This window comes from Thermococcus sp. 21S9 (assembly GCF_012027635.1).
Classification (GTDB): Archaea; Methanobacteriota_B; Thermococci; order Thermococcales; family Thermococcaceae; genus Thermococcus.
This window is the reverse complement of the sequence record NZ_SNUS01000001.1, coordinates 1420777-1475389: the sequence shown is the minus strand read 5'-3', so window position 1 is coordinate 1475389 and position 54613 is coordinate 1420777. Positions and strand designations below refer to the sequence as shown.

General features: G+C 54.8%; 59 protein-coding genes (2 of these 59 running past the window's edge). 29 read left to right on the top strand and 30 right to left on the bottom strand.

Going from position 1 to position 54613, the window contains the following annotated elements; translation table 11 throughout:
- The 5 genes from cyaB to hjc all read right to left on the bottom strand — a co-directional run.
- A protein-coding gene (gene cyaB / locus E3E28_RS08330; protein WP_167914710.1) for a class IV adenylate cyclase crosses the window boundary here: on the bottom strand, positions 1-79 show its start. It extends 458 nt beyond the left edge of the window; only the first 79 of its 537 coding nucleotides appear in the window; the start codon lies at positions 77-79; its stop codon lies off the left edge, out of view.
- A complete protein-coding gene (locus tag E3E28_RS08325; RefSeq protein WP_167914709.1) occupies positions 76-639 on the bottom strand; it encodes an archaemetzincin family Zn-dependent metalloprotease in 564 nt (187 codons plus the stop codon). The genes cyaB and E3E28_RS08325 overlap by 4 nt, the downstream gene beginning before the upstream one ends.
- Before the next feature lie 77 nt (positions 640-716).
- Complete coding sequence (locus E3E28_RS08320) at positions 717-1757, bottom strand: lysyl aminopeptidase (RefSeq protein ID WP_167914708.1); 1041 nt, start codon at positions 1755-1757, stop codon at positions 717-719.
- A gap of 75 nt (positions 1758-1832) precedes the next feature.
- Complete coding sequence (locus E3E28_RS08315) at positions 1833-3380, bottom strand: hypothetical protein (RefSeq protein ID WP_206203816.1); 1548 nt, start codon at positions 3378-3380, stop codon at positions 1833-1835.
- The gene (hjc, locus tag E3E28_RS08310; protein WP_167914707.1) at positions 3370-3768 is read right to left on the bottom strand and encodes a Holliday junction resolvase Hjc; all 399 of its coding nucleotides are present in this window, start codon (positions 3766-3768) and stop codon (positions 3370-3372) included. Before hjc ends, E3E28_RS08315 begins: the two co-directional genes overlap by 11 nt.
- 70 nt (positions 3769-3838) lie before the next feature.
- On the opposite strand from hjc, the gene E3E28_RS08305 reads away from it, so the two are divergent.
- Genes E3E28_RS08305 through E3E28_RS08290 form a run of 4 tightly spaced genes read left to right on the top strand, consistent with a single transcriptional unit; the run spans position 3839 to position 6663 of the window.
- A complete protein-coding gene (locus E3E28_RS08305; RefSeq protein ID WP_167915355.1) occupies positions 3839-4363 on the top strand; it encodes a gamma carbonic anhydrase family protein in 525 nt (174 codons plus the stop codon).
- A 5-nt stretch (positions 4364-4368) separates the two neighbouring features.
- On the top strand, positions 4369-5163 hold the full coding sequence (gene uppS / locus E3E28_RS08300) for a polyprenyl diphosphate synthase (protein WP_167915354.1): 795 nt from the start codon (positions 4369-4371) through the stop codon (positions 5161-5163).
- Positions 5164-5223: 60 nt separating this feature from the next.
- The gene (locus E3E28_RS08295) at positions 5224-5898 is read left to right on the top strand and encodes a TBP-interacting protein (RefSeq protein ID WP_167915353.1); all 675 of its coding nucleotides are present in this window, start codon (positions 5224-5226) and stop codon (positions 5896-5898) included.
- A 3-nt stretch (positions 5899-5901) separates the two neighbouring features.
- Positions 5902-6663, top strand: a complete 762-nt coding sequence (locus E3E28_RS08290) for a hypothetical protein (protein WP_167914706.1) — start codon at positions 5902-5904, stop codon at positions 6661-6663.
- On the opposite strand, the gene E3E28_RS08285 is transcribed toward E3E28_RS08290, so the two are convergent.
- Positions 6622-8502 carry a threonine--tRNA ligase gene (locus E3E28_RS08285; protein ID WP_167915352.1) on the bottom strand — a complete coding sequence of 627 codons (1881 nt, stop codon included), beginning with the start codon at positions 8500-8502 and terminating at the stop codon, positions 6622-6624. The two genes, E3E28_RS08290 and E3E28_RS08285, sit on opposite strands and share 42 nt — an antisense overlap.
- A 111-nt stretch (positions 8503-8613) precedes the next feature.
- Between E3E28_RS08285 and E3E28_RS08280 the strand changes: the two genes are divergently transcribed.
- The 4 genes from E3E28_RS08280 to E3E28_RS08265 are packed head-to-tail and all read left to right on the top strand — an operon-like array spanning position 8614 to position 10511.
- Positions 8614-9207, top strand: coding sequence for an exosome complex RNA-binding protein Csl4 (locus tag E3E28_RS08280; RefSeq protein ID WP_167914705.1), 594 nt, complete (start codon positions 8614-8616; stop codon positions 9205-9207).
- Positions 9204-9833, top strand: coding sequence for a DUF2067 family protein (locus E3E28_RS08275; protein WP_167914704.1), 630 nt, complete (start codon positions 9204-9206; stop codon positions 9831-9833). The genes E3E28_RS08280 and E3E28_RS08275 overlap by 4 nt, the downstream gene beginning before the upstream one ends.
- Positions 9823-10110 (top strand): DNA-directed RNA polymerase subunit L, encoded by a 288-nt coding sequence (locus E3E28_RS08270; RefSeq protein ID WP_167914703.1) that lies wholly within the window; start codon positions 9823-9825, stop codon positions 10108-10110. The genes E3E28_RS08275 and E3E28_RS08270 overlap by 11 nt, the downstream gene beginning before the upstream one ends.
- Before the next feature lie 5 nt (positions 10111-10115).
- Positions 10116-10511 (top strand): ribonuclease III family protein, encoded by a 396-nt coding sequence (locus tag E3E28_RS08265; RefSeq protein WP_167914702.1) that lies wholly within the window; start codon positions 10116-10118, stop codon positions 10509-10511.
- 2 nt (positions 10512-10513) lie between these two features.
- Here E3E28_RS08265 and E3E28_RS08260 read toward each other — a convergent pair whose 3' ends face one another.
- Positions 10514-11320, bottom strand: a complete 807-nt coding sequence (locus E3E28_RS08260; protein WP_167914701.1) for a sugar phosphate isomerase/epimerase — start codon at positions 11318-11320, stop codon at positions 10514-10516.
- 93 nt (positions 11321-11413) lie between these two features.
- On the opposite strand from E3E28_RS08260, the gene sppA reads away from it, so the two are divergent.
- Genes sppA through E3E28_RS08245 form a run of 3 tightly spaced genes read left to right on the top strand, consistent with a single transcriptional unit; the run spans position 11414 to position 13878 of the window.
- Positions 11414-12400, top strand: coding sequence for a signal peptide peptidase SppA (sppA, locus tag E3E28_RS08255; protein ID WP_167914700.1), 987 nt, complete (start codon positions 11414-11416; stop codon positions 12398-12400).
- A 4-nt stretch (positions 12401-12404) separates the two neighbouring features.
- Positions 12405-12884 carry a PH1570 family protein gene (locus tag E3E28_RS08250; RefSeq protein WP_167914699.1) on the top strand — a complete coding sequence of 160 codons (480 nt, stop codon included), beginning with the start codon at positions 12405-12407 and terminating at the stop codon, positions 12882-12884.
- Complete coding sequence (locus E3E28_RS08245; protein WP_167914698.1) at positions 12874-13878, top strand: AI-2E family transporter; 1005 nt, start codon at positions 12874-12876, stop codon at positions 13876-13878. The genes E3E28_RS08250 and E3E28_RS08245 overlap by 11 nt, the downstream gene beginning before the upstream one ends.
- On the opposite strand, the gene folP is transcribed toward E3E28_RS08245, so the two are convergent.
- Entirely contained in the window at positions 13856-14674 is an 819-nt protein-coding gene (gene folP, locus E3E28_RS08240) for a dihydropteroate synthase (protein WP_167915351.1), read from the bottom strand. The genes E3E28_RS08245 and folP overlap by 23 nt on opposite strands.
- Before the next feature lie 48 nt (positions 14675-14722).
- On the opposite strand from folP, the gene E3E28_RS08235 reads away from it, so the two are divergent.
- The 5 genes from E3E28_RS08235 (at position 14723) to E3E28_RS08215 (ending at position 19036) form a co-directional block, all read left to right on the top strand.
- Entirely contained in the window at positions 14723-15691 is a 969-nt protein-coding gene (locus E3E28_RS08235) for a beta-ribofuranosylaminobenzene 5'-phosphate synthase family protein (RefSeq protein WP_167915350.1), read from the top strand.
- Entirely contained in the window at positions 15688-16476 is a 789-nt protein-coding gene (locus E3E28_RS08230) for an N-glycosylase/DNA lyase (RefSeq protein WP_167914697.1), read from the top strand. Before E3E28_RS08235 ends, E3E28_RS08230 begins: the two co-directional genes overlap by 4 nt.
- Before the next feature lie 61 nt (positions 16477-16537).
- A complete protein-coding gene (locus tag E3E28_RS08225) occupies positions 16538-17443 on the top strand; it encodes an ABC transporter permease subunit (protein WP_167914696.1) in 906 nt (301 codons plus the stop codon).
- A 5-nt stretch (positions 17444-17448) separates the two neighbouring features.
- Entirely contained in the window at positions 17449-18366 is a 918-nt protein-coding gene (locus E3E28_RS08220; protein ID WP_167915349.1) for an ABC transporter ATP-binding protein, read from the top strand.
- Positions 18367-18445: 79 nt separating this feature from the next.
- Complete coding sequence (locus E3E28_RS08215) at positions 18446-19036, top strand: hypothetical protein (protein ID WP_167914695.1); 591 nt, start codon at positions 18446-18448, stop codon at positions 19034-19036.
- Here E3E28_RS08215 and E3E28_RS08210 read toward each other — a convergent pair.
- Entirely contained in the window at positions 19026-20291 is a 1266-nt protein-coding gene (locus E3E28_RS08210) for a UbiD family decarboxylase (RefSeq protein WP_167914694.1), read from the bottom strand. The two genes, E3E28_RS08215 and E3E28_RS08210, sit on opposite strands and share 11 nt — an antisense overlap.
- A gap of 73 nt (positions 20292-20364) precedes the next feature.
- On the opposite strand from E3E28_RS08210, the gene E3E28_RS08205 reads away from it, so the two are divergent.
- Positions 20365-21753: a DEAD/DEAH box helicase gene (locus E3E28_RS08205; protein ID WP_167915348.1), complete on the top strand. Its 1389-nt coding sequence runs from the start codon at positions 20365-20367 to the stop codon at positions 21751-21753.
- Here the strand turns inward: E3E28_RS08205 and truA are convergent.
- From truA to tdh, 6 genes are all read right to left on the bottom strand, one after another.
- Positions 21700-22503: a tRNA pseudouridine(38-40) synthase TruA gene (gene truA, locus E3E28_RS08200; protein WP_167914693.1), complete on the bottom strand. Its 804-nt coding sequence runs from the start codon at positions 22501-22503 to the stop codon at positions 21700-21702. The two genes, E3E28_RS08205 and truA, sit on opposite strands and share 54 nt — an antisense overlap.
- 238 nt (positions 22504-22741) lie before the next feature.
- Positions 22742-24448 (bottom strand): phenylalanine--tRNA ligase subunit beta, encoded by a 1707-nt coding sequence (pheT, locus tag E3E28_RS08195; RefSeq protein WP_167914692.1) that lies wholly within the window; start codon positions 24446-24448, stop codon positions 22742-22744.
- Between the two features lie 2 nt (positions 24449-24450).
- Positions 24451-24681, bottom strand: coding sequence for a DUF2283 domain-containing protein (locus E3E28_RS08190; protein WP_167914691.1), 231 nt, complete (start codon positions 24679-24681; stop codon positions 24451-24453).
- Positions 24678-24950 carry a DUF4258 domain-containing protein gene (locus E3E28_RS08185; RefSeq protein ID WP_167914690.1) on the bottom strand — a complete coding sequence of 91 codons (273 nt, stop codon included), beginning with the start codon at positions 24948-24950 and terminating at the stop codon, positions 24678-24680. Before E3E28_RS08185 ends, E3E28_RS08190 begins: the two co-directional genes overlap by 4 nt.
- 5 nt (positions 24951-24955) lie before the next feature.
- On the bottom strand, positions 24956-26455 hold the full coding sequence (locus E3E28_RS08180; protein ID WP_167914689.1) for a phenylalanine--tRNA ligase subunit alpha: 1500 nt from the start codon (positions 26453-26455) through the stop codon (positions 24956-24958).
- A gap of 68 nt (positions 26456-26523) precedes the next feature.
- The gene (gene tdh / locus E3E28_RS08175; RefSeq protein WP_167915347.1) at positions 26524-27573 is read right to left on the bottom strand and encodes an L-threonine 3-dehydrogenase; all 1050 of its coding nucleotides are present in this window, start codon (positions 27571-27573) and stop codon (positions 26524-26526) included.
- Between the two features lie 193 nt (positions 27574-27766).
- Here tdh and E3E28_RS08170 point away from each other — a divergent pair, with 193 nt between their 5' ends.
- Complete coding sequence (locus E3E28_RS08170; protein WP_167914688.1) at positions 27767-28510, top strand: MinD/ParA family protein; 744 nt, start codon at positions 27767-27769, stop codon at positions 28508-28510.
- Between the two features lie 16 nt (positions 28511-28526).
- Positions 28527-29747: a hydroxymethylglutaryl-CoA reductase (NADPH) gene (hmgA, locus tag E3E28_RS08165; RefSeq protein WP_167914687.1), complete on the top strand. Its 1221-nt coding sequence runs from the start codon at positions 28527-28529 to the stop codon at positions 29745-29747.
- Here hmgA and E3E28_RS08160 read toward each other — a convergent pair.
- The 4 genes from E3E28_RS08160 to gatD all read right to left on the bottom strand — a co-directional run bounded on the left by E3E28_RS08160 (position 29744) and on the right by gatD (position 34189).
- Positions 29744-30328: a hypothetical protein gene (locus E3E28_RS08160; RefSeq protein ID WP_167914686.1), complete on the bottom strand. Its 585-nt coding sequence runs from the start codon at positions 30326-30328 to the stop codon at positions 29744-29746. The two genes, hmgA and E3E28_RS08160, sit on opposite strands and share 4 nt — an antisense overlap.
- Before the next feature lie 109 nt (positions 30329-30437).
- Positions 30438-30941 carry a hypothetical protein gene (locus E3E28_RS11295; protein WP_167914685.1) on the bottom strand — a complete coding sequence of 168 codons (504 nt, stop codon included), beginning with the start codon at positions 30939-30941 and terminating at the stop codon, positions 30438-30440.
- A gap of 30 nt (positions 30942-30971) precedes the next feature.
- A complete protein-coding gene (gene gatE / locus E3E28_RS08150; RefSeq protein ID WP_167915346.1) occupies positions 30972-32864 on the bottom strand; it encodes a Glu-tRNA(Gln) amidotransferase subunit GatE in 1893 nt (630 codons plus the stop codon).
- Positions 32865-32869: 5 nt separating this feature from the next.
- Complete coding sequence (gene gatD / locus E3E28_RS08145) at positions 32870-34189, bottom strand: Glu-tRNA(Gln) amidotransferase subunit GatD (protein WP_167915345.1); 1320 nt, start codon at positions 34187-34189, stop codon at positions 32870-32872.
- An 84-nt stretch (positions 34190-34273) separates the two neighbouring features.
- On the opposite strand from gatD, the gene E3E28_RS08140 reads away from it, so the two are divergent.
- Positions 34274-35245 carry a glycosyltransferase family 4 protein gene (locus E3E28_RS08140; protein WP_167914684.1) on the top strand — a complete coding sequence of 324 codons (972 nt, stop codon included), beginning with the start codon at positions 34274-34276 and terminating at the stop codon, positions 35243-35245.
- Here E3E28_RS08140 and E3E28_RS08135 read toward each other — a convergent pair whose 3' ends face one another.
- Positions 35246-35539 (bottom strand): transcriptional regulator, encoded by a 294-nt coding sequence (locus E3E28_RS08135; RefSeq protein WP_167914683.1) that lies wholly within the window; start codon positions 35537-35539, stop codon positions 35246-35248.
- Between the two features lie 44 nt (positions 35540-35583).
- Here E3E28_RS08135 and E3E28_RS08130 point away from each other — a divergent pair, with 44 nt between their 5' ends.
- The 6 genes from E3E28_RS08130 (at position 35584) to rsmA (ending at position 40690) form a co-directional block, all read left to right on the top strand.
- A complete protein-coding gene (locus tag E3E28_RS08130) occupies positions 35584-36744 on the top strand; it encodes a tRNA pseudouridine(54/55) synthase Pus10 (RefSeq protein WP_167914682.1) in 1161 nt (386 codons plus the stop codon).
- 60 nt (positions 36745-36804) lie between these two features.
- Complete coding sequence (locus E3E28_RS08125; protein WP_240921736.1) at positions 36805-38322, top strand: CGP-CTERM sorting domain-containing protein; 1518 nt, start codon at positions 36805-36807, stop codon at positions 38320-38322.
- 179 nt (positions 38323-38501) lie between these two features.
- Positions 38502-38798 carry a 50S ribosomal protein L21e gene (locus tag E3E28_RS08120; RefSeq protein ID WP_167914680.1) on the top strand — a complete coding sequence of 99 codons (297 nt, stop codon included), beginning with the start codon at positions 38502-38504 and terminating at the stop codon, positions 38796-38798.
- A 2-nt stretch (positions 38799-38800) separates the two neighbouring features.
- Positions 38801-39169 carry an RNA polymerase Rpb4 family protein gene (locus E3E28_RS08115; protein ID WP_167915344.1) on the top strand — a complete coding sequence of 123 codons (369 nt, stop codon included), beginning with the start codon at positions 38801-38803 and terminating at the stop codon, positions 39167-39169.
- A 70-nt stretch (positions 39170-39239) separates the two neighbouring features.
- Positions 39240-39860 (top strand): DUF655 domain-containing protein, encoded by a 621-nt coding sequence (locus E3E28_RS08110; protein ID WP_167914679.1) that lies wholly within the window; start codon positions 39240-39242, stop codon positions 39858-39860.
- Positions 39857-40690 carry a 16S rRNA (adenine(1518)-N(6)/adenine(1519)-N(6))-dimethyltransferase RsmA gene (gene rsmA, locus E3E28_RS08105; protein WP_167914678.1) on the top strand — a complete coding sequence of 278 codons (834 nt, stop codon included), beginning with the start codon at positions 39857-39859 and terminating at the stop codon, positions 40688-40690. Before E3E28_RS08110 ends, rsmA begins: the two co-directional genes overlap by 4 nt.
- Here rsmA and E3E28_RS08100 read toward each other — a convergent pair.
- Positions 40668-41195, bottom strand: coding sequence for a rubrerythrin (locus tag E3E28_RS08100; protein WP_167914677.1), 528 nt, complete (start codon positions 41193-41195; stop codon positions 40668-40670). The genes rsmA and E3E28_RS08100 overlap by 23 nt on opposite strands.
- Before the next feature lie 59 nt (positions 41196-41254).
- On the opposite strand from E3E28_RS08100, the gene E3E28_RS08095 reads away from it, so the two are divergent.
- Entirely contained in the window at positions 41255-43000 is a 1746-nt protein-coding gene (locus tag E3E28_RS08095) for a radical SAM protein (RefSeq protein ID WP_167914676.1), read from the top strand.
- Here the strand turns inward: E3E28_RS08095 and E3E28_RS08090 are convergent.
- The 9 genes from E3E28_RS08090 to E3E28_RS08050 form a co-directional block, all read right to left on the bottom strand.
- Positions 42990-43769 (bottom strand): hypothetical protein, encoded by a 780-nt coding sequence (locus E3E28_RS08090; RefSeq protein ID WP_167914675.1) that lies wholly within the window; start codon positions 43767-43769, stop codon positions 42990-42992. The two genes, E3E28_RS08095 and E3E28_RS08090, sit on opposite strands and share 11 nt — an antisense overlap.
- A gap of 53 nt (positions 43770-43822) precedes the next feature.
- The gene (locus E3E28_RS08085) at positions 43823-45691 is read right to left on the bottom strand and encodes an S-layer protein (RefSeq protein WP_167914674.1); all 1869 of its coding nucleotides are present in this window, start codon (positions 45689-45691) and stop codon (positions 43823-43825) included.
- Between the two features lie 193 nt (positions 45692-45884).
- Positions 45885-46679, bottom strand: coding sequence for a hypothetical protein (locus E3E28_RS08080; protein ID WP_167915343.1), 795 nt, complete (start codon positions 46677-46679; stop codon positions 45885-45887).
- 2 nt (positions 46680-46681) lie between these two features.
- A complete protein-coding gene (gene amrS / locus E3E28_RS08075; RefSeq protein ID WP_167915342.1) occupies positions 46682-47731 on the bottom strand; it encodes an AmmeMemoRadiSam system radical SAM enzyme in 1050 nt (349 codons plus the stop codon).
- A gap of 24 nt (positions 47732-47755) precedes the next feature.
- Positions 47756-48478 carry a polysaccharide deacetylase family protein gene (locus E3E28_RS08070; protein ID WP_167914673.1) on the bottom strand — a complete coding sequence of 241 codons (723 nt, stop codon included), beginning with the start codon at positions 48476-48478 and terminating at the stop codon, positions 47756-47758.
- Positions 48471-49616: a glycosyltransferase family 4 protein gene (locus E3E28_RS08065; protein WP_167914672.1), complete on the bottom strand. Its 1146-nt coding sequence runs from the start codon at positions 49614-49616 to the stop codon at positions 48471-48473. The genes E3E28_RS08070 and E3E28_RS08065 overlap by 8 nt, the downstream gene beginning before the upstream one ends.
- Positions 49592-50470 (bottom strand): lysylphosphatidylglycerol synthase transmembrane domain-containing protein, encoded by an 879-nt coding sequence (locus E3E28_RS08060; protein ID WP_167914671.1) that lies wholly within the window; start codon positions 50468-50470, stop codon positions 49592-49594. Before E3E28_RS08060 ends, E3E28_RS08065 begins: the two co-directional genes overlap by 25 nt.
- A 17-nt stretch (positions 50471-50487) precedes the next feature.
- Positions 50488-51441, bottom strand: a complete 954-nt coding sequence (locus E3E28_RS08055; RefSeq protein WP_167914670.1) for a thiamine-phosphate kinase — start codon at positions 51439-51441, stop codon at positions 50488-50490.
- Positions 51438-52703, bottom strand: coding sequence for a TIGR00375 family protein (locus tag E3E28_RS08050; protein ID WP_167914669.1), 1266 nt, complete (start codon positions 52701-52703; stop codon positions 51438-51440). Before E3E28_RS08050 ends, E3E28_RS08055 begins: the two co-directional genes overlap by 4 nt.
- Positions 52704-52793: 90 nt before the next feature.
- Between E3E28_RS08050 and E3E28_RS08045 the strand changes: the two genes are divergently transcribed.
- Both E3E28_RS08045 and E3E28_RS08040 read left to right on the top strand, forming a co-directional pair.
- Positions 52794-53264, top strand: a complete 471-nt coding sequence (locus tag E3E28_RS08045) for a hypothetical protein (RefSeq protein WP_167915341.1) — start codon at positions 52794-52796, stop codon at positions 53262-53264.
- 5 nt (positions 53265-53269) lie between these two features.
- On the top strand, positions 53270-54613 hold the 5' portion of the coding sequence (locus E3E28_RS08040) for a chloride channel protein (RefSeq protein WP_167914668.1). The gene runs 372 nt beyond the window's last position; the window shows 1344 of its 1716 coding nt (coding positions 1-1344); the start codon lies at positions 53270-53272; its stop codon lies beyond the right edge, outside the window.

Sequence of the window (54613 nt, the reverse complement as noted above, 5' to 3'; positions counted from 1 at the left end):
TCCGTATGAGCCTGAAGCTTTCTCGAACCCTCTCAAAGACCTTATCGTCGGCGTAGCCCTTGACTTCAACCTCAATCACGACAACACCCCCAGTTTCCTAAGGTTTTCCTCAAGCATCCCCTCGCACCTCGGACAGTAGAGGGGCCCCTTGGCGTCGGTATCGAGGAGGGAATTCGAGAAGTGCATGACGCACCTCGGATTCGGGCAGTGCTTGAGACCGAAAACGTGGCCGAGCTCGTGCATCGCCTCCTTGACGGTCCGCTCAAGAAGGAGCGTGTCGTCGGGCTCAAGACCGTAGAACTCGTTTCTGAGCCTGTGAACCGAGACGATGGCGCTCCTCAGGGAGGGGTTTGCCAGACCGAATACAAAGTTCAGCCCCTCCTCGTAGAGGTCGAGTTCCGTGATGCCGAGAATAGCTACTGCCCCAAGCTCCTCCCGAAGGGCGGAGAGCGTTGGCAGGAAAACCCTTCCGAGGTACTGGTTCCTCATGGCGTTGAAGGCAACCGAGAAGGGCTCGGCCGGAACCTCTCCAACGAACTCGACACTAATTCCGAAGCGTGAGTAGTAATTCCTTACGAAGTCAACGACCCCCTCAACGAGTGCCCGCTCGATGGGGCCAACTGAAACGACCGCTATCATCGGGTCACCGGGTATAAGAAGGGAAGAAAAGCCAATAAACCTTTCCATCACGGAACTCCATCGCGGAGTGAGGTCGCTCACGGAGTGAGGTCCATCGGCCTGAGCTCCTCGAGGAGGTGCTTGGCGAGCTTTATGGTAAGGTCGATGTCCCTTATGTCCGCGGTCTCGACCTGGCTGTGCATGTAGCGTATCGGTATGCTCAGCACGGCGGTCGCGACGCCCTCGCGGTTAATCTGCATTATGTTAGCGTCGGTTCCGGTCGGCCTCGGGCTGGCCTCGGCCTGGAGCGGAATGTCGTACTTCTTGGCGACCTCCTCGGCGAATGCGCGGACCTTGGGGTGGATGTTCGGGCCAACGGCGTCCATTACCGGTCCGCCACCGAGCCTGGGCACAATCTTGCCCTTGTCGCCGACCTGCTTGGCGAAGGTGACGTCCATCGCTATGCCTATCTCCGGGTCAATGGCGTAGCTCGCAACCCTGGCACCGCGGAGGCCGACCTCCTCCTGGACGCTTCCAACGAAGTATATGTCCGCCTCGTGGCTCTCGAGGGCCTTGGCGGTCTCTATCATGGCGTAGAGGCAAACGCGGTCGTCGAGGTACGGAGTCGCAATCCTGTTCTCGGTGAGCTGGGTGAAAGCTGGGGCGAACTCGCCGACGGTTCCAACGCGGAAGCCCATCTCCTCGGCCTCTTCCTTGCTGTCGGCGCCGACATCAACGACGATTGTGTCCCAGTCAGCGGGCTTCTTCCTGTCCTCAGGCTTCTGGAGGTGGGGCGGAATGTGGCCGACGACACCGATGCGCTCGCCCTTATCGGTGAAGAACCTTATCCTCTGGGCAACAAGCGTCCTCGGGTCAACGCCACCGACGGGGACGATGTGGAGGTAGCCCTCCTTGTCTATGTGGTTGACCATGACGCCTATCTTGTCCATGTGAGCCGCAATCATGACCTTTGGACCGCTTCCCTTCTTGTGCGCTATGACGTTTCCGAGCTTGTCAACCTTAATCTCGTCAACGTAGGGCTTGAGCTCCTCCACAACGACGTCCCTGATTCCCAGGAACTCGAATCCAGAAACGCCCGGAGCCTCGACGATTTTCTTCAGCAGTTCGAGGTTCACCATGGCTTTCGCCTCCTTTAGACTGTCATCTGAATGTATTCGGCCGGCTTAATAAGGTTTACTAATGGAAAGAAAAGGTCAGCCGAGAACGGCCTGGAGATAGGCCTCCTCACCCGGCTCAAGGTCGAGCTCCCAGACGAGCCTTCCGTTCTCGAGTTTTGCGTTGCCCTTTGTAGCCCTTACCTCAACGGCGTTAACCGCCCTCTCAACCCGGTAGTTCTTCAGAGGGCGAAGTCTTGGCGCGCGAACCTTGAGGAAGTAGTAGCGGTCAAGGGTTTCCTCGTGGACTATTGGAACGGCAAAGGCAAAGTACGAGGTCCCGGCGAGAATGAGTCCAGCGAGGATTAAAATTATCCCAAGGGGACCTGAGCCTCCCCGGGTCGTCTCCGAGGTGACGGGAGGAACGGGAGCAGTCGAGTTCGTGGGTGATGCGTTGGTCGGGGTCCCCGTTGTGGTCGTTTTGGGAGCGGGTTTTGAAACGGTAATCACGGCCTCGCCCGGGAGGTAGCGGTCGCTCTCGGCTTTGATGACGATGCTTCCGTAACCTGTCTTGTTAAGGTTCACGACGGCAATACCAGAGGAGTTGGTCACCGCGTAGTCCGTGCCGAGCGGTCCCGATGCCACGACCGTCACGTTGGAAACCGGAACACCGGTTGAATCCATGACCCTGACCACGATGGAGCCGTTGAGGACGCGCGGGCTGACGATTAGCTTCTTGACGTCCACGAAGGTCGTTACAATCCTACCGTCGAGGTTGAGGGTTACCCTGTAAACGCCGGGCTCGTTAACGAGGTAAGAAACCTCACCGTCAACGTCAGTCTTGAAGGTAACGTTGTCTATGGAGACCGCTATGCCTGGGACTCCCCCTGTGGCGTTGAAGACCCGAACGTAGATGGCTCCGTCGCGGAAGTAGACCTCATACTGAAGCTTTCTCTGGTACACCTCAAACGTTTTCACGACCCTCTTGTATTTACCTCCAAAGTTCGCCCAGAGAACCACAGTGTAGTTGCCAACATCGGGCTTTTTCAGAACGATTACCTTCTCCCAGACCTCGCCCGGGTTCAGGTACGTCGAGTTCTCGTAGCTCTTCAGGATAACGCCTTCCCTGACTATTTTGTAGCCAAGGGAGCCCAGGAGAACGCCGTTGGACTTGGAGATTGCCTTCAGGGTAATGACGACATCGTTTCCGTATATGTACCTGCTTCCCACATCCACGGAGAGACTATAGTCCGAGAGAACGCCAACGGAAACCACGAAATTGGCCGTTGAATAGAAGTTCCCTGCCCTCGCGACAAGTGTCAAGTTGTACTTTCCGGGCGGAACGTTGAGAACGTTGACCGTTATCGTGTCGTTCACGCTCTTTCCAGGCTCTATTGGAGTTCGTATCACCTTAACACTGTACTGAAAGCCCTGGGCCGGCCCGGTAACGTAAACGGTAACGTTGTTTATGGTCTCGTTTCCAAGGTTGGTTATGGAAAACGGAACGACAATGGTGCTCCCAGGAAGTGCGGGAATGTTGTCGTTGAGAACCGTGACGCTCAGAAGGGATGAGCCCTCAGACGAAACGGCTGGCAGGTGAACGAGCAGGAGCGTGACCAGCAGGAGAGAGTAAAATTTAATCCTCATCGCCAATCACCCCATCAAGGGTTCTCTGCTTCCCGACGAGCTCTTCAAGGGTATGGAACGCGTCACCGACTTCAACACGGTAGTTCTTACCGCTTTTTCTGAGCTCGTCGGGGAAGTAGAAGTGCCAGCCCACGTTTATGAACTTGACAGCCAAGAGGGGCTTCCCGCCGAAGCGCTCCGCGAACGAGACGAGCTTCTCAACGTCCTCCGAGGATACGTAAAGCCTCTTCGAGCGGGTGCTCTTGACCTCGATGCACAGGTAGTCCCGTCCGTTGCCCGCGACGAGGTCAACCCTGTGGCTCCCCGCCGAGCGGAGGACCGCAAACCCCGCCCCTTCAAGGAGTCGTATCAGCTCCCGTTCGGCGCTGGCACCTCTCCTGTACCTCATGGCCTTTCCCCGGTTAAGTTGGCCGGTTATCTTTATAAGTTCTCCCCGGGACTATAACCCGGTGGTGAAAATGGCGATTTATGAGTTCAACGGAAAGAAGCCGAAGATTCACCCGACCGCTTTTGTTGACGAGAGCGCGTCTGTCATTGGAGACGTCGTTCTGGAGGAGAAGACGAGCGTCTGGCCTTCGGCTGTCCTCAGGGGCGACATCGAGCAGATTTACATCGGTTGCTGTTCCAACGTTCAGGACAACGTGAGCATACACACCTCCCACAACCAGCCAACGATTATAGGCAAGTACGTCACCATCGGCCACAACGCCGTCGTTCACGGGGCGGAGATAGGTGATTACGTCATCATCGGCATGGGCGCGGTAATCCTCGATGGCGCGAAGATAGGGAAGCACGTCGTCATTGGAGCCGGAGCGCTCGTTCCGCCGGGCAAGGAGATTCCCGATTACAGCCTCGTCCTTGGTGTCCCTGGCAAGGTCGTAAGACAGCTCACCGAGGAGGAAATCGAGTGGACTAAGAAGAACGCGGAAATCTACATGGAGCTCGCCGAGAAGCACCTCAAATCAAGGAAGAGGCTTGAGTGAGGGCCATGATTTACAGGCTCCTCTCCCACATCCCCCATATTATTTTCAAGCCCGCCTACGACCTCTACGAGCGCTATCTCCTGGAGAAGGTTAAATCGGGGAACATTCCAAGGCACGTGGCAATCATAATGGACGGGAACCGGCGGTGGGCCAGGAAGCTTGAAAAGCCCCCCTGGTACGGCCACTTCTTCGGCTCGCGAAAGCTTGAAGAAATCCTCGAGTGGTGCCGGGAGCTCGGGATAAGAACCCTTACCGTCTACGCCTTCTCGACCGAGAACTTCAAGCGCTCCCCCGAGGAGGTAAACGCTCTCATGAACCTCTTCGAGGAGAAGTTCAAGGAACTCGTTGAGGACGAGAGGGTTCACAGGTACGGCATAAGGGTGAACGTTCTGGGCCGAAAGGAGATGCTCCCGGAGAACGTCAGGAAGGCGGCGGAGGAAGCCGAGAGGGTTACCAGAAAGTACAGCAACTACACCCTCAACATCGCCCTGGCCTACGGCGGAAGGAGCGAGATTGCAGATGCGGTGAAGGAGATAGTGAGCGACGTTTTGGCTGGAAAACTCAAACCGGAAGAGATAGACGAGGACCTGATAAAGCGCTACCTCTACTATCCCAACATGCCCGACCCTGACATTGTGATAAGGACAGGCGGAGAGATAAGGATAAGCAACTTCCTCCTCTACCAGATAGCCTACAGCGAGCTGTTCTTCGTGGACGTCTACTTCCCAGAGTTCAGGAAGATTGACTTCCTCAGAATCATCCGCGAGTTCCAGAAGAGGCAGAGGCGCTTTGGGCGGTAGTTTTTAAGCTTTTCCGCTAAAGCTTATTAACACCCGCGAGAACCTTCTCAGGTGGTGAGCATGTACAGCGAACTGAGTCCCGGCGTTAAGAAGGTGTACACGCAAGTCCGCTACCTCGACGATTACCACTGGCGGATAGAGGGAAGCACCATAATCGGAACCCACAAGAAGAGCAACGTTGAAGTCTTCATCGATGTGGCCAGGAACAAGGACGAGGCGGATTCGCTCGCCGGGAAGGACGTTAAGGGAATCCACATCGTGGCCATCCCCGACAAGGGAGTTTTCTACATCAAGAACGGGAGCTTCGTGCTGACCTACCGCTACCTCAAGGCGACTCTCGCCGACATAAACGACCACATAGTCTGGGCAGGCTTTAAGGTCGTTGACGACAACGGCAAGCTCGTTCAGGAGGACATCTACGAGTACCTCGGCGGTGCGCTGATAAACCACATAAAGGCTAACGTTTTAGCGGGCCAGGACTACATCTTCTGGCAGTTCTATAAGTGCGAGGAGTGCGGTAAGTACGTTGACATCGAGAACCTTGAAAACCACCTGAAGGGTCACGGGATAAAGCTCCACGAGAAGAGCGAGGAGCACTACGAGATATTCGAGCTCAACTTCAGGGACGGGAAGGTCTACGACAAGTTCGGCAAGGAGGTCAAGCTTGACCAGTTCAGCGAAGAAGCGAGGGAGTTCCTGAACGAGGTGTTCTCAGGGACGCATCCCGGGGGGTGAGGCATGGAAACCCTCCTTGACGTTTTTCCTCCCTCCAGGATGAAGGGCTCTACCGTTGCCGTCATCTTCGACGCCTATTCATCCGCATGGCAGATTCTGTTCCTTTTCCTGAGACGGGCCATTGAGAGCGGATACTTCACGGTGATATCAAACTACAGCGTCCCGCTTCGCAGTCTACTCCACAGGTGCGCCAGCGTTGGGCTCGACGCCGAAAAAGCGCTTAATAGCTCAAAAATGGCAATAATAGACGTCTTCGGCTCCCGTTACTCCCCCCTGAGAACCGAGATTGAAAACGTCTTCTACCTTGACAGGGTTGAGCCCGAGACGATAAACCCCAAGGTGGACATGATTTACTGCGGGCCACTCCGGGACAAACTGAAATCGGGAAAGGCCATACGGATGATTTACACCCTCGATGGAGCTTCACTCATGCTCGGGGAAGAGCAGACGCTGAAACTGCTCAACCAAACGATAGCCCACAAGAGCATCCGCTTCCCGGAATCAACCCTCCTCCTGCCCCTCAACGCCGACATGGTATCAAGGCGCTTTGTGGCGTGGGTCTCCAACGTCAGCGACTACGTTCTCCTCGCGAAGTCCTGGATAATGGAGGACCACGTCAAGGAGCTCCTCTACTTCCTGAAGGCACCTTACGCCGATTTTGAACCGGTCGTCTACTCCCTCAAGGTAAGTAGTGGAAGAGAAAAGATAATGCTGAAAAAGCTTTCAGCCCCTGAACTTGGGGCGCTTGCTGAGGAGAAGCGGTAGGGGCCTCGGCTTGTATGGGAAGCCTTCCGTCTTCTGCCGGATTTCCCTGATGAGGTCCTCCAACTGCATCTCGACCTGTTTGCCGTCCTCCCTCCTCCTGACTGTGACGGTGTTCTGCTCCTTCTCGTTCCTGCCAACGACGATGATGTAGGGAATCCACTCCTTCTCAGCCTTCCTTATCTTCTTATTGAGCCTGTCGTTGGTGTCGTCGACGTCCACCCTTATTTTCGCGCCCTCGAGCTTTCCTACCACGTAGAGCGCGTAGTCAAGGACGTCCTCGCTGACCGGAATCACTCTAACCTGTATTGGACTGAGCCAGAGCGGGAACATCGGCTTCTTGCCCTGGGCCTGGAGTTTCGCCTGCTTCTCGAGGATGGCGTACATGACGCGCTCTATGGCTCCGCTCGGCGAGCAGTGGAGTATGAGCGGGTAGCGCTCCTTTCCTTCTTCGTCGTAGTAGGTTATGCCGAAGCGCTCCGCATTTTCCACGTCAATCTGGACGGTGCTGAGGGCAGCAGCTTTGTCAAGGTTGTCAACGAAGTTGAACTCGAACTTGAGGATGAAGTAGAAGAACCTCTGGTCCCACATCTCTATTAGGACGGGCTTGCCGATTATCCTCGCCAGCTCGACGATGAAGTCCCTGTTCTCCTCCCAGAAGTCGCGGGTGAACCTTATGGCAACCTCGTAGTCGTCAGGAGTGAGCCCAACGCCCCTGAGAACCTCCATGCTGAGCTTGTACTGCTTCTTGAACTCGTCCATCGCCTGCTTGAGGTCCTTAGCCACGGTGTGCATATCGGGCATCGTGAAGGCCCTGAGCCTTCTCAAACCTGAAAGCTCACCGCTCTTCTCGCGTCTGAAGGAGTACCTTGTAAGCTCGTACATCCTCAGCGGGAGGTTGCGGTAGCTGATTATCGCGTCCTTCTTGATGAGGAACTGGCCGAAGCATGCCGCGAAGCGGAGGAAGAACTTCTTGTCACCGCTCTTGACGATGTACTGCCTCGCGGGGAAGCGGTTGAGGTACTTCTCCAACGCTGGGTGCTCGAAGTCATACATAATCGGGGTCTCAACTTCCATCGCTCCGTACTCGACGACCTTCTCGGTGACGTACTGCTCGAGGAGGCCCTTTATAAGGCGTCCCTTCGGGTAGTAGCGGAGGTTTCCGCCGTCGCTTCCCGGCTCGTAGTCAACGAGTTCGTGCTCCAGCATGAGCTTGACGTGCGGTGGTTCTCTGTCGGCTATCCTGTTCTTGGCTATCTCGTAGTTGACGAACTTCCTCAGGTTCTCGTGACCGGTGAAGTCGAACTTGTCAACCTCTATGAGCTCTCCCTCGGGGGTGAGGATGTACCAGTAGCTGACGAGCTCTTTCTCCTCCTTCTCAAGGGCTATGTTGCGCTCCTCCTTTGAAACGCCCTCCTCAGGGACTATCGTCCTGCTGAGCTCAGCTAATGGGTGTCCCTTGCAGGAAAGCTTGAAGGCCTTGTAGTAGCCGAAGGGAGCGCGCTTGACCTCGTAGCCCTTCTCCCTCAGCTTCTCCTCTATCTTCTTGAGTATCTCAAGGGCGACGCTCGGCTTCGCCAGCTCACTGCTGAGGTGGGCGAAGGGGTAAACGAATATCCTCTCGGCCTTTACCTGCTTCGCAACGTCCTCTATCTCGGCTATGGCCTTCTCGACGACCTCGTCGGGGTTTGTCTCGTCAACCTTCTCAACGCTTATGAAAACCGCCAGCACCTCGTCGAGCCTGCCCTTCTTCTGCTCGTCGTTTATGGGCTCAGGGTTCTTCAGGGCCTTGTCCCTGACCTCGTACTCGAGGTAGTCGGCGTGTATCAGAAGCATTCTCATTCCTACCACCACCCTTCCATCGTTTCGAATTACTAAAACTTTTTCCTTCGGCCTATAAACGTTGGGGAACGCTTAAAAAGAAGGCGTCGGAAAATCTTCGGAGGTGAGGGGATGGAAGACAGGAAGGTTAAAAACGGTGACCTCGTCCTCCCCGGAGATTACCTCGGGGTCATAGAAGAGTTCATGCCCGGCGAGGGGGTTAGAGAGGAGAACGGCGAACTCTACGCAACCAGAGCGGGCAAGGTTAGAATCAACCCGGAGAAAATGGAGATAAGCGTCGAACCCGTGACCGACACCCCGCCCCTCCCGCAGGTCGGGGACATAGTTCTGGCGAGGGTCATAGAGGTCAAGCCACAGGCCGTTATAGTTCAGCTCCTTCAGATAGAGGGTCGCGAGAACGACAGGGAGATAGCGACTTCAAAACTGGCTGGAATCCACATCTCGCAAGTCAAGGAAGGTTTTGTTGAGGACATAACAAAGGAATTCAAGATTGGCGACGTGGTCAGGGCGAAGGTTATAGCCAACGAGAAGAGCCCGATACAGCTCACCACCCGCGGAAAGGACCTCGGCGTCGTTTACGCCCTCTGCTCCCGTTGTAGAACGCCCCTCATCAGGCGCGGGGACAAGTTAATCTGCCCGCGCTGTGGAAACGTCGAGACGAGGAAGCTCTCGCCCTACTACAGGAAGATGAAGGTGTCTCTATGAGGGCCAAGAAGGTAATAACGATTCACGTCAAGAGCGACGTGGAAAAGGAGGAGTTCATGAAAGAGCTCCAGAGGCTCCGCCTGCCGGCTTTCATCTACGTCCACGGCAAGCTCGACTCCATCAAGATAAACGTCCAGGGAACGAAGGACGACATTAGAGAAGCCATAAGAAAGATACGCGAGATTCACAACCGCGTAAGGGCCAAGCTCTACCCTGACAGGCGCGGGCTCTACCACTACACGATAGACGACCTCCTGCGCGAGGCCGGAACGAGCGTATCAACGCCGATAATCCTCAAGGCCTTTGAGCTCCTCGGCGAAACGGCGGAGCTGAGGGATAATGAGCTCGTAACTTCCCTCCCCTGGGGCGAGGCTGTTGAACTCGTGAGAAAGCTCGGCGAGGCCCTTTCGGAGATAGCCCTTCAGACGACGAGGCAGATTAGAGAAGTAGTGGTTCCGGTCAGCGTCGCCTTCAACCTTGAGCCCGACGAGGTGATAGAAAAGCTGGTCGAGCTCGGCCTGGCGGAGTGGAAGGAGGATAAGTTTAAATACGAACTGGTCAAGAACAAGGAGCAGGCCTTAGAAGAGCTGTTGAAAGCTTTATCGGGTGATGCTGATGAGGATTGAGGTTATAAAGCGCGAGGAGAACCTGCTGGAGTTCTATCTTGAAGGAGAGGACCACACCTTCGCCAACCTGCTCAACGAGGTGCTCCACGAGAACGAGCACGTCAAGTTCGCCGGTTACACCATCGAGCACCCCGTTCTGATGGCCAGAAAACCTCGCTTCAAGGTCGTTACCGACGGCAAGGTCAAGCCCGAGGAAGTCCTTGAGGAGGCCGCGCAGAAGATATTCGACCGCGCGAGGGTTCTTCTCGACGCCTGGAAGAAGGCCCTCGAAGGGTGAAGCCCTTGGCCCCTTTTCCCTATCCTAAGGACTTCACCGACAAGGGGCTCGCCAAATTCGGCGATTCTCTCCTCAACTTCGTCTTCTCCCTTGCCCTGAGCGAGTACCTCGGAAGGCCGACCGGGGAGAGGGTTCCGAACGCTTCTTTAAGTATAGCCCTTGAGATGTCCGGTCTAAGGAGACTCGCCCCGCCAAGGAGCGACAAGCACGCGAGGGGCGACGTTGCCGAGGCCATATTCGCCTACGCGTGGCTCGAAGGGCTGATAACGATTGAAGAAGCCGTCAAGCTAATCCGCGAGAACCTGAGCGACGACGTTACCCACTTCACGAGAAAGAAAGAGGCAATAGGAAAGGCCCTCGCAGTTCTCTACGGGGAGATAGGGAAGAGGATAGGAGTTTAAAATCAGAGACTCGTAAGGAGCTCTATCAGCCCCTGCTTGCTCGGTATCTTGACGAACTTGTCCGGGTCCTTGACCTTCAGGAGCAGTGGGACATCGCCAAACAGGCGGAGAACCTTGCCGAAGGGTATCTTGCCTTCTCCGGGGAGCAGGTGGAGGTCGCCGACACCGTAGGCGAGGGCATCTTCTGGCTCGACCTGCGGGAAGAGCTTTCCGAAGTTGTCGTGTATCATCAGGATTACCGTCTTGTCGGTGCCGAGCTTGACGTCCTCAAGGAGCTTCTCCTCGTTACCCTGGGCGCTGAGGAAGGCGTGGGCCACGTCAAGGGCGAAGCCGACGTTCTCCCTGTCAACGTTGTCCACAACGTAGAGCGTGTCCTTGACGCTGAAGGTGTTTTCGAGGGCTATCTTTATACCAAAGGGCCCGACCATATCAGCTAACTGCTGTATGGCCTCGATTTCGAGGTCGAGCCTTCCGGTTCTACCGCTCTGCATGACGATTACCTTGGCGCCGAGCTTGATTGCAACATCGGCGACGGCCTTGGCGACGCGGAAGTGGCGTGTGTAGTAGATGTGGTCGCGCAGGTTGACCGACGTCGGCATCCTGACGATGTAGCTTATTCCAACTCCCCTAAGGGTCGTCTCGATGTTCCTGAGCTTCTTCTCGACGACGAGACCGTTCTTGATTAGCCCGAGCGTGTGCGGGAAGATTGAAACGAAGTCGTAGTCCTTAATCTTGACGTCCGCCAGGATTGACGCGAGGCTCTTGTCCTTCGTAACGAAATGGGGATATATTGTCACCCCAATCTCCATGCAATCACCTGCCCCGAATTTCTCGGGGTAATATAAAAAGCTTAGCGAGGGTAGGTTTAAAAGTTGGCCCGACAAGGGGTCTAAGGTGAGAGGATGAGGGAGAACATCTGGAAGTACGTCTCGGCTATCCTCGCTCTTCTGCTCGCTCTCTCAGTGGTGGCAATAGCGGTGCTCTACCAGGCAACTTCCCCGATAGCGGTTTCAACGAACACCACGACCCCAACGGTGGTGGAAAACCCGCTGAACGTCACCTGCAACGGGACGTCAAGCTACCAGCTCAGCCAGCTGAAGGACGAGGTTGCCTACCTGCGCTCGTTAATCAACGGAACTGGTGGGGAGAAAATAGCCGTTGTCCCGATTTTCGGAATAATAAATGAGTACACTGCCCTTGAAGTCGTCCCCCTGTTGCGGAAACTCGCGAGCAACGATTCAATCGGAGGGGTGCTCCTGTGGATTGAAAGCCCCGGCGGTGACGTCGGCCCGGTCATGGACATCTACTCCGCCGTCAAGAAGCTCGCCCTCGTCAAGCCTGTAGTTGCGTATTCCGGCGGAATAATGGCATCTGGTGGCTACTACATAGCCAGCGGGGCCGATAAAATCGTCGCGAGTCCCCTCGCGGAGGTGGGGAGCATCGGTGTCATCTACGTCCACTACGACCTGCAGGAGAACTACCAGAGAAACGGAATCAAAGTTGAGGTATTCAAAACGGGCCCCTACAAGGATATGGGAGCCGAGTGGCGCGACCTAACGCCCGAGGAGAAAAAGATAATCGCCAACATGGTCAACACATATTTCCAGGCGTTCCTTCAGGCGGTCAGTGAGGGCAGGAACATGAGCGTCTCAGAGGTCAAGAAGTTTGCCACCGGAAGGACGTGGTTCGCAGAGAACGTCACGGGAACGCTCGTGGATGAGACCGGAGGAATGGACACCGCCATAGCGACCCTCGAAAAGTTAATGAACGTTACGAGCGCAAACGTTGTGATATACAAGAACCTTGAAACCCCGAGCGACTTCGGCGTCTACGGGAGCGAGGCCCTCTACATAGACCCGAACTACCTCAAACCCTACCTGAGGGGGTGATTGGATGCTCTGCGAGGAGAAGCTTGAGGTTTTCGAGAACGGCTTCGACGACGGGAAGTTCAAGCTCAGGGTTGAGTTCTACGGGAAAGACGCCAGAAGGCTTCTCCTCGCGGTGATAAGGGAGCTCTACCTCCCCGACTACGGGGAGGACTACGTATACCCCTTTGAGTGCGCCAAGGAGCACTGGGGAATATACCTTGACCCGAGCGAGATAACCGCGGAAGAGCCGAACTTCAGTCCGGTTAAGTTCGTCAACCGGAGCGTCCTCAACAGGCTCGAGAAGACCCTAAACGAGATAGATGCGCCTGCTGAAGTCAAGGAGCGGGTTGACCTCGAGAGGGCCGAAATCGTGAAGCTCAAGAAGACTCTGCTCGCGCTCGGAAAGGACTTCATCCTCGACGAGAGGGGCTACCTCATAGTCTTCAGCAAGCCGAGCGCGAGGGAGCTAATCCTGAAGTACCTGGGGATGCTCGATGGAGCTTGAAACAGCGGTCTGGATTGGCGTTTCACTGGTAATCCTCTACCTCACGTGGCAGACGGTTAGTCCCGTTCTTTCCCCCCTTATCGTCGCTGTAACCCTGACTTACATCCTGTATCCCGTCCACGAAAGGCTCAGTACCAGAATGGGCAACCGCTGGTCAGCCCTCCTACTCACGGGGCTCCTGACGGTCTTCTCTTTCCTCTTCATCCTCGGCTTTGCCCTGTGGATGAATGACATCAAGCACTCCCTCACCGACTACGTGGATACCTTTTTTACCTGGCTCCTCGGCCTCAACCTTCCATCCGGGGTCTACGACCTTCTCAACAAGCTCTCAAGCGCGATAGCGGAGCGCTTTAATTCCTACGTCCTTGGGTACACATACTCCCTGCCCAAACTGTCCCTTCAGATTATCGTTGCGGTCTTTGCCTTTTACGGCGTCCTCGTGAATGCAAGGGCGATAAAAGACGAGATATACGCCCTCCTTCCCCCGAGCAGGGAAGAACTCGCGAGAAAGCTCATAAACAGTGCAACGGAAACCCTCCACCACCTACTGCGCGGATGGCTTCTCGTCAGCGTTGGCAAAGGGGTCATACTCGCGTTCCTCTTTTACGCCCTCGGGATGTCGGACGCCGGGGGCTCGATAGCGGCGGGGATACTCACCGTTATCCTAGAGCTCCTGCCGGTGGTTGGCGGTTGGATGGTGTGGGGTGCAAGTGCGATTTACCTGTTTACGTCAGGGTCCCCCGGAAGGGCCCTCGCTATGGGGATTCTCGGCTTTGCCCTTGTTTCACCCCTACCGGATTTGTTGCTCTCCAAGAGGCTCGGCAAGAGGCAGTGGGGCGTTAACGCGCTCGTAAGCCTCGTGGGAATCTTCGGGGGCTACATCGCCTTTGGCTTCGTCGGAATCATCATCGGACCCGTCTCGCTGTCGCTCCTGATAACGCTCCTCGAAGAATGGAAGAGGGCGAAGAACTCTAAGGCGAAAACCGCCCGATGAACCCGGCGACCTTCACCGCGTCGAGCGTTTCCCTCACGTCGTGGGTCCTCACTATTCTCGCACCCTTCAGGACGGCTATTGCTGTTGCCGATAAACTGCCGGCGAGCCTTTCCTCCGGTTTCTCTCTGCCCGTTATCGCGCCTATGAAGGACTTCCGAGAAACGCCGATGAGGATTGGCCTTCCAAAGAGATTGAGTATGTTGAGGTTCGCTATTACCTTCGAGTCCCACTCGTACCAGGGTGGCCACTCCGGACGAAGGAAACCGATAGCGGGGTCAACGGCAACATCTTCAACCTCGTGCTCCTTTGCTATCGTCAGACTCTCCCCGAGGAACTCAATGACAGTCCTGACCGGGTCCGAGAAGTCCCTCACTTTCCCGTGGGCGCAGAGAACGGCCGGAGCGCTGTACTCAGAGGCAACCCTCGCCATCTCCGGGTCGCCCTTGAAGCCGGTTACGTCGTTTATAATGTCCGCGCCGGCCTTCAGGGCTTCCTCAGCAACCCTCGCGCTCGTGGTGTCGATGCTCACGGGGACATCAACCGCGTCCTTGACGACCTTGACGGCCCAAACGGCCCTTTTAATTTCCTCCTCGAGCGGAATCTGTGTCTCAAGGTAGGGAGCCGTTGACTTCGCCCCGATGTCTATGAAGCTCGCCCCTTCCTCAACCATTCTAACGGCGGTCTCTGCCAAAGCCTTTTCATCGTTCCTCACGCTCCCCTTGTAGAAGCTCTCGGGCGAGACGTTTATTACTCCCATTATCCTCGGCTCGTCAAGATTAACTCCCGCAAACTTCATTAGCATCACCGCCTATGCTTCTCGGGAGTCAATAAAAGGGTGATGGGCATGATAATCCGGACGCCGAAAAGGCTTCACCTCGGCCTGATAGACCCAACGGGCTCGCTTGGAAGGCGCTTCGGGAGCCTCGGGGTGGCGCTCGAAGGTGGCTACGAGGTAAAGGTTCTGCCCGCTGAACGGCTCGAGGTAAAGGCCCAAGGTGAGGACGTTGAAACCATAAGGAAGGCCGTGGAGAGAATGAACTCGGCCTTTGGAACGGGAACCGGCTACCTAATTGAGGTTCGAAAGGCAATTCCAAGGCACGTCGGCCTCGGCTCGACTACTCAGCTGAGCTTGGCCGTTGGAACCGCAATAGCGGGGCTCAACAACCTGAACATTCCGGTTGAAAGGCTCGCCGAGGTCCTCGGAAGGGGAAAGAACAGTGGGGCCGGGATTTACGCCTTCGCTCACGGAGGCTTCGTCCTCGATGGCGGGGTTAAAGAAGGAATCCCCCCGCTGATACTCCGCGAGGATTTTCCCGAGGAGTGGGCCTTCCTGCTCGTGATTCCCGAGGTAAAGCCGGGCCTCGATGAAGAGGAGGAGAAGCCTATAATGAGCGGAAACTTCGGGAACGTCAACGTGGCCAGGGAGATAAGCCATCGCATTTTACTCGGCTTATTGCCCGCGTTGAAGGAGAGGAACGTCAGGGCCTTCGGTGAGCACCTCTCGGCGATACAGAGGCTCGTCGGCAGGCACTTTGCGGAGTTTCAGGGGGGCGAGTTCAGGGAGGATGTCAAGTTAATCCTCAACTGGCTGGGTGAGAAAACCCACGGCGCAGGCCAGAGCAGTTGGGGGCCGACGGTTTACGGCCTAATCCTGAAGGCGGAGTTCCAGAGGCTTTCTGCCGAGCTTAACGACCACCTCAAGGAGCACGGAATAAGGGCGAAGGTCGAGCTTGGCCTTCCGAGGAACACCGGAGCAGAAATTGTGAGCGAGAACGCCTTCCTGGAAAGGTTGATAAGGAGCGTGGCGCAATGACGCTCGACCGCTTCGTGAAGATAAAATATCGGGAAGAGGAAGATAAAATCGAGAGGCTCGTGGAAATACTGCGGGAGCTCGGCCTCGACTGCGCGAGAACCATTGAGGAGAAGGTTGATTTGCAGTTCGATGCCCTCAAGAACCTCCGGGAAAACCTGAAGGACGACGAACTCTTCATCAAACTTGTTATAGCCAACGCGCTCGTCAGCTACCAGCTGAGCGGGAAGGGCGAGGACTGGTGGTGGGAGTTCTCAGGGTATTTCTCGAAGAACCCGCCGGAGAGAATAACGGAGGCCTACACCCAGTTTCTCCCCAACTCAAGAACCAACAGGCGCCTCGTTGCCGGAAAGCTCAAGAGAATCGAGCGGGTCGAGCCCTTCTTAGAGTCCCTCTCGATGGACGAGCTGGGGGATTACTACTTCAACGGCATGGAAAGGCTTAGAGATGACCTCGCGAGGACCATGAAGGCTAAGAAAAGCGCGAAAACGATAGTCTTCGCCGTGAAGATGTTCGGCTACGCGGGGAGGATTGCCTTTAATGCCTTCGTTCCCTACCCAATGGCCCTCGAAATTCCTGACGACGTGAGGATAAACGCCTACACCAAGCGCTTCACCAGCGAACCGCCGGTTAGCTTCTGGAACAGGATTGCAGAGAGGACAGGAATTCCACCGCTCCACATTGATTCAATCCTCTGGCCGGTCCTTGGTGGCAAGGAGGAAGTTCTCGGGAGGCTCAAGGCGCACTGCCAGAAGGCCGAGCTGGTTCTCGAACTTAGGAGACTCTAATTTCATTCCAATTCCTATGACAAAATTTTTATACTCCTTAGTTTAGTTCTACCGAGAGCGAGTGGAGGTGTTCCCTGTGTTCTGGGGATTCCAGGTCGAGTTTATGAAGGGGATAAGAACCAAAAAGCTCTGGGCAATACTGTTGATTATAATCGGTCTGTACATACCCGCGTTTTATTTCATGAAGCAAACCGGGGTGCAGGATGAGCTTGAAGCCATAGCAACGATAATAGCCTTTTCCAGCAAAACGGCGCTCTTCTTCCTTGGGATTCTCGCGATAATCTTTGGGGCAGGGGCGATAAACAAGGAGATTGAAGACGGTACAATCAGGATAGCCCTCAGCAAGAGCGTGACGAGGCTTGGCTATATACTTGGAAAGTACGCGGGCCAGTTCGTCGTGTTTGCGATGGCGCTTCTCCTAACGAGCCTTGTTACCCTTGCAGGCCTTAAGTGGGTTGGAATCTCTATATCAAAGATAACCGCTGACATTTTCCTGCTCAACCTTCTTCTCCTGCTCGTCATGGTGGAGTTCATCTCTATCGGCTACATTATCTCGACGTTCATTCGCTCGTCCGGTGCGTCCCTCGGCGTTGCGCTTGGCGTCTTCTTCCTGCTCTACATACTCCTCCCGTCGGTTGTAGCTTACAAAGCCACGGTAAATGCCTCCGACAACATGACCCCCCAGCAGGCCAACGACTATATGGCAAAGTACTACACCAAGTATCTGTTCTTTGCCCCAAACGCCCAGTTCTCTGTAATCCTAAAGGATGTTAACGAGTACAAGAAGACCACTGAAACCATTGAAATCAACGGTGAAACGCATACGTATCCCACGTACACGGCTGAATACGCCGGAATAGGAAGGGCAATGAAAAAGAGAGCCGTAAACGTTGCCCTCCTCATCGTCATGACCCTCGTCTACCTCGGCATCGCAACCTGGCGCTTCCTCCGCATGGATTTGAGGTGATGGTCATGATTGTGGTTGAGAATTTGGTTAAGGTTTACAAAGACGTTAGGGCCCTCGATGGCCTCACGCTCAAGGTTCCCAATGGTGTCGTCTACGGCTTCCTCGGGCCGAATGGAGCAGGAAAGAGCACGACGATACTGAGCCTCCTCGGCCTCGTCTTTCCCCAAGAGGGAAGAATAGAACTCCTCGGTGAGGAGGTCTTCAGGAACGGGAAGTTCGACGAGGGCAAACTCGTTAAAGCCAAGGCGAGAATCGGCTACATGCCCGAGCACGCTACCCTATGGGAGTTTTTGACTCCAATGCAGACCCTTGACATAATCGGCAAGGCCTTCAAGATTCCAAAGGTGGAGCGCGAGAAGAGGAGTGAAGAGCTTTTAAAACTCGTCAACCTCTGGGAGGTCAGGAACAAGAAGGTCGGCAAGTTCTCAAAGGGAATGCGTCAAAGGCTTCTCCTCGCTCAGGCTTTGATAAACGACCCCGAGCTTTTAATCCTCGACGAGCCGATGACTGGACTCGACCCGACTGGGATTGCGGAATTCAAGGAAATTATTAAAGAACAGAGGAAGGCTGGAAAGACGGTCTTCTTTTCGAGCCACATTCTCGCGCATGTTGAAGAGGTCTGCGATACCGTTGGCGTCATCGTCAAGGGCAGGCTTGTGCTGGAGGACAGCATCGAGAACATCAAGCGGGAGTTTCTGAGAAAGGCAGGTTACACGATTATCATCGAGACGAACAGGCCCGTGGACTGGAGTTCCGCCCCCTGGAACGTTACGCCCCTCGGGGAGAACAAGTACAGGGTCGTTGCCTCGGAGGACATTCGCGAGGAGCTTCACGACTACGTTGCTTCCCAGGGGGCGAAGATTCTGACAATGCAGGTGAAAGAGCCAAGCCTCGAAGAAATCTTCCTAACCCTCGTGAAGTGACTTTGTTCTGTTTTCAACTTCTCAATTTTGTTCAGAAAACTTTTTAGGTTTTATTTTCGAAGAATCCTGAGGTGTTCGAATGCTACTTCCGATGCACATCTTCGTTGCCTACCTCATAGGAGCCTGGAGGGGATGGAACAGGAAGCTCCTCGGGCTGTTCGTCATAGCAAACTCCGCACCGGATTACAGCTTCATTCAGATGCTTCTCGCCACCGGCGACTTCACGAGGACATTCTTCAACCACGGCTTCGTCTCGTTCATCTACATGCTCCCCTTCGGCCCGCTTGGAATTCTGGGCAACGGCCTGCACCTGCTCGCTGACTTCTTCACAGGAGGGATTCCATTCCTCCCGAACGGCATCTGGTACGGTTTTCCAAGGCTCGGCTGGCACCTCTGGGGCAAGTTCATACTCGTCCCCTGGGAGGTCCCGATAGCGGTTGCCGGCCTCTACGCAGCCTACAGGCTCGGAACGGGGAAGGTTCTCTACTCGCTCTCTGCGTTCCTGCTCGGCTACGCGGTCTTCATCGCCCTCAGCCCGCTCTACCTAATCAACCCGTTCCTCTCGACGGGGCTCAGCTTCCTCGCCCTCTGGTACCTCTACGAGAAGGTGGAGATAATAGACCTGCTGGAGGGGAAGATGGTGAGAAAAGCGGAGGGGGCTAAAGCTTAGCCCTCTCAAACTCTTCCTTTCTGTCGAGGGGCTTCGTCGCATCGATGCCCCACTTGGCGGTTAAGCTCCTCTCCGCTGAGGGGTCGAGGGAGCTACCGCGGGCGTTGGGGACTATCACGAGGTCCCTGTCGGCCTGGAAGCGCGTCGCTATCGCCCACTCCACGTCGCGGTCATCGTAGATGTCTATGTCCTCGTCAACGACGACCACGTGTTTAAGGCTCGGGTGGCCGGCGAAGGCCGCCAAAATCGCGTTCTTGCCGTCGCCGTCGTGCTGTTTGGTTATCGAAACAACTGCGTGAAGCCACATGGCACCTCCTTCCGTCAGCCTTACCCCGTGAACCTTTGGAACAACGCGCTTGACGCTCGCGTATATTTGAGGCTCCTTTGGAAGACCCATGAGCATGAAGTGCTCGTAGCCACCTGGCAGGAGGGCGTGGAAAATCGGGTTGTCAACGTGGTACATCCTCTCAAAGACGACCAGCGGTTGCTTTCTCACGTAGTCGTAGGTTCCCGTTATGTCCACGAACGGCCCCTCATTGACCAGCTCCGGAGTTATTTTCGCCTCGAAGACGAACTCGCTCTCGACCGGCACGGGAATTCCATTCAAGTCAACGACTTTAACGGGCCTCCCGAAGGCGAGCTCGCTGAGTTTGGAGGCTATCTCAAGCTCGCTGATTCCGTAGGCCGTGCTGGTAGCTCCAGCCAAGAGCAGGTGAATTGGATTTCCCACGACGATTCTAACGTCCAGCTCTTCTCCGTGCTCGGCCCTGTCCTTCCACATCGCGTAGAGATGCCTCGGGACGAGCCTTATCGCAACGGTCTTCTCGTCTCGAACCATCATTCTGTGAAATGACATGTTGACGAAGCCGTTGTCGTCCTTTGCGATGACCATCGCCGAGGTGAAGTACGGCCCGCCGTCCTTGGGATAGTACTTCGGAACCGGGAGCTCGAGGAGAGAAAAGTCCTCCGTCGAGTTCTTCAGGAACGGGGCGCTTTCGACGATTTTATAAGGGGCGGGATTCTCCATCGCGTCCGCCACAACGTGCATCAGGCGCTCCCTGCTCGTGTTCAGGAAGCGGGCTATCCTCTCGCGGGTGCTCCAGATGTTTCCGGCGACCCTCCAGCCGTCAACGTCCTCGAAGAGAACCGGCCTGTCGCGGTACTTCAGCAGGTAGCGCGTCACCTCGAGTTCCTTGCTCACGGGTTCCTTTATGACAATCAGGTCGTCGAAAGTTTGAAGAATTTCCCTCAGCATGCCACCACCTTAGACCTTTGTTCCAAAAGGTCTATAAAGGCTTTTTCCAGACTCGCTCTGATTGGCCATGCCCATGGTTGTCCTCAGGATTCCAGATGGTTCAGCACTGGTTAAGGTCGAGAAGGCGGAGCCGAGCGTCTACTTCAAAATCTACGACCTGCTCACCTACAAGAAGGACTACGGCAAGTGGGAGAAGCCGGAAAGCCTCTACGACCCCTACGAGAAGACGTTTCCCGTCGGCCTTCTTCCGCGGGTCAAAAAGTTCCTCAACAGCAAGGGCTACCGCGTTAGAATCAAAGACGAACGGCAGGTTCGCGGGGTCAAGCTCAACTCAACGTGGAACGAGGAATACTCCCTGAGGCGCTATCAGCAACGGGCCGTTAGGAAGGCCCTGAAGGAGAAGATGGGCGTTCTGGCCCTGCCCGTTGGAAGCGGAAAGACCGTCGTTGGGCTGAGAATCATTCACGAACTTGACCTTTCAGCGCTCATCGTCGTCCACACGAAGGAACTCCTCTACCAGTGGGCCGAGAAGGTTGAAGAGCTCCTCGGCGTTAAAGCCGGAATCGTCGGCGACAACAAGTGGAACGAGGAGAACGTAACGGTGGCCATGATACAGACCCTTCTTTCGAGGGGCGTTGACAAGCTGAAGAACGACTACGCGATAGTCATGTTCGACGAGTGCCACAGGACTTCAGCAGCTGAAAAGTTCTACCAGCTGGGAATAAGCCTCCCGCAGGTTTACCGCTTCGGGCTCTCGGCAACGCCGTGGAGGCGCGTTCGCGGTGAGGAGATAAAGATTGAGGCCGTCGTTGGGCCGATAATCTACGAGGTGAAAGCCGAGGACCTGATACGGGAGGGATTCTTGGCCAAGCCCCGCTTCGAGGTGATAACCTACGAGTCGAGCATGCCGTCCTTTAGCGAGCGCTACAAGGAACTCTACGAGGACGTCGTCATGAACAACGATGAGAGGAACAGGGCGATAGTGGCGAAGGCCAAGGAGCTCGTCAGGAAGGGTCACCGCGTCCTCATCGACGTAAAGCGCATAGAGCACGGCAAAATCCTGAAGGAGATGCTTGAAAAGGAGGGCGTAAAGGCCGAGTTCCTCAGTTCCAAGAGTCAGAACCGCTGGGAGGTTCTTGAGGCCTTCAAGAACGGCGAGATTCCGGTTTTAATCTCGACCCTGCTCAAGGAAGGGGTTGATATACCTGAGATTTCCGCGATAATCCTCGCCGGGGGCGGAAAGAGCGACATTATGACGATACAGACCATAGGAAGGGCCCTGAGGCCGAAGAAGGGCATGAGGGCGGTTATAGTTGACGTAGCCGACGACGACCCGCTCCTCTACACGCACTTCATCGAGAGGCAGAAAGCGCTCAAGCAGTACTACGGGAAGTACTACGACAAAGAATCAAAGCTCAACGATGCAGTCCCCAAAAAGCGCCGCTCTCGTCAGAGCTCTTGAGTAGCGCTCAAAGAGGTCGCGTTTGGCCTTTGCAAGGCCCTTCTCGTCGGTCTTGAAGTCAACGTTTGGGTATTCTATGCGCCACAGAACGAGGTTCTCCGCCGGAGCTGGTGGAACCTTCTTCCTGTAAGTCCCCGCGAGCATAGCCTTAACGTCCTCAAGCTCCAGAAGCCCGAGTCCGCAGAAGCGGAGCGCGTTGACGATTCTCCTCACCATCTCCCAGAGGAAGCTTTTGCCCGTGATTTCAACCACGTAGTAGCCGTATCTTGGAATGATGCCGATGTGCGTTATCTCCCTAACAGGCTCCCTGCCGGGTTCGAGCTTCGCGAAGGCCGAGAAGTCGTGGGTTCCCTCGAAGAGCCTGGCGCATTCACGAATTTTCTCAAGGTCGAAGCCCTCATCGACGAGGTAGTAGCGATAAGTCTTCGAGGTCGCCCAGAACCTCGGGTGGAAGTCAGCGGGAACCTCGGCAACGCCGAGAACCCATACGTCGCGGAGATGATGATTCAGCACCTCGGGCCTTGCCAGGTCTGCCCTTTCGCCGGGAACGAACGAAACCACGTTGAAGAACGCGGAAACTCCGCGGTCCGTCCGGGAAGCACCTTTAAAGTCGTTCTCTTCAGGGCTTTTGATGATTTTTAGTTTGGTCAAAACGCGGATGAGTTCTCCCTCTACCGTCCTCACTCCGGGTTGTCTCTGGAAGCCGTAGAATGCAGTTCCGTCGTAGGCCACGCGGAGAGCCAGCTTCATGGTTGGCGCTTTAGTGGAGGGTATAAAAAGCCTTCCCCGAAAATCCTCCAAGTTTCTTGACTTTTGTAAACCCAAAATTCGAACGAAATACGAAAAAATTCGCACAAAGTTGATAAAGGGGCACGAGAACCTAAAATTGAGGTGAGAGAATGGAGGAAGTCTTTGACGTTGAGGTGCTCATAAGCGTTACAAACTTCGAGCTCATGTGCGCCCTCCTTGAGAAGAGGAAAAAGAGGGACTAAAGGTAGGGCTCAGTGTAGAGTGGCCTTAGGAACAGTTCGAAGCCCGCAACGGGCATCTCGATTCCCCACTTTTCTAAAACCGCTGGATGGATTTCGCCGATTACGCCGATGGTTTCTCCGTTTACGATTACCTTTCCAACCCTGCCGGGGATGAAGCTCGGGTGCTCGACCTCTTCAAGCTCGTATTCGAAGCCAAGATGCCTCATCACGCTGTCAAGGATTTCCTTCGCGTCTGTGAAGGTAACCCTCGGCTGGGCCAGCACGACGGCAAGCTTGCTCTCGCTGACCGTCTTCGTTTCCCTGCCCTCGTCGATGAGCGTTGCTTTGCCGACCTCGAAGAGCCTCTGCGGGTACTCCTCGTGGGTGTTCTGGCTCAGGAAGTCGAGCAAACTCGGCAGAAGCCAGTTTCTCAGCGCCGACCACTTCGGGCTTATCGGGTTCTCTATCTCGACGAGTTCAGCCGGCGGGTTGTTGAGGTAGTCCCTTCCGTATTGGAGATTCATCTTTTCGTATTGGGCCTCCCTGTTGGTAAGGTTGAAGGTCATGACCTCCTGAAGGCCGAAGCCGACCATAAGTTCCCTAACGGCATCCTCAAATTCGACGAACTTGTCGCCCCTGCCTTGGACGGCAAGCTTCGGCTCCTCGGGCTCAATCTCGTTGTAGCCGTAGGCGATGAGAACGTCCTCTAAAACGTCCCTGGCGTGCATTATGTCGTCGCGGAAAGCTGGATAAAGGAGCTTTGCTTTGCCGTCCTCAAGCTTCACCTCGTACATCATTCTCTCGAGGAGGTCTTTGATTTCGCCGTCGCTCAGCTCGAGGCCGGCGAGCTTCCTTATGTAGTCCAGCTCGACCTCAAACTCCTTCGGCGTTAAATCGGGCGTTTCAATCTCAAAGTCCGGATAAACGACTTTAACGCTCCTAATCTTTCCTCCGCGTTCCGCTAAAGCTGTAACGACGACGTTGAGAGCGAGCATGACCTTGTTCAAATCCCAGCCGGTGACGTCGACGAAGACGTTCCTCGTCTCCGTCGTCACCCTGCCGGTCGTTTCGGAGTTGATTATCGGGGGCATCGAGAGTACCTTACCCTCGCTGTCCACGAGGAGCGGGTAGTAGGGTTTGTCCTTAATCAGATGGCCGTACTCTTTCCCTTTCTCGTGCTTTTCAAGGATTTCCTCCAGCGTAAGCTCCTCCTCGAAGCCGAGCGGGACGAACTTCTCGGTCTTCTCCCCTGCCCGGTAGTATATCGGGGGCTTCACCTTGTCGAAGTCGAAGATGCCTATCGCTACCTCCCTTCTCCTCCTTCCAAAGGTCAGAGCAACTTTCTCCTGGAGGTTAATCATCTGCTTTAGCGCTTCCTCGTCCAGTTCAAGGCCCTCAACGATTGCGTAAACACCATATGGACGAATATCCTTCAGCTTCTCGTCAACGTAAACGGTAACGTCGCTTTTCTCGACCTCGTATTTCGGCAGGCCCCTCTGGAAGCCGAGCGCCCAGCGTATCTGCCTTGCTATCCCCTCGGCGCTCCAGAGGTCGGGTCTGTTCGTATCCTTCGAGTCGGCCTTGAAGTAGATTTCACCGTTCTCCTCCCAGACATCATCGAGCTCGCATTTGGCGTAGAGGAAGAGATCCTCCCACTCTTCGACCGTGAATTCCCTGCCGACGAGCCTCTCCAAATCCCACTTTGACACGTCGAACTTTGGCATCTTCAACCCTCCACGTGGGCCTTCTCAGCCTTTATCTTCTCGATGAACTTCATGAACTCCGGCAGGATTAGCTCCCTCGCGCGCCATATCTCGAAGCCAACGACCTCTCCGTTTTCATCGAGGTCTATGACCACATCCCCTTTCATATCGGCATCAACGGGCTTCTTCTTTGAGAGCTGAACGTAAAGGATATCAACGTCAGGGTCGTACCTAACAAGGATTTCCTCGCTCATAACTCAATCCACCTCCCAGATGACAGTTTAGCCCTAATGATTTTATCAACCTTGCTTGTGTGGTAGGTGGTAACGACGACCTTTTCACCATGAACCACTTCGTAAACCACGACTAAGCCGTGTCCGTTCTTTGTTCCGATGGCCACGTAGCGGTTTGAGCTAAAGTCAAAAAACAAACGGAGGGGACTGCGGAGGGTATTCTCCACTTCTTCCCTTGAAATGCCATACTGGCTCATTCGAATCTCGGCATGTTTGGTGTAGTGAACCACCGAACTCACCACACTAATTTCGCTTCCCTCAGCCATCTCAAGTCATAGCTGAAGAGGTAGCGTATGTCGTCTATTCCGAGCTTGAACATAGCTAATCTGTCGATTCCGATTCCCCATGCGATGACCGGGACGTCAATGCCCAAAGCCTTAGTCATCTCCTCGCGGAAGATTCCAGCGCCACCGAACTCAACCCAACCAAGTTCAGGGTGGTATGCGCTCATCTGAACGCTCGGCTCGGTGAACGGGTAGTAGTCTGGCAGGAACTTCACCTTCTTGGCCCCGGCGATTTCCACCGCGAAGCGCTTGAGTATTCCGAGGAGGTGCCTGAAGTTCAGCTCTTCGCCGACGACGAAGCCGTCAATCTGGTTGAACTCAATGAGGTGCGTCCTGTCGAGGACGTCCGGCCTGAAAACGCGCTGAATCGTGAAGTACTTCCCAGGAATCTCGACACCTTTCGCCAACTGTCTCGCGTCAAGGGCAGTACCGTGAGCCCTCGGCATGAGGAGCATCGCCCTCTCCGGAGACCAGACGTATCCCCAGCCACGCGAGCCGGCCAGACCGCGCTCGTGGGCGGTCTTAACCCTCTCAACAAGCTCCTCCTCCGGCAGGAATCCGCTCTTCGGGTACTTGAGCTGGTATGTGTCGGTCCACTCCCTCGCCGGGTGGTTCTGGGGCTGGAAGAGGGCGTCGAAGTTCCAGAACTGGGTCTCAATCATGCTCTCAACCGTCATCTCAATGAAGCCCATCTCGATAAGCCTTCTCCTTATCTTGTCGAGGAACGCTCTGTAGGGTTGCTTTTTACCCGGGTAAATCCTCTTCACGGGGGCCTTTATGTCGAACTTTCTAAACTCGACCTCGCGCCATTTGCCGGACTTTATGAGTTCCGGGGTTAAAACGGAAACCTCTCGCTTCAGCTCGACTTTTGGAGCAAGCTCCTCGCCCTCCGGAGTAATCTCGACTTCCCTCTCGGTTACCGTTTCCTCCTCACCGATTTTTCTCCTCTTGAGCTCCTTGACGGGAACGAGCTTCTCGATTTCCTTAACCGGAACGACCTCCTTCTCGGCGAGGAGCTTTAAGGCCTTATCAATAGACCTCTCCTCAGCTTCAAGCCCCTTCTCGGTGATTTCAAGGACGAGCTTACCGTCCTCCTTCCTAACGCTCGCCCAGCCCTCCTTTCTGAGGAGGCCGACTATGGGCTTGAGTTCGTCGTCGCTGAGAACCTCCCTGAGGTCGTCGAGCGTAACCTTTCCCCTCTCGCGGAGGAGCTTTAAGGCTCTCCACTCAGGAAGGCCGATTTCGGCGTACTTCTTTCCGGTCTCGGTGAGTTTAACGACATTCTCGCTTCTCTCGTGGAGCTTAGCTAAGCCCTTCGCCTGCAGGCCGAGAATCGCTCGCATGACCGCTACCTGCTCGAGACCGGCCTCTTTGACGAGCTCTTCGAATTTCGCCTTTTTCAGCTCGTTGAGCTTGATGAGGGTGAGCTTCTCCTGATAGCTCAGCTCCATTCCAACACCTCCGGGGGAAGTGGGGAAGGGTTTACTTAAGAATTGCGGTAAAAAGAGAGGGAGAAAAATCACTCCTTCGGGAAGAAGACGACCTTGCCGGTCTTTCCTGCCCTCATCAGCTCGAAGGCTTCCTCATACTTGTCGAAGCCCTTGTACTTGTGGGTGATAATCGGGTCGAGGTTGAGCTTTCCGCTCTGGATGAGGCTTGAGACGGTGTACCAAGTCTCCCAGAGGTGCCTTCCGGTGATGCCGTGAACCTCAAGGGCCTTGAAGATTATCAGGTTGTTGAAATCGAGCGTAACGTCCCTCGGGAAGAGACCGAGCAGGGAGACCCTTCCTCCCGGAGTCGTCGCCTTAAGACCCTGCTCAAGGGCCTTGGGAGCACCGCTGAACTCGAGGAAGACCTCAACGCCTGCCTCGTCGGTTATGCTCATGACGACCTCAACCGGGTCCTCCTCAAAGGGGTTGATGACGTAGTCGGCACCGACCTTCTTGGCGAGCTTTCTCCTGTATTCGCTCGGCTCGCTCACGATGACAGGGTAAGCACCACTCGCCTTCGCGACGGTTATGCCGAGCAGTCCGAGCGGGCCGGCTCCGGTTATGAGCGTGCTCCTCCCCGCTATAGGGCCGGCAAGAACGGTATCAACAGCATTACCAAGGGGTTCCTGGAGTGAGGCGTATTCGGGCTTCATGTCCTTGGGATTCTTCCAGGCGTTCTGGGCTGGAACAATGGCGTAGGTCGCGAAGACACCGTCCATGTCAACGCCGAAAATCTTGGTGTTCTGGCAGACGTGGTAGCGGTTGTGCTTGCAGGCGTAGCACTTGCCACAGACGATGTGGGTTTCGGCGCTTATGTAGTCACCCTCCTGAAGGTCCTCAACGCCGGGGCCGACCTCAATGACCTCACCGGCAACCTCATGGCCCATAATCTGGGGCGGTTTAATCCTGCTCTGCGCCCACTCGTTCCACTCGTAGATGTGCAAGTCGGTTCCACAGATGCTCGTCGCGAGAACCCTGATGAGAACCTCGCCCGGACCGGGCTTGGGAACGTCAACCTCAACGAGCTCGGCACCGTAAGCGGGTTTGGTCTTCATAATAGCGGGCATTTTTTCAGCCATGGCAATCATCTCCTTAACCTTACAATGGGAATCTAAACGGGGACGATATAAACCTTTTGTGTTCATCGAGTCGCCAAGGCCCATCACTGGACAGAATTGTGTAGGTACATACGCAGAAAGCGACGTACCGACGGAAGTTCAATCGGAAACCTTATATCCTCAACTCCCCACAGAGAAGCTTAGAGGGGTAGCGATGGCACTGATAGTCGTAACGGGGCGTGGCGGAGCCGGCAAAACAACCACGACGGCGAACCTTAGCTCTTACCTCGCCATGAAGGAGTATCGAGTTTTGGCGGTTGACGGAGACCTGTACCTGCCCAACCTTGGTTTTCACTTTGCCCTCGATACCGTTAAATACACCGTTCACACCCTCCTGAAGAACCCTGACGTTGACCCGGAGTGGGCTATATACCGCCACAAGGAAACCGGCGTCTACGTGATGCCGGGGAGCACACAGCTTCAGGACGTCCTTGGAATCTCTCCAAGGAGACTCGTTGACATCCTTGAAAGGGTGAAATACAAGTTCGGCGTCGTTTTCGTAGATTCTCCAACCGGCGTCCCATTTGATACCCTCCCCACGTTTCAGGTCGCCAACTATCAGCTTATAGTCGTTGAAATAGAGCGCTCTCCGATTTACTCGTTCGAGACTATGGTGAAGAACGAGATAGAAAAGCTGAAGGCCCTTGGAGAGAAGTACAACCTCAACATCGGCGTTGTGCTCAACAAAGTTCGCGAGAGCGCCGATGTCGTTGATAAGATAATCGAGGCCATCGAGGAGGATTTGGACGTCCCCGTTCTCGGTTGGGTTCCCTTTGACTACAACGTTCCCGAATCCATCAACGTTGGAATCCCGATAATCAAGTACCTTCCCAACAGCGACGCCGCCGTCGCGTTCAAGGAAATCGGAGAAGTCCTCGAGGAATGGATTTTCGGCTGATTCTGGGGGTGTTGAAATGGAGTTTGAAGAGCTCGTTGAGAAAGTCGTTAAGGGAGAGGTAAAGCTCCACCAGGTTGAGAAATACACGGACAAGAGAACCGCGACTGAGGTCAGGAGGAAGGCCCTTGAGAAGAAGCTCGGCGTGAAGCTTGAGCACATCGGGCACTACAGCATAGACCCCGAGCAGGTCATCGGCAGGAACATCGAGAACATGATAGGCGTCGTCCAGATACCGATGGGCGTTGCCGGACCGCTCAAAATCAACGGAGAATATGCAAAGGGCGAGTTCTACATACCCCTCGCAACCACAGAGGGCGCGCTCGTTGCGAGCGTGAACCGCGGTTGCTCCGCCCTGACTGAGGCCGGTGGTGTCAAAACGACGCTCATCGACGACAAAATGACGCGCGCTCCTTTACTCAAGTGTCCAGACGCGAGGAGAGCTAGAGAAGTCGCGGAGTGGGTAAAGGAGAACATCGACTACCTCCAGGAGAAGGCCGTCAGCAAGGTCACCAGACACGGCAAGCTTCGCAATGTTAAGCCCTTCATAGTGGGCAACAACCTCTACCTGCGCTTCGAGTTCGAGACCGGCGATGCCATGGGAATGAACATGGTGACGATATCGAGCGAGGAGATAATGAAGGTCATCGAAGAGAAGTTCCCGGACGTTCGCTATCTCGCTCTCTCTGGTAACCTCTGCGTTGACAAGAAACCCAACGCGATGAACTTCATCAACGGGCGCGGTAAGACGGTAATAGCGGAGGCAATAATTCCGCGCGAGATAGTCGAGAGGAAGCTGAAGACCACGCCGGAACTCATAGCCGAGGTGAACTACCGCAAGAACCTCGTCGGCTCCGCCCAGGCCGGCTCTTACGGCTTCAACGCCCACTTCGGGAACATAGTTGGGGCTATCTTCCTTGCCACGGGGCAGGATGAAGCGCAGATTACCGAGGGTTCGCACGGCATAACCCTCGCGGAGGTTACGCCTGAGGGAGACCTCTACATCAGCATAACAATGCCGAGCCTCGAAATCGGAACCGTCGGTGGAGGAACGCGCGTCCCGACCCAGAGGGAGGCTTTAAGCATTATGGGCGTCGCCGGAGGAGGCGACCCGCCGGGAACCAACGCCAAGAAGTTCGCGGAGATAGTTGCGGGAGCAGTTTTGGCTGGAGAACTCTCGCTCCTCGCGGCGATAGCGGCGAAGCACCTCGCGAAGGCCCATAAAGAGCTGGGGCGCTAAAGGAAGACCTTCACCACCTTTCCATTCTTCTCCGAAACCTCGTACATCCTACGAACGCTTTTCTCACTCAGTTCCGTCGCCATGACCCGGAATTTCGCCTTCCTGGGGCCGAACAGGTATTCCACGGTGGTGAAAACAGCGCCGAGAAGCACCGCGCTCCAGAGACCGATGTGGAGCTGGTTCTCAATTGAGACGACGATGAAAGTCGCGACGAAGTCTATGAGGAAGCGCCACTTCTTGCCCTTCCTCTCGATGCCCTTGTCCAGAATTCCCTCGATGTTGTCCTCCACGAGGGCTTTAAAAAACTCATCGAGGCCCGCCGGTGAGATTACAAAGACCCTCGGCAGGGTCTCGTTGATTAGAATTAGCTCGTCCTTAACCGGGAGGACGAAGACGTAGCGGTTCTCTCCTTTAACATCAATCACGAGAAGGCCCGCGTTCTTTCCGGGTGGTTGCACGATTGAGAAGCTCTCTGGAGTAGGGTTCTTGAACTCGAGCGCCGAAGGAAAGGCCTCCCTAACCCTCTCCGGCGGAACGTTGAGCTCGTAGTAGAGGATTGGGACGGCGTTGATTAACTTCATCGGAAAGAAAACAACTTCACGCCTTAAATGGTTTTCGCTCCACGTTAGTAAGGCAGGCTTTAAAAGGGCAGAGGGAAAACGGAAAAAGGGGATGATGAGCGCTTTTCCCTCACTCTGAGGCGTGATGAGGAGCCGATGCTCTGACCCGCTTCCGCTTTTTGTAGCCCCTCCTGAAGTTTTCTATCGCCCACGAAAGCGCGAGGAGGAAAAACATGTAGGAAGAGACCTCCCGGAGAACGTCGTTTTTGTAGCCAAGGTAGCCGAGCAAAAGGACCAGCGCCCAGAGAGCGCCCTGAACGATGTTCACAACGGTGTCGAGCTTGAGCCTCTTCACACCGAGGATTTCCTCGGCGACTTTTCTGAGGCCGTTTTCGCTTGAAACGAGGAACTCGTAGGCCTTCCCTTCAATTTCATACTCTCCCGGAGCGATGTAGATGGCCTTCGGCGTTTTTACAACCGTTATCTTCGGGCTCGAATACGAAACCTGAAGGAGCGCGTCCGTTAGCGTTGTTAAGTCAGGAGAGAAAAGCGTGAGGTAACCCTTGAGGGTCCTTCTCAGCCCGGCATCGTCTTCAAGCTCGTAATAGTAGACAACGAACTTCGCCTTAACCATCGAGAAAAGTAAGAAAAGGGACTTAAAAAGTTAGCTCCCGCTCAGTTCTTGAATCTTCTTTCTCACCAAGGTGCTCACGAGCTTGCCGTCGGCCCTTCCGCGGAGCTTTGCCATTGTCCTTCCCATTATCATGCCCATCGCTCCCATTCCCTTGGCCTTAATGACTTCGATGTTGGCCTGAATTACCTCATCAATGATTTTCTCGACCTCTTCTTCGCTTAGGAGCGTCAGACCCTTCTCCTCAGCCACCTGCTCGGCGGTCTTCTCCGGGTTCTTCGCAAGCTCCTTGAATATCTCCTCAAAGGCCTCCTTGGCAATCTTACCGTTGAGGTAGAGCTCGAAGGCTTCCCTGATGTGCTCGTCCGTGATGTTCTCAATCGGAACCTCCTTCTTGAGGCCCTTGAGGACGACCACGAGGATTGAAGCCGCTAAAGACGGCTTGACCCCCTTCTCCACGAGCTCCTCGAAGAGCTCGTCGCGCTCGTCGTTTACGAGGGTCTCGGCAAGACTTTTGTCAATCCTGTACTCCTTCACGTAGCGCTCGACCCTCTCCTGCGGGAGCTCGGGCAGGTTTGCCTTAATCCTCTCCTTCTCCTCCGGCGGAATGAAAATCGATGGTATGTCTGTTTCAGGATACATCCTCGCCTTTCCTGGGAGCGGGCGCATGTATTGAGTGTTCCCGTCAGGCAAGGCCCTCCTCGTTTCCTCGGGGACGCCCTCTATGGCTTCCCTCGCGCGCTTAATCACCTCGCGGAGGGCCTTCTTTGCGGTCTCCTTGTCCGCCGCGACCAGCACGAAGGCGTCGAGCGCTCCGAGGCCGAGTTTTTCAATAACCGCATTAACCTCTTTTTCAGTAATTCCATAATTCGGCAATTCATCGATGTGGAATATGCCCTTCACGTACTTCTTGGCCCTGTCGGCCATCTCCGTGCCGAGCCTCCTGCCGGGCTGGATTTCCCTGCCGATTAAACCCCTGAACTTTGGCAGTTTGACTGCCAAAACCTTCCCGCCCTTCTTTATCGTCCGGGCGATTATCTTTGACCCGGTGTTCTCAAAGACATCGGTAACGTCGTAGAACTCCTCCTTGATGTCTTCAGGCTTAACGCCCCTCTCGCGGAGTTCATCGCGGATTTTGAGCAGGTTGAGCTGTCTCTCAACTTCCCGCTCGATGATGAGCGGAATCATGTCGAGCTCCTGCACTCCCTTAATCTCGACACGGGCGCCACCTTTAATCGAGACGTTGAGGTCCTGCCTTATCGTTCCGAGACCGCGCTTGACCTTCCGGGTGGCTCTCAGGGCGTCACCGATGTATTTAGCGACCACCTTAGCCTGCTCCGGGTGGTGTATGTCCGGGGTCGTGCTTATCTCAACGAGCGGAATGCCGAGGCGGTCGAGGCGGTAGATTACCTCCTTCTCCTTCCTCTCGACGATTCTGCAGGCGTCTTCCTCAAGGCATATCGTTGGGATTCCAACGCTTCCCCAGGGCGTGCCAACCCTTCCGTCGAGCGCTATTATCGCCGTCCTCTGGAAGCCGGAGACGTTCGAGCCATCAATGACGATTTTACGCATAAAGTGAACCTCGTCAACGGGCTTGGCGTTCAGCAGATAGGCAATCTGGAGGGTAACCTCAAGGGCTTCCCTATCCGGTCCCCTTGGCGGTTCCTCGTCCATGTAAACGAGGTCGCTCAGCTCGTAGTTGCCCTCGTAGATGTACTTCCTCCCCTTCTTGAACTCCTCAAGTGCCGCGGGGTCGATTTCGCCGAGCTCACTCATCGTGGGCCTGAGGCGTCTTTCAAAGGTGAAGTCCACCTTCTCGGTCAGCTCGCTCGGAACGGGCGAGAACAGCTTTTTGGTATCGAGCTGTCTGTGAATCTCAAGGCCGACCTTGAGGCCGAGCTCTTTGTAATCGAACTTCTCGGTCATCTTCATCACCTCAAGAATGTGTCGAACCTCGTGTAGGGCGTAATCTCACCGGCGTAGTTCGTCAGCATCATCTTCCTTACCTCGCTTGGGTCTTTGGTGTGGCCGAGGACCCACATGAGCTTGACGTAGGCCGTCTCTGGCAACATGTCCTCGCAGGGTATCGCTCCAGCCTTGAGGAGCTTCCTGCCGTTGGAGTAGACGTTGAGGTTCACCCTGCCGTAGAGGCACTGACTCGTGACGCAAACTGCCACGCCCTCCTCAACCGCGCGCTGGACGTGGGGGATGAAGTCCTGCGGAACGTGGCCGAGGCCCGTTCCCTCTATCACAACACCCCTGTAGCCCTTATCAACGAGGAAGTCGAGGAGCTCACCGCTGATTCCGGGGTAGATTTTTAGGATTGCGACCTTCTCCTCCATCCTGGTGTCGGCTATGACTTCTCCCTCGCTTCTCTTTCTGTAATCGTCCCTGAGGAACTCTATCTCACCCTTGGGCCATATCCTTGCTATCGGGACGTCGTTTATACTCCTGAAAGCATCGCGCCTGCTGGTGTGCATCTTCCTGACCTTCGTTCCGCGGTGGGCTAAACAGTAGGTGTCGCTCGTCTCGCCGTGCATCACCACCATGACCTCGGCAACGTCGCTCGTCGCCATCTTAACGGCACAGGTGAGGTTCATAGCAGAATCACTGCTGGGCCTGTCGGAGCTCCTCTGCGCGCCAACAAGGACGACGGGCTTTGTCAGGTTCCTCAGCATGAAGCTCAGGGCCGATGCGGTGTAGGCCATTGTATCAGTTCCGTGCGCTATGACAACGCCGTCCTCACCGCCGTTGAGGGCCTTTGCAACCTCCTCCGCTATCTTCGCCCAGTAGGCCGGCTTCATGTCCTCGCTGAGGATGTTCATTATGAGCTCGGGCGTAACGTTGGCCATCTCGAATATCTCTGGAACGGCCTTCGCAAGCTCCTCGGCAGTAAAAGCCGGGTGAACCGCTCCGGTCTTGTAGTCAATCCTGCTCGCTATCGTTCCACCGGTTCCGAGAATCCTGACGTTCGGGAGGCCCTCCTTCCGCGGAAGAACTTCCTTGAACTCCATCTTCGGCTTCTCGACGGCCTTCTCAATGATTTCAATGCTTTCAATCGCATCGATGAGAACGCCGACGTTGTAGCCGTTGTCGAGCTTTATCGTCAGCGTTTCGCCCGGCGAAAGCTCGTACGGTGGCATCACGAGGCCCTCAAAGGTAATTCTCTCGTCCCCTTCCCTTTTGACGACCCTCACGAGGTCGCCTACCTCAAGTCCATGTCTCTTCATGAACTCCTCAACCTTCCTCATAAGCATCGCCTCGTTCACTTCAACCGATGAGAATAGGGGCTCGGCTTATAAGGGCTTTTGCCTAAATACCTGCGGGTTGGGGAAATGTCTGAAGTGGAGAGGCTGTATTTTGTCCCACAGTATCCTGCAAAGATGAGGTACCAGGAATGGTGGTACTGGTACTTGCCCAAAGGATTTCAAAAATATTTTGATGAGGTTATCGTTATAGCTCCTGATGCAGTGAGAATTAAAGAAGCTCCCCAAGAACTGTTTAGCCCGATTGATGAAACCATTGAATTTGAAGCAGAGCAGTTGAAGAAGTTCACAAAACAGGATATACGGGATACGGACTATGTGTTTTTTGCTGATATAAGTTTTGCAGGTTTGGTGCCCCAGGTCATATACCTCAAAAGAAAAGGGAAGAAGTTTGGATTCTGCCACGCAACAAGCTTGAACAGATACGACTACTTCGCACCAGTACGGAAGGGCAAGTTTATGCAAGAAGTGGGGATAATGAAAATGTTAGATGGAGTGTTTGTTAGTTCTCATTATCACAAGACAAAATTAATATCATCTAGAAGATATGGAGTACAATATCTCGCAAACAAAATAAGGGTGGTTGGTTTGCCAAAACCTCCGTTCAAGACATACCGTGAAAAGAAGGAGTATGACGTGCTATACGCGGGAAGACTCACGAAGCAGAAGTTTAACAAGACGCTCTGGAATACTGTTTTAACTTTGGGATTAAAGGCAAGATTGACATTTTTCAAAAGCTGGGAAGAGTATTATAGGGGGCTCAGCAAAGCAAAAGTTGTATTGATGATGAGCAGAGAGGAAACTTATGGATATCAAGTAGTCGAGGCGATAATGAATAATTCAGTTGTATTAGCTCCGGATTGTTGTAGCTTCCCTGAATTGCTACCTAAAGAGTATTTGTACAAAAATAAAGAGGATTTTGTCGAAAAGTTAAAATATTACGTTAAACATTACGACAAAGTTCCAAGAATAAACCCGGAGCACGAAAAGCTGATGAAGAATTGGTTTAAGAATGTATACAAAATAATGACCAGCCAATAGCTACTTAATCGAGATTTTAAACCTCGGCTCCTCAATCCACTCGCTCTTACAGCGCGGACAGCGGGAGGGAATGTTGATTTCGGGCCTGAAAACGAAACCGCACTTCCTGCACTCGGCGGGTTTGACGAGCAGAACCTTCCTCTCACGCCTTAGGATTTTCTGAATTGCCTTAAGGTCCTCCAGAATGAGCTTTTTGCTTCCCCTGCCCCGGATTCCGAGAACCTGGGCTAACTCGCTCACGGAATAGTCCCGCCCCTCCAAAAGGCTTATTATCCGTTCCTTTCGAGTGGCCATCGGAGGAACTTGGGCGGAGAAATAAAAAGCTTTAGGGTGAGACGATGATAGTCGAGAAGGCCGAAAGGGTTCTTGAGGAGCACAAACTCTGCGACCACTGCCTCGGCAGGCTCTTTGCAAAGCTCGGTAAGGGGACGAACGAGGAGCGTGGAAGGGCGATAAGGTTCGTCCTCAACATGGAGCGCTCAGCGAAGGGCTTAGAACCGATAGCTGAGCCCGAGAAGTGTGAGCTCTGCCACAACGTCTTCGAGAGAATTCCCGACCTCGTGGAGGTCCTGAAGAAAGCCAGCGAAGGGATTGAGTTCGAGACGTTTCTCGTCGGTTCCCGCTTCCCTGCGGAAATCAGAGAGAAGGAAAAGGCCCTTTGGGGGGAGTTCGAGATTGACACAGTCGAGCCGATAAACCGTGAGTTCAACCGCGAGCTCGGCAAGGCCTTCGGGAGGGCAACGGGAAAGGAAACCTCGAAGAACCCCGATGTCGTTTTCATAGTCGAGCCGTTCTCTGGTAAGGTTGAGCTTCAAATCAACCCGGTTTACGTTTACGGGCGTTATAGAAAGCTCGTGCGCGGGATTCCCCAGACGCCCCTGCCTGATTTCGAAGACAGTGTTGCCTCGATAATCTGCCGAGTGTTTTCAAAGGCCTTTGGGGGCAAATGCGTCTTCAAAGGCGCGGGGAGAGAGGACGTTGATGTTAGAACCCTCGGCAACGGAAGGCCCTTCATCGTCGAGATAAAGAGCCCAAAGAGAAGGAAAGTCGATCTGGAGAAAATAGCGGAAGAGATAAACGAGAGCGGAAAGGTGGAGGTTCTCAATCTTCGCTTCGTCTCGGCTAAGGAAGCAGAGGAAGTCCTAACTAAGAACCACAGGAAAGAATACCTCGCGCTCGTCCTTGTCGAGGAGGGCGTAACGCCGGAGGAAGCCGAGGAAGTTGCGAGGAAACTTAGGGGCCTTGAGATACATCAGAGAACACCCTGGCGCGTCAGGAAGGCGAGGGCCGACAAGGTGAGGGTGAAAAAGGTTCACGAGGCCGAGGCAAGGTGGGTTGACGAGAACCACTTCGAGCTTCGTCTCGTCACCGATGGCGGGCTCTACATCAAGGAGCTGGTTTCGGGCGACAAGGGGAGAACTAAGCCGAGCGTTAGCGATTTGCTTGGGAAGAAGGCTTGGTGCGAGAGGCTCGACGTGCTGAACATCCTGGACGAGTAGAAACGTTTCCCTCGGAAATCTTTTTATATTTCCTCTGCAAAGTTGGATTTGGTGGCAGAGATGTCATGGAGGCTTCTCCCAGCGGTGTTTGTTGCATTGCTCACGATTGGCCTCGTCAGCAGTTCTACTGTCATACTTGCACCGCCAGAAGGTATGGCAACGTATCCAGAGGTGATAGCAGGTGTAGGGAACGATGGGGCCGGAGGCTTTATCGTCGTTGTCCCGTTCAACATGACCCCCAATGGAACGCCAGTGGTTCCGGGGGCCTGGGTAGGGGACTTCTACCCCAACGGCTCGCTTAAGTGGGGCGAGAACGTAAAAGGTGCCCCATTGCATCCCTCACCGAGAATTATCAAGGCAACCGCCAACGGCTCAATCCTTCTCATAGGACAGAGCGACGAGGGAAACCACACGGACGTCTGGGTGATTAAACTCGGGGAAGATGGAAGGCTCCTGTGGTCCAAGGATTACCTGCTCAACGTGAGTCCAGGCTGGATAATGACTGTTGACGACATTGTCCAAGCGGGAAACCAGATACTCATCGCGACCCACGTTGACAGTTTCAGGGGAGAAAAACAGGTTACGGTTCCAGTCGTCCTGGCACTCGACGGAAACGGGAAACCCCTCTGGGCCGGAGAGTACAGGATACCTCATGGCCCCGGGGAACTTTACAGCACGGCGATTGGAAAGGTTAGAGACGGATACTACCTGATACTGCACGATGAGAGGAACTGGTACTACCTAAGGCTCGATAAAGAGGGCAATCCCATCGGGGCGTGGAGGGTCACGAGTTCTCTCAATGGGTTCTTCATAAAATCGGCGCTCTCGCTGGGGGATACAGTCTACTTTCTCGGAGGTTCCTCGAACGGGACGGTTCTTGGGGCAATCGTCGGGAACTCCACCATATGGGCCAAGCTGTACACCATGATTCCTGAGAAAACCTGCACTGAAAAAAGTGAAAACACCACTATCCTGAGCACGAGTGCATTTTCAACAGAACCGGCACCGGCGCTGACCGTTTCAGAGAACTACCTCCTTTTCCAGCCGACTGTGGTCAAGGCGTTCAAGCTGACCTGTGACGGGGGACTTAACACCACCTACGCGGTCATCAAGACCGACACGATGGGAATAGTAGAGAGTAGCTTTGTAGCAGTTACAGAAGGGAAAGACGTGAAAGAGATTGTACCCCTTGGAGACTTTGGCGAACCAGAGGGGGTGAGCGCAAGCGGGAATTCCTTTATAGCCCTCTGGAGGAGAACAACGGCCTCTGGGGCAACACTGCACTTCCAGGGCTTTGCAATACTGTCCAACCTGCAATCAAAACCAGAGGGCTCCGTCATTGGAACGTACGGCTTCAGGGTCAACGTAATGCCAGTGAACGTTGAACTAACTCTTGGACCGAGGGCTACGTGGGAAGAACTCGGCGTGAAGGCAGTGGATGAACTGGTAACCGTCGAGAAGACAAAAGAAGTCCCGGTCAGAGTAGTCACCACAGAGGGCTCACCCAAGAGAAGCATCTGCGGGCCAGGGATTATTCTCCTCCTTACGCTCCTCGTTGCACTGAGGAGGCGTAAGTGACTTTTCCTTTTTCCACCTTTCGAGTGAAAGATTTATAAAGGGGCCCTTGTAGGTTTTAGTGATTCCCAGGGGGTTAGTCCTAAGTCTAAACGGAGCGAAAAGCGTTCCCCCTTGAAAAATCCCGTGTCGTAAATCCGAGTTTGGCCGTTGGGGCCCGTAAAAGTTGAGAGGTGGTGAAAATGGTTCAGAAGGCGCACAGCTTTAGGAGGAAGACCAGAGGGAAGCTCAGCAAGAAGCCGAGAAAGAGGGGCCTTCCCCCGCTCACCAGGTTCCTTCAGGAGTTTGAGGTCGGGCAGAAGGTTCACATAGTCATCGAGCCGAGCTACCACAAGGGTATGCCCGACCCGAGGTTCCACGGAAGGACCGGAACCGTCGTCGGCAAGCGTGGCGACGCCTACATCGTCCAGATAAGGGACGGGGGCAAGGTTAAGACCTTCTTCATACACCCGGTTCACCTCAGACCACAGAAGGGATGAGCATGATAGGCCGTAAAAAGCTCGGGGAGCACTACCTAACGATAGCTGAGACCAAGGAGCTCCTCGAGCGCAGGAAAGAAGAGGGCATGGAGGAAAACCCCGAGGAGCCGATGTTCTACGAGGCAAGGGTTAGCCTTGAGCATGCCGAGAAGTTCGCCAAGCTCAGCCCCGAGAAAGCGAGGGAGCTCAAGGAGAAGCTCATGGAGCTCTTTGACTGGATTGATGAGAGGATTGCCTCGAAGATAACTGACATCCTCCCCGAGGACTACCTTGATATCAGGGTCATCTTCGCGAAGGAGGACTACATGCCCTCACCGGAGGAGGCCGAGAAGATAGTCAAGCTCGTTGACGAATACCGGCCCCTCGATTGATTTTCTCCTTTTCTTAACGCGGAGGAAAGTATAAAAACTTCGGGCCAAAATAAGTTCTGGGGGAGAGAGGATGGACAGGTACAGGAGACATTCTTACCGTGAAAGCCTCGAGAAGAAGAGGCGAAACCTTGAATATGAGGAGTACGCTTACGTGCTCGACTACCTTCCCGAGGGTTACCTCGATATCTCAACCGGCAGGCGAAGCGGGAAGCCAGTTGCTCAGGTGCTCGGTGAGAAGGCCTTCACCCTGCTTGAGGTTACTCCCAAGGAGGACCTCATGCTCTACGAGAGGGTTTTCATCGGCAAGGGGAACCGCGATAAAATCCTCCTCATCAACAAAAAGATAACCTACAACGACCTGACCGACACGGCCAAGGCCGAGCTTCCCTACGTCGTCGAGGAAATCGTCAAGAACAATGAAGAACGCTTCGTCCAGTTCTTCAACGTTGCCCCTCCGATAACCAATAGGCTCCACAGCCTTGAGCTCCTACCGGGCATAGGAAAGAAGCACATGTGGGAAATCATCGAAGAGAGGCAGAGGGAACCCTTCAAGAGCTTCGAGGACCTGAGGAAGCGTGTTAAGGGCCTCCCGGACCCGGTCAAGATGATAGCCAAAAGAATCGTTGATGAGCTCCAGGACAAGGACCGCTACAAGCTCTTTGTCGGCCACAGGAGGATTTTCAGGGGATGAGGGACGAGCTCTTCTCCCTTATTTACAAGTACAACCTCAGACCCAACCGCGACCTCGGTCAGAACTTTCTAATAGTGCCCGATATCATTGAGAGAAACGTTGAGAGGGCCGAGCTGAGCGAACGCGATGTCGTTCTCGAAATAGGGCCTGGTCTGGGCGTTCTCACGAAGGAGCTCGCCAGGAGGGCGGGAAAGGTCTACGCCATCGAGAAGGACAGGCGGATAATAGAGATTCTGAGGAGTGAATACTCTTGGCCCAACGTTGAGCTCATCGAGGGGGACGCAGTTAAGGTCGAGTGGCCTGAATTCAACAAGATGGTCTCCAATCTGCCATATCAGATTTCCTCGCCGGTGACATTCAAGCTCCTAAAGCATGAGTTCGACCGGGCGGTTTTGATTTATCAGCTTGAGTTCGCCGAGAGGATGGTGGCGAAACCTGGGGATAAGAACTACTCGCGCCTCTCGCTGATGGTTCAGGCGAAGGCCAACGTTGAGCTCGTCGAGAGGATTGGCAAAGGCGCCTTCTGGCCGAGACCGAAGGTTGATTCGGCCGTCGTCGTAATCGAGCCAAGACTGAGGGACGAGCGGATAGAGCTCGACGAGAACCTCGTCAAAGCCCTTTTCCAGCACAGGAGAAGCACGGTCGCTTCGGCCCTCAAGAAGTCGGCCCACATGCTCGGGATTGATAAGAGAAAGCTCAAGGAAATACGGAACCTGCTGAACTCCGTCCCACATTCCGATAAAAGAGTCTTTCAGCTTAATCCTGCCGAAGTTAAGGAGATTGAAGAGCGCCTGAGGACAGAGGGGGTTATAGGGGCTCCTCGCCAGTGAGCTCGCGGTAGAGCTCCCTCAGAAGTTCCCAGTTCGTGTTTTCAATGGCTCTTACACTGTTGATGACGTGCTTGACCTCTTCATTCCCGCTAAGAGAGTGTTCAAGCCTCGTGAGAATTCTCTCTGAAAGGTCTTCAAGCTGAATCAGGTATTCTATGATTTCGCCGACGTTGCCAGAGTAAACAAGCTTCCAGAGCCTATCCTTTAGAATCCTCGGACCTGGAGCATCAATCTTAGGTGGTTCCGGGGACTCCTCAGGAAAGAGCTCACGGAAGAGCTTAACGTACTCCTCAGCCCGCCTGAGGGAGTTTTCGTAGAGGCGCTTAAAGAGTCTCGGAACCCTCTGGTCCCACGTTACTTCACCGCTCATCTCATAAAGCTCGTAGTAGAGCTCGGCCCTCTTGAGCTCCTGAGCAATGAGGTGGGACAAAACCTCCTTCGGGCCAAGCCTGGCCAATTCCCTTAGAACTTCGTCAGCCCAGTCGGGAACTGCTCCCCCTTCCATTGAATATCCCCATACTTGTAGGCCGATTGGTTTTTAAAACCCATCGCGTACGGCCGGACATGCGGATAGTGCTGATAGACGGCTACACCGATGAGCCGGCGGGTCTTGGCGTTCCACCATACCTTGGAATCTACCCCAGATACGCCTACGGAGCGATAAAGAAGGCCCGAAAGGACGCTCAGGTGTTTTACCTGACGATTGATGACCTGCGAGCAACCTTCCTCGGCGAGCGAGGTATAGAGACGAGGAACAAGACTCCCAACTTTCCAAAGACCAAGGAGATTCTGGAGAAGGCCGATTTGGTGGTCTACATCGGTGGTCTGCACACCCCCGGGAAATACCTCTCCGCCGTTCCTGGAAGTGTTGAGGAAGTGGCGCGCTTCATAAGGGACGTAAAGGCGACCAAAATCCTCGGAGGACCGGCATTCATGGGTTCGGCCTCGATGGGAGGCGTTAAAATCACGAGCCGGGAGCTTCAACTTGCTGAGGGCGTTTTTGACCACATCGTCTACGGCGACCTTGAGGCTTTTCTCTTTGACTACCTAACCAACCCGAAGGATGCCGACCCCCTCAGGTTCAGGGATTATAACGAATTACGCGATTATGCGATTATTGGGGCAGAGGTCGTGAAGCAGTTTCCCGATTACCCCGACTTTGTCATCGTGGAGATTGAAACCCAGCGTGGCTGTCCGAAGGCGATGGGCATAGGGGGCTGTTCCTTCTGCACCGAGCCAGTTCGCTATAAAACCGTTGAGGATAGGCCAATCGAGGACGTTGTCGCCGAAGTGGAAGCCCTTTACAACCTCGGCGTAAGGCACTTTAGGGTTGGAAGGCAGAGCTGTATATTCTCTTACATGGCGAGGCCGAACGGACGCGTTCCGGTTCCCAATCCCGATGCAATAGAGAGGCTCTTCGCCGGAATCCGCGCGGTCGCCCCGGACGTTAAAACGCTCCACGTGGACAACGCGAATCCAGCAGTCATAGCCAACTACCCGGAGGAGAGCGTTAGGATTGCGAAGGCACTCATAAAGTACGGGACGCCGGGCAACGTCGTGGCTTTTGGCCTTGAGAGTGCCGACCCAAGGGTTGCCAAGCTGAACAACCTGAACGCAACGGCGGAGGAGACATACGAAGCCGTGAAGATTCTCAACGAAGTTGGAGCTAAAAGGGGCTACAACGGAATGCCCTGGCTCCTGCCGGGGATAAACATCATCTTCGGCCTGCCGGGCGAGACGAAGAAGAGCTACGAGATAACCTTCCAGTTCCTCAAGAGGCTCCTCGACGATGGCCTCATGGTGAGGAGGATAAACATAAGGCAGGTCGTCGTCTTCCCGGGAACGCCCCTGTGGCATATGCGGAACAAGGTCAGGACTGAAAAGCACAAACGGCTAATTCAGCACTACCGGCACAAGATAAGGCACGAGATTGACCTGCCGATGCTCAAGAGGATTGTTCCCGTTGGAACGGTGCTAAGGGACGTTCGGGCGGAAGTCTTTGACAACGGCCTGACCTACGGGAGGCAGATAGGGAGCTATCCACTTATAGTTGGGATTCCAAAGGAGGTTCCATTAAATCGCTTTTACGACGTCCTCATAGTGGACCACGGCTTCAGGAGCATAACAGGAATTCCTGTCCCGGTAAACGTTAACCGTGAGAGTCCGAAAGTCCTACAGCTTATTCCTGGAATCGGAAAGAAGACCGCAACCAGAATTCTCGCGAAGAGGCCCTTTAGGGATGAGGATGAGTTCTTCAGGATTATCGGGGAAGATAAAAGGGAAATCCTTGAGGGAAAAATCAGCCTGTAGCCGAGACTATCTGGGGATTTTTGCCCTCGGGCCACTGGAACCCTATGATGTTTTCGATTAGGACTATCTCCGCACGGAGGGTTTCGTCGGTCTTGCCCTCAATCACGAGAAGTCCCTTGCGGGGAGCATAGACGCAGTTGCATTTCGCGCCTTCAGCGGGTCCGATTAGAAGAACCGTTAGGACCTTTTCGTTTCCAAGCGCACCCCTGCCGATTTCAAACTTCGTCCAGAAGCTGAGGTAGGCAACATCGTGCCTCAGCTGGGTCTGCTCGTACGCGTACTCCTTTGCACTGTTATTGTCATAGCCTTTCTCTCTGGCCTTGAGGTAGTAGTTCATTGAAAATATGCTCGAGACCAACGCTGAAATCTCAGTAACCGCCGCGGTTCTGAACTGACAGCTTCCGGGGTACAGCTCGGGATTGGTCTTACACTCCTTGACGCTGGGATTACCAAGCACTATGACAAACCGGTCGTAGAAGCTCCTCAGGGTAAGGTTCAGGTCGACTTCTGGGCTACCCGTTATGTAGCTCTTAAGGGTTATATTGAAGGTCTTCGAGCCCGGTGGAAGAGAGCCGTGGAGGTTCTGATACTGCTGGGGGGTAAACACGTAGAACTGACCTCCGGAGTACAGCACCACGTAGTTGGACTCACCCTTTGGTTTCCCGGGGTTGAGAACTTTGGAAAACTGCGAGTAGCCATAGGCAAGGTATGACAATGGTGCCAGAACAACGAGCAGGGCGATGATTAAAGCAATCGCCTTTTTGCTCATTCAGAAGACCTCCCAGAGGGAATAAGAAGCGAAGATAAAAGAGGGGAAGGAGTTCACTCCTTCGCGAGCTCGGCGATGTACTTCATGAGCTTCTCAGCGGCGACCCTGGTCTCGTTCCTGGTGGCACCGGCGACGATGACGACGTCGTAGCCACCAAGGGCCTTCTGGAGGTACTCAACGTCACCGGGGCTGTTGTACCAGTCAACCTTGCTGATGTTGTGCTCGACGAGGTACTTGGTGACGCTGTTGGCAACCGGGCCACCAACGAGGATGAGGTTGCTTCCGGGGTCGCTAACGTTAATCTCGTAGTCCATGTAGACAATCGGCTCGGTGACGGGCTTGATGACGATGTTGTCGGCGTAGATGCCCTCGACGGTGTAGTCGGTGTCAGGTATGGTGTCGCCAACCTTGAGCTCCTTCTCGATGACCTGGCCCTCCTTCTCCTTGAGGCAGATGTAGGCGTAGGCGACTATGTAGTGCTCTCCCTCAGGAGCGTAGACGAAGTCGTCGATGGCCGGGTTGTAGTACTTGTCGTAGGCCTTCTCGACGTACTTGTAGGCAAGGTCGTAGACGCCGAAGACGTCAATCGGGTTGCCCTCGAGGGTCTTGTCGTTGACAAGGGTTATGTTGGTGATGTACCAGACGCCGTCCTTGAGGGCGGTGCTGATGGTAGCGTTCCAGCCGTCGGCCGGGTGGAAGACCGGACCAAGGGTCTCGATGTCGTACTCAGCGGAGATGCTCGCGATGATGTGGTTGTCGATACCGACGAAGGTGTCCTCGAGGGTGAGCACGAGGTCAGCCTTGTAGCCGGCGTCAGCGAGGCTGTCGTAGGCGTAGACCTGGCCGTTCTCCTCGACGAAGTACTTCGGAGCGTCCTTGTCGAGGATGACCTGGCCGGTCTGGGCGCCGGTGGCGGCATCCTTGACTATGACAAGGGCCCTGGTCTCCTGGAGGTTGATGTCAAGGACGGTGACGACCCAGTTGGTTCCCGGAATGGTCTTGCTCTGGCCAATCTCGTACCACATCGGGTTGTCGGAGGGTATCATACCGGCGGTGAAGGTGCCGTTGCCGACCTCGAGGACGTGGTACTCCTTACCGAAGACGGTGAAGTCCATACCGGCGCTGACGCCCGGGAAGACCTCCTGGACGATGGTACCGCCGTTGGCGGCAACCTCCTCAGCGTCGCCGATGTAGTAGTTGGTGGTAGTGGTGGTGACCTCCTTGACACCCCACTCGGGCTCGCCCTCGTAGGTGGTCTCGGTGGTGGTAACGCTGTAGTTGTAGAGGACGTAGTCAACGAGGATGTTGAGCTTGCCCGGCTCGACAACGAGGTCGGCCTTCTTCGGCGGAGCGGTCATGTTCCACTCAGCGGGGTCAATGCTCTTGAGCTCGGGGTTGGCGATGGTGACGTGCCAGTCAACGCTGTAGTCACCAGCCTTGTCCTTGCCGGTGAGGGTGACCGGAACGTTGAAGTTGCTCTCCCACTCGGTGTAGTTGGCGGTGAAAGCGGCACCGTTGTACCAGTAGTCACCCGGAAGCTGGTCGTAGCTGGTAGCCCACTCGGTTATGTTGGTAACACCGTGGTCCTCGGTTATGGTGGTGTAGTTGTAAGCGTAAATGGTCCACATGGCCTCGGTGGCCGGCGGGATGACCTCCTTAATCTTAACGTAAGCGTTCTGAGCCTCAACCTGCTTGGTGGTGTAGAGCAGGCTTCCAAGGGCGACAGCTATGTCAGCGGCGCTCGCAACGTCCATAGCAGCAGCGTTGCTTCCAACCACGATTTTAACGTTCGGGGTACCGTCAGAGTTGACGAAGAAGCTCTTCGGTATCTTCTGAACATCGGTAGTGGCGCTGGCGAAGCCGATGGTGGCGCCAATCATTGCGGCACCAACAGCAAGTGCCGCGATCTTCTTCACCTTCATTTCACAACACCTCCTTAAGTTGTTGGGCTAAAGCCCCATCTAAGTGTTGTCACTGTCATTTGGAGCCCAAAGGGTATATATACTTTTCGCTTTCAGACCCTTTCACTGGCCAAAAAAAGCTCGCCGATTGCCGTAAATGATAAAAGAAAGCTTAACTAAATGCCTATGGCAAATTCGCCTTTTGCCGATAATATCATTGGTTCGACATCAGAGCCTTCTTGACCGGCCTGCCCGTGAGCTCGTTGACGAAACCACCAAGGTCAGTGAGTGTGTTCTGAAGCTCCCCTGCGGTAACGTCTATAATCTCAGGCTCAAGTATTGAGATGGCGATGGGAGCGTACTTGCCGACCAGCTGGAACAGGGTCTCAAAGTTTGACAGGAGTTCAACCGCAAGGAGTCCCTTGAACTCCCCGTCTTCCTCCGAGCCCTCAAGTGCCATGACGTTTATCAAACATCCCTCCAGCGACAGGGCCTTTTTCATGGTTTCCTCAACGGAAACTCTGTCTTTGCCGGAAACCTCTATCACAAGGCGATATCTTATGTGCCTGTCATCCAGGATGAGGGATTCAATTTCCTCCCTCGAGTAGCCCACCCTTGGTTCCGGAACCTCGCTAAGGTCCGGATAAGCTGCGAGACTACCGAATTTGTTCATCAGCTTGCCCATTATAAGGGAAACGTCCCCAAGAATCTTCATGAGGTCCTTTGAGTCCAGCTCAAGCCTACCTGGGGCGAGCACCTCCACCAACGCGGGGCCGTACTTGAGAACTGCGTTCACCATATTCTCAAAATTCCCTCGGACCCTTGCCTCTATGACGGTTGAGTATTTCAAAACTCCCTCATCCTCGATTATCTCGGCAGGGTTAACGTCAAGAACTTCAACGAGTTTTTCGTTTTTCAGCTCTTTCACAATATTCTCTACAGCGCTTTCCAAAGCTTTCTTGTCGTTGGAAAGGCCTTCGATGTAGAAAATCGCCTCAATCTTATCCATTTTCACCACCACATCCCCGGATAGCGCCTTTTCTTATAGGTGCCAACTATCGGGATTCTCTCACCGCAGTACTTACACCTTCCGTCCTCGGTGATATTGTACTCGGTAATCTCAAAGCCATAGCGGACTATTAAAGGCTTTCCACACTTGGGGCAGTAGGTGTGCTCACCCGGATGACCCGGCACGTTGCCGATGTAGACGAACTTTAAACCCTCTTCTTTAGCTACGCGGTAGGCCATCTCTATCGTCTCGAGCGGTGTCGGCGGAAGGTGGAGGAGCTTGTAGTGTGGGAAGAAGCGCGAGAAGTGCACCGGCGTGTCGTCGCCGAGTTCGTTGACAACCCAGCGGGCGAATGCCCGTATCTCTTCCTCCCTATCGTTGAGCGTCGGGATTATGAGGTAGGTCAGCTCGACGTGGATTCCAAACTCTTTCTTCGCTATAACTGTCGTCCTCCTGCTCGGCTCACCGCTCGGAACTCCGGCTATCTTCATGTAGAACTCGTCGCTGAAGGCTTTGATGTCGATGTTCATCGCATCTATGTAGGGCGCGAGCTCTCTAAACGGCTCCTCGTTGATGTAGCCGTTGGTGATGAGGAGGTTGTAAATTCCTTCCTTCTTCGCAAGTTTAGCAGTGTCGAGGACGAACTCGTACCAGATTACGGGCTCGTTGTAGGTGTAGGCTATGCTCTCACAGCCGTAGCGCTTCGCTATTGCAACGACCATCTCGGGCGTCATGTCGTGGAGATAGGGGAAACTCTCATCGGCCTGGCTTATCTCCCAGTTCTGACAGTGCTTGCAGTGCATGTTACAGCCGACAGAGCTTATCGAGAGTGCGCACGAGCCGGGCCAGAAGTGGAAGAGCGGTTTCTTCTCAACAGGGTCGGCTCCGATTGCCGAAACCTTGCCGTAGTTGAGCGTGTAGAGTTTTCCGCCGATGTTCTTCCTAATCTTACAGGAACCCCGCTTGCCCTCGTTTATGATGCAGTTGAGGGGACAGAGCTTACAGCGAACCTTACCTTCCTCCAAGGGCTCCCAGTAAAGGGCCTCCTTCATGGCTCTCACCCAGAAGAAGTCCGTTCACCCACGTTTAAGCTTTTGGTATCCCTCGTAGAACTCCCGGAGCGTTAAAAATCTCGCATCGTTATCGAGGTGGAACTCAATCAACTTCCTGAGCTTTTCAAGGGCACCTTCTCCGGTCCCGAACCAGCAGTCGGGCCTCAAGCGCTTGGGCATCCTCACGAACTCCCAGGGATGGAAGATATACACGATTGGACTCTCAAACTTCCGGTGAAACCTCTCCTGTATCCCCCACGGGAGGCGAGTAACTATAGAGGTCGTCGTGGCGGGAACTTCGAGAACGCCGTTGATTTCGGTAACTCCTTTGCGCCAGCCCTTGTGGCGAGCCTTGGTCGAGTCAACCCTAAAGCCGAGCTCGGCCAGGATGCGGTAGTAGCTATCTGGAAACTGGAAGTTGGGGGCGCGGAAAGAAACTGGCTCGGAAAAGCGGGAGAGAATCTCTTTAGCCTCTTCAAGCCTGCGCTTCGCCTCCTCAAAGGAAAGCCTGTCGAAGCGTTCGTGTTCAAGACCGTGACAGCCGAGTTCATGCTTTTTTCCAGCGCGCCCCGCCAGCTCCGGGAATTCCTCCGCGATTCTGCCGGTGAATAGGAACGTTCCCCGAATTTCAAACTCCTCAAGGAGGTCCATGACGCGAGGAAGACCCTCTTCCATGCCCATTCTGGTTTCCGCAAAGGGGGGACAGTCGTGTTCAACGTCGAAGGTCAGAATCACCACCTTAGCCATTCTCCGCCACCTCATCGAGAACCTCCCGGTAGAGCGCCACTATCCTCCTCACGACGACGTTCCAGTCGTAGACCCTCTCGACCCTCCTCTTCCCGAGACGGCCGAGGCGTCTCTCAACGCTCTGGTTGCCAAGAACGAGGTTTATTGCGTTGGCGAGCTCCCGGGCGTTCCCGGGCGGGACGAGCAGACCACAGCCGTCGATTATCTCGGGGATTCCGCCGACCCTCGTTCCGATGACGGGCGTCCCGCTGGCCATTGCCTCAAGCAGGACTATTCCAAAGGCCTCGCTCAGGCTCGGAAGGACGAAGACGTCGCTCGCGCGGTACAGTAAGGGGAGCTTCGAGTACTCGACCATGCCGAGAAACCTGACCCTGTCAGCAACCCCGAGGAGCTTTGCCCTCTCCCTTAGGAGGGGAAGCATGCTCCCCTGACCTGCTATCAGGAGGGTTCCATCCACGTGCCTCATTGCGTTGATGAGCGTGCTAACACCCTTTCTCGGTTCAAGTCTACCCACGTAGAGGATAACCCTCTCCCCAAGGCCCAGCTTCTCCTTGGCTTCCTCCTTTGAGAGGGGGACGTCAAAGAACTCGACGTTAACCCCGTTCTGGATTACCTCGACGGGAACCCGGGTGAAAAGTTTTATGAACTCCCTTGATGCCTTGCTTACGGCGATTACCCTGTGGGGGTTGCGGAGGTAGTACCTGAAATAGGGGAAGGTCATCCTGGCAAGGGCGCGTATTGCGGAGGAGTTCTCGTAGTTAATGCTGTGCGTCGTGATTAGGGTTGCTTTCCCCACCTTTCTCCCTGCGGAGACGGCTTTAAGCGCCAGGGGAGTGAAGGCGTGTTGCCCGTGAACGACCTCGTAATCCTTTATGTAAGGAATCATACTCGTCGCGTTGTGGGAGAATACGCTCATGTTTATGCCGACGCTCCCGAGGGTGTACCCGGGAACCTTGATTAAATCTATCCCCTCCCTCTTCAGCTCGGCCTCCTTGCCCGTCTCGCGGTCGTTCGTGATTATAGCGACCTCGTGTCCAAGTCCCCGCAGGTAGAGCGCGAGGTCGTGCATGTGAACCGCGACGCCACCGAGCTTTGGGTAGTACCAGTCGCTCACTAGCGCGATTTTAAGGCTCTCCATACTTCCCTTCCCCCGGATGTGAGGAGCACCATCAGTCCTGATAGGCTACCCAACACATAGGAGATAAACCTTTCGAGAACTACGACGGAGACCGCCAGTGTGGGGGGAAGGCCAACATAGGTGAGGGTTCCAACCAGGCCACCCTCAACGACACCAATACCGCCAGGAGTGAAAGCGGCGATGCCAAGTATGAGGTTAACCACCGACACGAAGACGAGAACCGGGACTGACACACTTAGGCCAAACGCCAGTGTGATTAGCTTGAGCCTCATGACATCAAGAATCCACACGAGGGAACTGGCCCCTATTCCCACCACGTTGGCATTGCTACATCTGCGGAGGGCGATTATTCTCTCCATGTCTTTCTCAGAGAGGTCAACCCGGAAAAGGCGCAGGGTTAGCTCAATAAACCTCTCCCACCGGAACCAGATTAACACAAGGCCCACCAGGAGGGGAATCAACACGAGGGCCTCTGACGTCGTGAAGTACAGGAATCCTATACCCACCATAACCATAACCGGTATCGACTCAAGGATTCTCTCGTAGACTATTGTAACCGCAGATACTCCCATGGGAACCCCCTGGAGCTTTGAGACCCACACCATCCTGAGAAGCTCGCCTCCGCCCCTGCTCATGGGAGTTATGTTGTTCATGAAGAGACCCGCCAGGTTTGCCTTGAAAAGTTCAAGGAGGGGAACGTCCACACCGGTCCCTTTGAGCACGTACTTCCAACGAATCGCGAACAGAAAAACACTGACGTAGTACGTCGCTATCGCGAGTAGAAAATAGCGCAGGCTCGCGCACTTGACCTGCTGGATTCCAGTCAGCACTTCCATTTTAATACTACTGAACATACGGAATTCCTTCTATGTCACCGGTTATAAACCTTGAGGTTTCCCATGTGCTCCCAGCCGAGCCGGGGAAGGGGCTTTCTCTTCCCGTCTGATACGAGGTAAACGCCCGGTCCCTTCACAACCCTTCCGATGACTGAAAACTCAAAATCTATGGCATCAACGAGGTTCGGCGGAACCGTGAAGACCAGCTCGAACTCCTCCCCGCTCGCAAGGGCAACCTCAACCGGGTCGAGGCCTAAAAGCTCTGCCACTTCATCAACGCCCTCTCCGATGGGAAGTCTCTCCGGGTAAACCTCGATTCCAACACCGCTCATCTCCGCGAGGAGGTAAAGCTCTTTCGCGAGGCCGTCGCTGACGTCTATGGCAGAGCTGGCCACCTTCGAGAGGGCCATTCCCTCCTCAACCCTCGCCCTTGGCTGGAGAAACTTCTCGTAGAGGGCATTCCTAACGGCGTCGCTCACATCAAGCCCCTTTCTCCAGACGAGATAACCTGCCAAACTCCTCCCAAGGTCGCCTGTAACGCAGACCAGCTCACCCGGCTTGGCCCCGGAGCGAGTGAGCAGTCTCTCAGCAAGTCCGAGCGCTATACCGTCCACGATGAGGTCGTCGGCCTCGTTGGTGTCGGCGCTCAGGACGGGAAGGCCGTAGAAGTCGAGGACCTCACCGATTCCCCTCGCAATCCCCTCAAGGTAGTCGGAACTAAGGTCCTGTGGAACCCCGAGCGAGAAGAGGAAGCCCACCGGTCTTGCTCCCATCGAAGCTATATCGCTCACGTTCATGGTTACGGCCTTGAAGCCGACCTGCTCTGGGGTCATTATATCCGGCACGTCGGTTTTCCTGACGAGCATGTCGTTGGTAGCGACGAGCCACCTCTCGCCGAGCTTCAAGGCACCGGCATCGTCCCCGAGGGGCAGGTCGCCCTGTCGTTTGAGGTGCCTGAGGAAGAGCTCGATGATTTCGGACTCCCTCACCGTTTCACCCCCAGGAAGTCAGTTATGCTCCTCTGCCTCGGTTTCTCAGTCTCCTCGGGAATTTCTACCTCAACGCTCTCAAGCTCCTCAACCCTCGCCTTCCTTATCTCCTCAGGCAGTCTGATTTCTCCGTACTTTCCGCCACCGCCGGGGATAACGATGAGCTTCCCGTTGCGGTATGCCCATATGGCTTTAGCTACCTCCTCGTGAACCCTTGAAAGCTCTCCAACAGGAACGTCAACGAGAACCCTAATCTCGCTCCCGAAGTCCCTCAAAAAGCGCTCCCATATCAGCCGAACGGATTTTGTCTCAACTCCTTTACCGATGACCATTGAGATAATCTCGGCGAGGGGAGCGAGGCGCAGGTAGGGCGGTCTGTCCTTCGGCCTCTCTTCCGTATCTGAAAGCTCAAGGATTCTGTCCCTTACGCCCTTCTTTATCCGCCCGCCACATTTCGGACACTTCCACCTGAAGGCCTTTGCCTCGCCGAGGGAGTAGTGAGCGTAACAGCGGGAGCAGGCTGTCAGGTGGTACTTTCCAAGCCTCGGGTCCAAACCCGCATTCAGGACGATTCTCCTCCCGCCACGCCTTAGAATCGCCTTCCGGATTTCCTCGAAGGTAACCTCCTCAACCTCGAAGCGGTTGAACTCCCGCCCAAGGCGGTGGGGCATCGGCGAATGCGCGTCGCTGTTGCTGAGGTAGGTTAATCTGTGGTGGGCCTTTATCATGTCCGCCATCTCGCTGTCGGCCGAGAGGCCCAGCTCGAGGAAGTGAATTTTGGCCCCTCCGTAGGCCTCCTTCAGGCTGTCGTACTCTTTGTAGAGGCTCGTCCAGGGGGTGAAGGCGTGGGCCGGACCGATTAGAACGCCGAGGTCGTTGGCCAAGTCGGCTATTTCACCTGCGGAAAGGCTCAGGTGGGGCCGGCCCTCGGTCTCGATGTCGTTTGAGTACTTCCCAAGGGTTTCTCTCATCTCACGAACCGTCTCAATGCTCGGGAAAATCAGGACGTGGTGAACCCTCCTGTTGTCCTCGACCTCTGTCGTGAGGAGGAAGCGAATCCCGTTGAGCTCGTAGGTCCCTTCATCGACTTTCCTGGAGTATCTGAGGAGCTCCGCTTCCCAGTGGGGGTTGAGTATATCCCCCGTCCCGACCAGGCCAAGGCCCTTGAAGCGTGCGTTTTGAGCCAGGTTCGGTATCGTCATCGACTTCGAGACGGCTTTGGAATAGCGGGAGTGAAGGTGAAGGTCTGCATCTACTAACATCTCACCACCGCCCAAAGTTTTCGGGGCCTCTAAAAAACCTTCTCCCAAACCCTTATAACCCGGATTTTGGAGTTGAGAACGGTGAAAGGCATGAAGGTTGAGGGATTCGTCTCGTCTCTGAGAAACGCCGAAACCATCGGCGAGCTCTTCAAGATACTGCAGGAAAAGGGAGCTCCGATAGTCGAACTCGACGGCCAGAGGTTCCTCATCGTCGTCGAGGGCGACTTCGAGGGAAGGCCCTTCTGGACCGAGATAAACGGTGAGAAGGCCAACCAGGCACTCGGCGATGCGATGCTCAACTCCTCCAGCTTCCCATTCAAGTGCAAGAAGCCATACACCGGCGGAAACGTCATCTTCGTGAACTTCGACGACATCGAGGTCGAGAAGTTCCTCGTGGCCTACCGCGACCCGGACTACGGCATCTTCTACCTCGTCGAGAACGGCGAGGCTAAGGAGATAACAGGGGAGGAGTACGAAAAGCTCAAGGCCGAGATTCCCGAGTTCAAAGTGAAGTCCATGAGCGACGAGCAGATGGACATGATGGGAGCCTTCTTCGGTTGAGGGCTATGAACGGGGAGTGGGACCTTCAGAAGTACGTCAGGAAGTGGTCAATCCTCCTCGGAATCTCCGCGCTGGCGGGCTTAGTTGGTGGACTGGGTGCGCTCGTGTTTCGAGTGTTGATTGAGGTCATCCACTCCCTCTTTTTCACCTCCGTGCTCCCGAGGATTTCCTACGAGTTCCAAGGGATCAACCTCGGATACGTTCTTCTCCCGGTGTTCGGCGCTCTCCTGATAGCGCCGATGGTGAAGAAATACCCTGAGTTACGGGGAAACGGTGTCCCCGAGGTCATCGAGGGCATAATCTTCAAAAGTGGTAAGATTGGTGCGAGGCTCGCGTTTCTGAAAACCCTTGCAACTGCGATTTCCATCGGTTCTGGAGCACCGCTCGGTCGTGAAGGTCCGGCCGCGTTCATAGGTGCCGCGCTCGATTCAGCTTTAGCGGAGAAGTTACCCAAACCCCAGGCGAGAAAGCTCATAACCACCTGTGGCCTGGCCGCTGGAATCGCGGGAACTTTCAACACACCCCTGGCAGGCGCAATGTTCGCCCTTGAGGTCATCTACATGGGTGCGATAACGATAAACCTCGTCCCGATATTCGTATCCGCCATAATCGGCAACGCCATAACCCTCGTGGTCCTTCACAACCCCGCTCGCTTCCCTGTTCTGAACCCCAACATAAGCGTTCTCGAGGGAATTCCCTTTTACTTCCTCCTTGGCGTCCTCTTGGGCGTCATCGGTTACGCCTACACGAAGGCCCTCTACCGAGCCACCGACGCCTTCGACAGGTTCTCAGAGAGGTATCCCTTTGAGCTTCGCCTTCTCATCGGGGCCCTTGGGATAGGCCTAATCGGAATGCTCCTGCCCCACAAGGGAATCTTTGGAATCGGTTTTGGAGGGATAAGGGATGCCCTCCTCGGAAAGTTCGCCTTTGAGACGCTCATCATCCTCGCGCTGGCCAAGATGACAGCGACGCTTTTGGCGATAAGCTCCGGTTTCTCCGGTGGAATCTTCGCCCCGAGTCTTTTCATAGGTACGATGCTCGGTTCTGCCTTCGGAACCATAGTTTCTCACTTCGTCCCGGCAAACGTCGAGGCCTACGCGTTAGCGGGAATGGCGGGCTTCTTCGCTGCGGCCACACAGGCCCCTCTGACCCAGATAATAATGATAACAGAGATGTCCGGAACCTATGCATACTCCCCGGCCGTGGCTCTGACTTCCGTCGTCGCTTTCCTGACGGCAAGGGCGTTCTTCAAGGGCTCGTCCATCTACACAATCAAGCTTGAGCGCAAAGGAATCAAAGTCAGAACTGGAAGGCCCCTAATCCTTGAGACGATAGCGGTTCACGAGATA

Excerpts from the sequence above, each read along its gene's own strand:
- E3E28_RS08325 (WP_167914709.1), bottom strand. The coding sequence starts at position 639 with ATGATAGCGGTCGTTTCAGTTGGCCCCATCGAGCGGGCACTCGTTGAG.
- E3E28_RS08320 (WP_167914708.1), bottom strand. The coding sequence starts at position 1,757 with ATGGTGAACCTCGAACTGCTGAAGAAAATCGTCGAGGCTCCGGGCGTT.
- E3E28_RS08315 (WP_206203816.1), bottom strand. The coding sequence starts at position 3,380 with ATGAGGATTAAATTTTACTCTCTCCTGCTGGTCACGCTCCTGCTCGTT.
- hjc (WP_167914707.1), bottom strand. The coding sequence starts at position 3,768 with ATGAGGTACAGGAGAGGTGCCAGCGCCGAACGGGAGCTGATACGACTC.
- E3E28_RS08305 (WP_167915355.1), top strand. The coding sequence starts at position 3,839 with ATGGCGATTTATGAGTTCAACGGAAAGAAGCCGAAGATTCACCCGACC.
- uppS (WP_167915354.1), top strand. The coding sequence starts at position 4,369 with ATGATTTACAGGCTCCTCTCCCACATCCCCCATATTATTTTCAAGCCC.
- E3E28_RS08295 (WP_167915353.1), top strand. The coding sequence starts at position 5,224 with ATGTACAGCGAACTGAGTCCCGGCGTTAAGAAGGTGTACACGCAAGTC.
- E3E28_RS08290 (WP_167914706.1), top strand. The coding sequence starts at position 5,902 with ATGGAAACCCTCCTTGACGTTTTTCCTCCCTCCAGGATGAAGGGCTCT.
- E3E28_RS08285 (WP_167915352.1), bottom strand. The coding sequence starts at position 8,502 with ATGAGAATGCTTCTGATACACGCCGACTACCTCGAGTACGAGGTCAGG.
- E3E28_RS08280 (WP_167914705.1), top strand. The coding sequence starts at position 8,614 with ATGGAAGACAGGAAGGTTAAAAACGGTGACCTCGTCCTCCCCGGAGAT.
- E3E28_RS08275 (WP_167914704.1), top strand. The coding sequence starts at position 9,204 with ATGAGGGCCAAGAAGGTAATAACGATTCACGTCAAGAGCGACGTGGAA.
- E3E28_RS08270 (WP_167914703.1), top strand. The coding sequence starts at position 9,823 with ATGAGGATTGAGGTTATAAAGCGCGAGGAGAACCTGCTGGAGTTCTAT.
- E3E28_RS08260 (WP_167914701.1), bottom strand. The coding sequence starts at position 11,320 with ATGGAGATTGGGGTGACAATATATCCCCATTTCGTTACGAAGGACAAG.
- sppA (WP_167914700.1), top strand. The coding sequence starts at position 11,414 with ATGAGGGAGAACATCTGGAAGTACGTCTCGGCTATCCTCGCTCTTCTG.
- E3E28_RS08250 (WP_167914699.1), top strand. The coding sequence starts at position 12,405 with ATGCTCTGCGAGGAGAAGCTTGAGGTTTTCGAGAACGGCTTCGACGAC.
- E3E28_RS08245 (WP_167914698.1), top strand. The coding sequence starts at position 12,874 with ATGGAGCTTGAAACAGCGGTCTGGATTGGCGTTTCACTGGTAATCCTC.
- folP (WP_167915351.1), bottom strand. The coding sequence starts at position 14,674 with ATGAAGTTTGCGGGAGTTAATCTTGACGAGCCGAGGATAATGGGAGTA.
- E3E28_RS08235 (WP_167915350.1), top strand. The coding sequence starts at position 14,723 with ATGATAATCCGGACGCCGAAAAGGCTTCACCTCGGCCTGATAGACCCA.
- E3E28_RS08230 (WP_167914697.1), top strand. The coding sequence starts at position 15,688 with ATGACGCTCGACCGCTTCGTGAAGATAAAATATCGGGAAGAGGAAGAT.
- E3E28_RS08220 (WP_167915349.1), top strand. The coding sequence starts at position 17,449 with ATGATTGTGGTTGAGAATTTGGTTAAGGTTTACAAAGACGTTAGGGCC.
- E3E28_RS08215 (WP_167914695.1), top strand. The coding sequence starts at position 18,446 with ATGCTACTTCCGATGCACATCTTCGTTGCCTACCTCATAGGAGCCTGG.
- E3E28_RS08210 (WP_167914694.1), bottom strand. The coding sequence starts at position 20,291 with ATGCTGAGGGAAATTCTTCAAACTTTCGACGACCTGATTGTCATAAAG.
- E3E28_RS08205 (WP_167915348.1), top strand. The coding sequence starts at position 20,365 with ATGGTTGTCCTCAGGATTCCAGATGGTTCAGCACTGGTTAAGGTCGAG.
- truA (WP_167914693.1), bottom strand. The coding sequence starts at position 22,503 with ATGAAGCTGGCTCTCCGCGTGGCCTACGACGGAACTGCATTCTACGGC.
- pheT (WP_167914692.1), bottom strand. The coding sequence starts at position 24,448 with ATGCCAAAGTTCGACGTGTCAAAGTGGGATTTGGAGAGGCTCGTCGGC.
- E3E28_RS08190 (WP_167914691.1), bottom strand. The coding sequence starts at position 24,681 with ATGAGCGAGGAAATCCTTGTTAGGTACGACCCTGACGTTGATATCCTT.
- E3E28_RS08180 (WP_167914689.1), bottom strand. The coding sequence starts at position 26,455 with ATGGAGCTGAGCTATCAGGAGAAGCTCACCCTCATCAAGCTCAACGAG.
- tdh (WP_167915347.1), bottom strand. The coding sequence starts at position 27,573 with ATGGCTGAAAAAATGCCCGCTATTATGAAGACCAAACCCGCTTACGGT.
- E3E28_RS08170 (WP_167914688.1), top strand. The coding sequence starts at position 27,767 with ATGGCACTGATAGTCGTAACGGGGCGTGGCGGAGCCGGCAAAACAACC.
- hmgA (WP_167914687.1), top strand. The coding sequence starts at position 28,527 with ATGGAGTTTGAAGAGCTCGTTGAGAAAGTCGTTAAGGGAGAGGTAAAG.
- E3E28_RS08160 (WP_167914686.1), bottom strand. The coding sequence starts at position 30,328 with ATGAAGTTAATCAACGCCGTCCCAATCCTCTACTACGAGCTCAACGTT.
- E3E28_RS11295 (WP_167914685.1), bottom strand. The coding sequence starts at position 30,941 with ATGGTTAAGGCGAAGTTCGTTGTCTACTATTACGAGCTTGAAGACGAT.
- gatE (WP_167915346.1), bottom strand. The coding sequence starts at position 32,864 with ATGACCGAGAAGTTCGATTACAAAGAGCTCGGCCTCAAGGTCGGCCTT.
- gatD (WP_167915345.1), bottom strand. The coding sequence starts at position 34,189 with ATGAGGAAGGTTGAGGAGTTCATGAAGAGACATGGACTTGAGGTAGGC.
- E3E28_RS08140 (WP_167914684.1), top strand. The coding sequence starts at position 34,274 with ATGTCTGAAGTGGAGAGGCTGTATTTTGTCCCACAGTATCCTGCAAAG.
- E3E28_RS08135 (WP_167914683.1), bottom strand. The coding sequence starts at position 35,539 with ATGGCCACTCGAAAGGAACGGATAATAAGCCTTTTGGAGGGGCGGGAC.
- E3E28_RS08130 (WP_167914682.1), top strand. The coding sequence starts at position 35,584 with ATGATAGTCGAGAAGGCCGAAAGGGTTCTTGAGGAGCACAAACTCTGC.
- E3E28_RS08125 (WP_240921736.1), top strand. The coding sequence starts at position 36,805 with ATGTCATGGAGGCTTCTCCCAGCGGTGTTTGTTGCATTGCTCACGATT.
- E3E28_RS08120 (WP_167914680.1), top strand. The coding sequence starts at position 38,502 with ATGGTTCAGAAGGCGCACAGCTTTAGGAGGAAGACCAGAGGGAAGCTC.
- E3E28_RS08115 (WP_167915344.1), top strand. The coding sequence starts at position 38,801 with ATGATAGGCCGTAAAAAGCTCGGGGAGCACTACCTAACGATAGCTGAG.
- E3E28_RS08110 (WP_167914679.1), top strand. The coding sequence starts at position 39,240 with ATGGACAGGTACAGGAGACATTCTTACCGTGAAAGCCTCGAGAAGAAG.
- rsmA (WP_167914678.1), top strand. The coding sequence starts at position 39,857 with ATGAGGGACGAGCTCTTCTCCCTTATTTACAAGTACAACCTCAGACCC.
- E3E28_RS08100 (WP_167914677.1), bottom strand. The coding sequence starts at position 41,195 with ATGGAAGGGGGAGCAGTTCCCGACTGGGCTGACGAAGTTCTAAGGGAA.
- E3E28_RS08095 (WP_167914676.1), top strand. The coding sequence starts at position 41,255 with ATGCGGATAGTGCTGATAGACGGCTACACCGATGAGCCGGCGGGTCTT.
- E3E28_RS08090 (WP_167914675.1), bottom strand. The coding sequence starts at position 43,769 with ATGAGCAAAAAGGCGATTGCTTTAATCATCGCCCTGCTCGTTGTTCTG.
- E3E28_RS08085 (WP_167914674.1), bottom strand. The coding sequence starts at position 45,691 with ATGAAGGTGAAGAAGATCGCGGCACTTGCTGTTGGTGCCGCAATGATT.
- E3E28_RS08080 (WP_167915343.1), bottom strand. The coding sequence starts at position 46,679 with ATGGATAAGATTGAGGCGATTTTCTACATCGAAGGCCTTTCCAACGAC.
- amrS (WP_167915342.1), bottom strand. The coding sequence starts at position 47,731 with ATGAAGGAGGCCCTTTACTGGGAGCCCTTGGAGGAAGGTAAGGTTCGC.
- E3E28_RS08070 (WP_167914673.1), bottom strand. The coding sequence starts at position 48,478 with ATGGCTAAGGTGGTGATTCTGACCTTCGACGTTGAACACGACTGTCCC.
- E3E28_RS08065 (WP_167914672.1), bottom strand. The coding sequence starts at position 49,616 with ATGGAGAGCCTTAAAATCGCGCTAGTGAGCGACTGGTACTACCCAAAG.
- E3E28_RS08060 (WP_167914671.1), bottom strand. The coding sequence starts at position 50,470 with ATGTTCAGTAGTATTAAAATGGAAGTGCTGACTGGAATCCAGCAGGTC.
- E3E28_RS08050 (WP_167914669.1), bottom strand. The coding sequence starts at position 52,703 with ATGTTAGTAGATGCAGACCTTCACCTTCACTCCCGCTATTCCAAAGCC.
- E3E28_RS08045 (WP_167915341.1), top strand. The coding sequence starts at position 52,794 with ATGAAGGTTGAGGGATTCGTCTCGTCTCTGAGAAACGCCGAAACCATC.